The following is a 56,441-nucleotide window of genomic DNA, read 5'->3' on the forward strand; positions in this document are numbered from 1 at the left end:
GCGCCAACGCAAATCCGGGATTCAGGTAGGCGGCGCTGCGGTAGTGCGCCAACGCAGCCGGATTGTCGCCATCCTCTTCGCGGCACAATGCCAGCACATAATGGGCGCCGGCATTGAGCTCATCGCGCGCCAACAGGGCGTGGCAGACGTCCTGCGCCTCGGCGAGCATGCCGCTCTGGCTGAGCGAGACCGCCTTCAGCAACAATACGTCAGGATCGTCCGCATGCTGTTGCGGCAGCTTCTCTATCAGGGCCAGGCTTTGCTCGAATTGCTCCCTGTGCAGACACGACAGGGCCTGCTGCAAATCCGGCTGCGAGGACTCCGACAGCCCCCGCCCGGCTTGGGGCGCGGCCACCGCAAGCGTGTCGATGCGCTGGGCCGCTCGCGCGATCACATCGGCCCATGCGGGGTCATTCGGCGGCGGCGGCGGAACCCGATCCCCGCTCCACGGCGGCTGGAAAAATGCGGGCTCCCGCGCCGGTGCCCCCACCTGCTGCTTTCGCTGGTAATAGAAGGTGGCATGGGTATGGCAGAGATGGAAATCGTGCGACAGGCCGCGCAGGGTTTCCGCATGCCCCAGGAACAGATAGCCGCCGGGCGACATGGCGCCGGCGATACGCGCCACCGCTGCCTGCGCCTGGGCCGGGCTGAAATACATCAGCACATTGCGGCAGAACACGATGTCATAGCTGTCCGGCGCCCACAACTCCTCATCCTCCCGCGCCAGATTGCGCTGTTCGAACCGAACCGAGCGCCGCACGCCCTCGTTCAGCGCGTGAAGGTCGCCATCGCGCGCGAACCAGCGCGCCCGCATCGCGGCGCCCACTTCCCGCAGCGACCAGCCCGAATAACGCGCGCCCCCCGCTTTGGCCAGCATGGCGGGGTTGGCGTCGACCGCGCGGATCTGCACGCTGCCCGCGCCCAAGCCGGCGGTTTCGCGCGCGGCGATCGCCAGCGTGTACGGCTCCTCCCCCGAGGCGCAGCCGGCCGACAACACGCGCACAGGCAGGCCGTCCCGCGCCAGCAGGCAGGCAGGCATCGCCACTTCGGCGAAGGCCTGGATCTGTTCGACATTCCGGTAAAAATAGGTTTCGGTGACGGTCAGGTCGACCGCAAGCTTATGCAGCGCCGGATATGGCCCGGACTCCGCCGCCAGCATGGCCAGATAGGCGTCCTTGTCTGTTCCGCCGTGCAGGGACAACACGCGCGCCAGGTTGCCCAGCTTGGTTTCGTCGAATTGCAGGCCGAGACGGCCGACGATCAGATCGCGGAATTGCTCCACTTGTGAGGCGGACGGCTCGGCGCTCATGCCCCCCCTCCCTCGACCGCCAGGGCCTCCCACATCTCCTCAGGCACCAAGCGGCCCGCGCGCAACACCAGCAGCAATTCGGCGTCGAGCGTCGCGATCGCCTGGACCAAGCCGTCATCGCTGCCATCCAGCAGCGGGGCGATATCGGCCAGCGCGGCGGCGGCGAGTTGCCGCACCCCGATGACGTCGTCCACCGCCAGCGCCAACAGGCGTTCGCCCACCACCAGCGTGACGAAGCGGGAGAGCCGCGTCGGCGACGCCGAGCCCATCAGGCGCGCGCAATCGAGAACCGGAACCGGCGCGCCGCGTATCAGCGCCAGCCCAAGCAGGAAGTCGGACATGGCGGGCACGGGATCAACCGGGAGGGCGCGCATGGTTTCTCGCACATGCGCCAGCGGCAGCGCGCACAGGCGCTGGCCGCTTCGGCACAACAATACGGAAAGCAGTGATTTGCTATCGAATGCCATGGATGTCCATTTCACTGACAAGCAGAACAATGACCCGCATCATGCGATGCCAGCGCCACACCTCTTAGCCGTCAAAGGAGAGATCCACCAGCGCCTTTATGAAGATTACACAATATTCTCAAGGGGAATCCGCTTTTTTGCATAACCGGAAAGCGTGACGCCCCCTGGCGCAGCGCCCGTTTAGCGCCGCTAACAAAATTCCGTTTCGCGCCTGGGCAAGTCGGCGCGACGCCGCATCCGCATCTTGTCAGCGGCTCTTGAAGTCAGCGTTGTCGCCCCGGCTTGCCCTTGGCCAGATTCAACGCGACCGCTTCCCGAATCAGCGTTTTGAACGCCTCCTCATCCGGCATTCCGCCCTCGCGGATATCGATCGCGCGCCGGGCGTTGCCGGCCAGGCTGGCATTGAACAACCCTGCCGGGTCCGCCAAGCTGGCTCCTTTCAGAAAAGTCAGCTTGACCACCTGTTTGTAGGCTTCGCCGGTGCAAAGCATGCCGCCCAGCGACCATACCGGCGTCCCCATCCATTTCCACTCCTCCACCACGTCCGGCGCGGCCTGGCGAATCCATTCCCGTACCAGCCCCAAGGCCTCGCCTCGCCAGCCTCCCAGCTCGGCTACCCTGGCATCGATCCATTGCGATGCCGACTTTCCTCCGACAGAATCCGCCAGGCTCATTCTCACCCTCGCCAAGAATCGTTAATAAAAGCCAAGCCCCAGCATGGCGCCGGCTTGCGGAACAGCCAGCTGCCGGCATCACGGCTTGAGGAATTCGCGCGCGATATCCACGCTGCCGCGATGCCCCACCTTATCGCCATGCTCCGCCATCCACGCCAGCGCCGACTGCCGCCCCTGCTCCCGCAGCCACTCCAGAAATGGGCCATAAGTCAACGCTCGGCTGCTGGCGTCCAGTTCCGACAAAGCATCATCCGCCGCGATCAAATGAAATCGCGTCGCCAACAGCCGGCGTTCCAGCCGCCCGCGCAGATACGCGGGCTCCGCCGCCATCTCCCGCAGCAGGGCAAATAGACGCATCTCGCGCAGGAAGGCGCTATTGAATCCCAACAGCATCGCTCTGCGCTGGATTTCCTCAGCCGTGCGCGGGGTGCCGCCATGATCGGTCGGGGACAGCAGCACCAGCAAAATGTCGTCGCCGCGGCAAAATTTGAATAGCGGGAAGATGGCGGGATTGGCGGCGAAACCGCCATCCCAGTATGGTTCTCCGTCCAGCATCACCGCCTGCTGCAGCGCGGGAAGGCATGCCGACGCCAGCAAAGCGTCCGCGGACAAGTCCTCATTGCGGAACAGCCTCAGCCGCCCGCTGTTGGCGTGCGTAGCCGCCACAAACAGCTGTACCGGCGCCGCGCGGCGGATGCGGTCGAAATCGAACTGCGAGACGATGATGTCCCGCAGCGGGTTATAGTCCAAGGGATTGAGCTGGTACGGCGAGAACCACTGCGACAACTGCAAGACCATCTTCAAACTTGGCGAGGCCGCGGAATCCACGCTTAGCGGCAAGGGGCGGGTCATTTCTTTAGGCAGGCTTTCGCCAACCCGAAGCCAGAATTCAGACAACGCCCGCCTCGCCTCGTCAGGCCCGCCGACTGATAAGCCATGCGCGACAGCCGTCGCGTTCATCGCGCCGGCGCTGGTGCCGCTCAGCCCCTCAAAACGATAGCGCCCGTTTTCCAGCAATGCGTCCAATACGCCCCAGGTGAACGCGCCATGCGCCCCGCCGCCCTGCAACGCCAGGCTGATCGAAGGCTTATCGTCTTTGCGGCTGAACATGGTCACCCCTGCAATTATTGCAATGCACAATATGGCACGACGACGCTATCGCAACAAGCACAGGCGTTGACATCCCTACGGCAATGAGACCATGCAGGCGTGATTTTGAGCCCATCCAAAACCAGGCGCAAAAGCGCAATATATTACAAAATTAAATTTAATTAATGTAAAATATTGTTTATTGAAAATTTGAAGCAATATTATTAGACAAATATGTCTTTTAGGACAGCTTTTACCAACACAAATCACCACCCTCTGTTTCCGCCGCTTACTTATCCCTAAGATATTGCCGATCCTCATTGCCGCGCACCGACATACCCTCCTCGCGAGGGTATTTTCATTTTGGGAAATAGATGGACCTTAGCTCACTCCTCGCCAGTTTCGCCTCCGCCTTCAACCAGAACCAACGCCTGCTCACGCTGGAACTGGGCGGCGGGCACGTCGCCGCCCAGCAGCTGCTGCCGCTCAGCCTGGACGGCGAGGAAGGAGTGTCACAGGCCTATCGACATGTCGTCCGCGGCGCCGGATATCATGGGCTCGCCTCCCCTCCGATGCTGACTCGCGGCTTTTTCCGACAAATAGTTAGTTTGCTAATTAATGAAATTATCGATACAATCCATTCACATCGAAAATCGATCACCACTACTCACACCAGGCAGAACCCATATGGAAGACATAGACCTGCTGCGCTTGCGGCTGACCAGCAGCCTGCGGCCGATGAGCGTGCTGTGGCGGCATATCGCGCAGGAAGCGCTGACCGCCCACGCCATTTCGGTTTCCGGCGGCTCCGCGCTGCTGTTCATCGGCCGTTTGGGAGAAGGCGTCAGCCACAGCGCGCTGGCCGAGGAATTGGGCATGGAGCCAGCCTCGCTGGTCCGCATCGTGGACCAGCTGTGCAACGCCGGCCTGTTGCGGCGGGAGCAAGGCCTGCGCGACAGGCGGGTAAAGACGCTGTGGTTCACCGACGCCGGCCGCGAAGTGACCCGCGAGATAGAGACCGAACTGGTGGCGCTGCGCGCGCGCTCGCTCGCGTCCGTCAGCCAGACGGACCTGGAAGCGGCGCTGCGGGTGTTCCATGCGCTGGAGCAGGCCGCCGCGCAAACCCGGCTGCCCCATGACCCGATGTTGGGCAAGAGCGATGATCGCGCTGCCCGCTAAGCGAGACTGGCTGTTCTCAGCCCGCACCTTCGCCGCCGCGATGCTGGCGCTGTACATCGCGCTGGCGCTGGGCCTGCCCAAACCCAGCTGGGCGATGGGCACCGTCTACATCGTGTCCCACCCGCTGATCGGCGCCACCCGCTCCAAGGCGGCGTACCGCGTGTTCGGCACCCTGCTGGGCGCGGCGGCGGCAGTGTTTGTGGTGCCGCCGCTGGCCAACCAGCCGGCGCTGCTGAGCCTGGTGGTGGCGCTGTGGTCCGGCGCCCTGCTTTATCTATCCATGCTGGACCATACGCCGCGCCACTATCTGCTGCGGCTGCCGGCCTACACCATGCCGCTGATCGCGCTGTCGGCGGTGTACGCGCCGGAGAGCGTGTTCGACATCGCCATCGCGCGCAGCGAGGAAATCGCCCTCGGCATCGTCTGCGCCAGCCTGGCCGCCGCGCTGGTGCTGCCCACCCGCGTGTCAGCGGTGCTGAGCCCGCGCGTGGACGGCTGGCTCAAGGACGCCGCCGCCTGGGCAACGGATACGCTGGGCAGCAATCCCCAGCCGCCGTCGGCGGGCCGCAACCGGCTGGCGGCCGACCTGCTGGCCTTCGACCAACTGCTTACCCACCTCTCCTACGACGCCACCAGCCGCGACACCGAACGCACCGCAGGCGAGCTGCGCGCGCGGATGAGCATGCTGCCGCCGCTGCTGTCGTCGCTTTCCGAGCTGCTGGCAGTGCTGCGCAAGACGCCCGGCGGCGTGTCCGCGGACTTGCTCCAGTTGATGGAAGACACCTCCAATTGGCTGGGCTATCCGGCCGACAATCCTTGGTTCCTCAGCCAGGCGCGCGCGCTGCGCCGCCAGCTGGACGCGCCGCCGCCGGACGGCGGCTGGCCATCGCTGCTGGAAGGCACGGCGCGGATGCGGCTGAAATCTCTGGTCAATCTGTGGCAGGACTGCCTGACGCTGCGCGCGCTGATCTCCCGCGGGCTGCCGCTGTGGGACTGGAAACCCGCCTACCGCCGCTGGGAAGTGGGCGTGAAAGCCCGCCACTACGATTACGGCCTGCTCGGCTTCGCCGCCGGGGCCGCCGCGCTGGGCATCTTCCTGGGCTGTCTCATCTGGATCGCGCTGGGCTGGCAGGACGGCGCCAACGCGGTGATCCTGGGCACGGTGGCCTGCTGCCTGTTCGGCTCTATGGACGAGCCCGCGCCGATGCTGCGCACGCTGTTCATCGTCAACACCATCTGCACCATGCTGGCCGGCCTGCTGCTGTTCGCCGTGCTGCCGGCGGTGCACGAATTCGAAATGCTGGCGCTGTGCCTGGCCCCGCCCTTCCTCGTGGGCGGCGCGTTGATGAGCCAGCCCCGCTTCGGCCCGGTGGCGATGCTGCTGGTGGTGTTCACCGCCAATCTGATCGGCCTGCAGCAAAGCTACAACGCCGACTTCCAGTCCTTCCTCAACAGTAATCTGGCCGGCGCTGCCGGCATCCTGTTCGCGCTGGTCTGGACGCTGACCACCCGTCCCTTCGGCGCCGAGCTGACGCTGCGCCGCCTGATCCGCTCCAACTGGCGCGACCTGGCGCATAACGCCGCCGGCCGCCACGGCGGCGACTACGCGCGGCTGACGGCGCTGATGCTGGACCGGCTGTCGCTGCTGGCGCCGCGCCTGGCCGCCGACGGCGCGGATCCGTCCGCCGGCTTCCGCGAGTTGCGGGTGGGTTTCAGCGCGCTGGACCTTCAGCGCGACGAGCACCGCCTGGCCGGCGCCGCCCACCAGGCGGTGGACACGGCGCTGCAAGGCGTCAGCGAGCACTTTCGCGCCTGCGCCGACGCCGACCGCGGCCTTGACGCGCCGGACGCGCTGCTGGGCCGGCTGGACGCGGCCATCGCCCTCACCCTGGCCGACCTCGCGCCGGCCGCGCGCGAGGCCCGACACGCGCTGGTGGAGATGCGCGTGGCGCTGTTCCCCGACGCCGAAGGCTTCCAGCCGGCGTCAACCGCTCCAGGAGCCCAGCCATGATAGGCGAAGTCAATTTCTACGGGGTCTACTTCCCCAGCCTGCTGGTGATGATGGTGATCGCCTTCGCCGCCAGCAGCCTGCTGCGCCGCGCGCTGGCCCGACTGGGCCTCTACCGCGTGGTGTGGCACCGCTCTCTCTTCAATTTCGCGCTTTACGTGATCGTGCTGGGCGGCACCATCGCGCTGTTTCACAGGTGACATCATGAACAACCGCATTCGCCAAGCCGGGGCCGTGCTGCTGACCCTGGCCACCGTCGCCGTCGCCATCGCGGTGGTGCGGCATATCTGGATCTACTACACCGACGCGCCATGGACCCGCGACGGCCATATCGCCGCCGACGTGGTGCAGGTGGCCCCGGACGTGTCCGGGTTGATCACCGAGGTGAAGGTCTCGGACAACCAGCAGGTCAAGAAAGGCCAGCCGCTGTTCGTGGTGGACCGCGCCCATTACCAGCTGGCGCTGCGCCAGGCGGAAGCCGCCGCAGCCGCTCAGCGCGCCACGCTGGCCCAGGCCCGCCGCGAGGCCGCGCGCAACCGTTCATTGAGCGAACTGGTGGCCGCCGAGGCCCGCGAGGAAGGCGACGCCAAGGTGCAGCTGGGCGAAGCCACGCTGGCCGCCGCCGAGGCCGCGGTCGGCCTGGCCCGGCTGAATCTGGAGCGCACGGTGGTGAAAAGCCCGGTGGACGGCTATCTGAACGACCGCACCCCGCGCGTGGGCGACTACGCCGCCAGCGGCCGCGCGGCGCTGTCCGTCGTCGACGCCCGCTCCTTCCATGTCGACGGCTATTTCGAAGAAACCAAGCTGGGCGGCGTGGAGCTGAACCAGCCGGTGGACATCCAGATCATGGGCGAGTCGCGCAAGCTGCGCGGCCACGTGCAAAGCATCGCCGCCGGCATCGAAAACCGCGACCGCAGCAACGGCGCCTCGCTGCTGCCCAACGTCAACCCCACCTTCAACTGGGTGCGGCTGGCGCAGCGCATCCCGGTGCGCATCGCGCTGGACGAAGTGCCGGCCAATTTCCGGCTGATCGCCGGCCGCACCGCCACCGTGGCCATCCAGCAAAGGAACCGCTCATGAGCCCCGCCCGCCTCGCCGGCGCGCTGGGCTTGCTGGGCGCGCTGGCCGGCTGCGCCGCCGTCGGCCCGGACTACCGCCTGCCGTCGCAAGCCGCGCAGGGCAAGCCCGCCGCCAATGCCGCCTTCCAATCGGCCAACCATGCGGCCTTCAACCCGCAGCCGCTCCCCGCCGGCTGGTGGCGGCTATATGACGACGCCAGGCTGGACAAGCTGGTGGCGCAAGCGCTGAGCGCCAACGCCGACCTTCGCGCCGCCGCCGCCAATCTGCGCAAGGCGATGGCGGCGGAGGCCTCGGTCAACGCCGGGCGCGATCCCCACGCCAGCGCGTCGGCCACCGCCCAACGCGCGCAGGATTCCGGCGAAGCGTATTTGATCGAAAAAAAACTGCCGGTGGCCAATATCGGCGATGGCGGCGTGAAGATAGGCTATGAGATGGATCTGTTCGGCAAGCTGGCCCGCGCAGAGGAAGCCGCCCATGCCGGCACGGAAGCCACCGCGGCCGCCATGGACCTGGTCCGGAGCACGGTGGCGGCGCAGACCGCGGGCGCCTACGTCCAGGGCTGCGCGGCCGGACACCAGCTGGCGGTGGCCAGGCACGAGCTGGACCTGCAGAACCGCGGCGTGGCGGTGGCCAAGCGGATGCAGTCCGCCGGACGCGGCCGCGCCGCCGATGTGGCGCGCGCCCAGGCCCAGGCCGACATACAGCGCGCCGCGCTGCCCCGCCTGCAGGCGGAACAGGAGGCCGCCCGCTTCCGCCTGGCCGCGCTGCAGGGCAAGGCGCCGGCCGAACTGCCAGCCGCCGCGGCGGCCTGCTCCGTCCTGCCTCGGCTGAGCCAGCCGCTGCCGGTCGGCGACGGCGCGGCCCTGCTCAAGCGCCGTCCTGACGTGCGCGAGGCGGAACGCAAGCTCGCCGCCGCCACCGCCCGCATCGGCGTGGCCACCGCCCAGCTCTACCCCAGCGTCAGCCTCGGCGGGTCGGCCGGCTTCACCGGCCTGCTGGAGCACGCGGGAGAAGACCGCACCCGGCGCTGGAGCCTGGGACCGCTGATCAGCTGGACCCTCCCCGACAGCGGGGCCCGCGCCCGGGTAAAGGCGGCCGAAGCGGACGCCGACGCGGCGCTCGCCCATTTCGACGCCGTCGTGCTGAACGCGCTGCGCGAGACGGAAACCGCGCTGACCTTCTACGCCAAGGACCTGGAACGCAACGCCGACCTGCGCTCGGCGCGCGACAACGCCCGCGCCGCCGCGCAGGACAACCGCCGCCTGTACGCGGCGGGCCGCGCGCCCTATCTGGCCAGCCTGGACGCCGACCGCGCGCTGGCCGGCAACGAGGCGGCGCTGGCGGCGTCGGACGCGCAGCTGGCGCAAGATCAGGTCACGGTTTTCCAGGCGCTGGGAGGCGGCTGGGAACAACCGCGCTGAACCGGGAGAGGCCAGCAACAGCGCTGCCCGCAAGGCGGGCAACCCATGAAGGGCGAGCGCCCTCGGGCGCTGCGCCAAGCCGGCCGCCCCAGGGCAAGAGCCGGGCCGCGACAGCGCGGACCTCCAATCAAACGGTCTGTTCCAGCCAGTCTGCGATGCCCTGACCGGCCGCGCGGCCGCTGGCGAAGCAGGCGGTCAGCAGGTAGCCTCCGGTAGGCGCTTCCCAGTCCAGCATCTCGCCGGCGCAGAATACGCCGGGCAGAACCGTCAACATCTGCCGCTCGTCCAGCGCGGAGAAACAGACGCCGCCGGCGGTGCTGATCGCCTCGTCTATCGGCCGCGCCGCCGTCAGCGTCAACGGCAGGCGCTTGATCGCGGCCGCGAGCCGCGCCGGATTCTGAAAGCTCTCCTTGTCCAGGCATTCGCGCAGGATGCCGGCGCGCGCGCCCTTCAGGTTCAGCCGGCTTTGCAGATGACTGGACAGCGAGCGCGAGCCGCGCGGATGCGACACCTCGGCCAACACCCTGGCCTCGTCCCAGGCCGGGATCAGATCCAGATGGCAAGCAGCGGAGCCTGCGCGGGCGATCTCGTCGCGCAGCAACGACGAGCAGGCGTAAATCAGGCTGCCCTCGATGCCGCTTTGGGTGATCACGCACTCGCCCACACGCTTGAATGACCGTCCATCGCCCCCCAGGAAAGACAGACCGACCGACTTCAGCGGCTCGCCGGCGAACTTGCCGGCGAAAAACTCGCTCCAGTCGGCGTCGAAGCCGCAGTTGGACGGCGACAACGGCGCGGTGGCCACGCCCTTCTCCGCCAGCCACGGCATCCAGCGGCCATCCGAGCCCAGCTTTTTCCAGCTGCCGCCGCCCAAGGCCAGCAGCGTCGCGTCGGCGCGCACCGCCAGCTCGCCGTCCGGGGTGTCGAACTTCAAACTGCCGTCGGCGTTCCAGCCTTGCCAGCGGTGGCGCGGATGGATGCGCGCGCCAGCCTCGCGCAGTCGGCTGAGCCAGGCGCGCAATAGCGGCGCGGCCTTCATCTCCTTGGGAAATACCCGGCCGGAGCTGCCGACGAAAGTCTCCACGCCCAAGCCGTGCGCCCAGGCGCGCAGCGCGTCGGCGTCAAAGTCTTTCAGCAGCGGCTCGATCTGCGCCGCGCGCTCGCCATAGCGGCCGACAAAGGCCGGGTACGGCTCGGAATGAGTCAAATTGAGGCCGCCGATGCCGGCCAGCAGGAATTTTCGGCCCACCGACGGCATCGCGTCGTACACATCCACCGCATAGCCTCGCGCCGCCAGCGCCTCGGCCGCCATCAACCCGGCCGGTCCGCCGCCCACGATGGCGACGACGCGCCCTGCCTTCTCATTCATGCCCATGCCTCAAACACCCTTGTCCCGATATCGCCATAGCCTTGCCGGCAAGGCCGCGATTGTTGCAGAAAACCGCCCGCAACCCAAGCGCGGCGCGCAAATCCGCCAATGCAAGCGGTTTCCGCCCGATGTTTGATCCAGGCCAGACGGCAATTATTCAATGGAGATAAAATGCGAAATGCATGAGGAGAATAATAACAACCGCCCAAGACAATGAAGCGCACACAAGGAGACGGGGCCCACACCCCCGGAACAGCGATGAGAAAATTTGCAGACTGGCCGATCTGGCTGCGGCTGACCGGCGCGATCTGGATTTGCCTGGTTCTAGCCTGGGGCGGACTGATCGCCTGGGAAACGCGCGCCAGCCGCGAAATCGCCGTGGAACAGGCCAAGGATCTGGCCCACAGCATGAATGAAATGACCATGGCCGGCCTCACCGGCATGATGATCACCGGCACCGTGGGCCAGCGCGACGTGTTTCTCGATCAGATTCGCGAACTATCCGCCGTGCGCGACCTGCGCGTGATACGCGGCGACGGGGTGAGCAAACAGTTCGGCCCCGGCAACGCCGGCGACAAGGCGAGGCCCGGCGACGAAGTGGAGCGCGCCGCGCTCGCCGACGGCAAGCCGCACATCCGGATAGAGTCCACGCCGCAACTGGGCGAGCATCTGCGCGTGGTCTACCCGGCGCTGGCCTCCGCCAACTACCTGGGCAAGAACTGCCTGGCCTGCCACCAAGTGGCCGATAAAACGCCGCTGGGCGCGGTCAGCATGCGCATTTCGCTGGAGAAGCCCTACGCCGCGGTGGACCGCTTCCGCGTGCAAAGCATCTTGTTCGCGCTGTTCGCTTCGCTACCGATGCTGGCGGTGGTATACCTGTTCATCCGCCGCTTCGTCACCCGCCCGCTGCGGGAAATGTCCGAAGGCCTGGCCGAACTGGCCAAGGGCGAGGGCGACCTCACCCGCCGCCTGCCGGAGCGCAGCCGGGACGAGATCGGCGTCACCGCCCGCCTGTTCAACCAGATGCTGGCCACCGTGGCCGGCCTGGTGCGACAGGTCAGCGACAGCGCCGACGCGGTGGCGCAATCCTCCCGCCGCCTGTCCGACGGCGCCGGCCAACTGGCCGCCAGCTCCCATCGCCAAAACAGCCAGTCCCAGGCCGCCGCCGAGGCGGTGGACCAACTGGCCGCCCACATCGGCGAAATCGCCGGCAAGGCCGAGCATGTGAGCAGCGGCGCCGAGGAAAGTCTGCAACGCTCCGAGCAAGGGCGGCAGAGCCTGCACCAATTGCAGCGGGAAGTGGGCCAGGTGGAAAGCGCGGTGCAACTGATGGCGCAGGCGGAAAGCGACTTGGTCAGTTCCACCGCCGTGATCACCCACATGACCAAGGAGGTGCGCGAAATCGCCGAGCAGACCAATCTCCTGGCGCTGAACGCGGCGATAGAGGCCGCGCGCGCCGGCGAACAGGGCCGCGGCTTCGCCGTGGTGGCCGACGAGGTGCGCAAACTGGCTGAGAAGTCGGCCAAATCCGCCAGCGAGATCGACGCCGTCACCGGATCGCTGAACGACAAGACGGAGGCGGTGCGCCAGGCGGTAAGCGCCGGCCTGCAATCGCTGGAAGCCAGCCGCCAATCCACCGCCAGCGTGACCGGCGTGCTGGACGCGGCCAACCAATCGGCGGCCGAGGTGCGCAGCGGCCTCAGGCAGATCGTGGAAGTGACCGAGCAGCAGCGCCGCTCCAGCCAGGCCGTGAACGAGAACATCGACGCCATCGCCGGCATGGCCCGCGCCAACGACGCCGATATCCGGGAAACCGTGGGCGCGGCCGAGGAACTGGAGGCGCTGGCCAAGCGGCTGACCGACTCGGTGTCGCGGTTCAGGGTGTGAGCGCATGGGCACTCGCCCTCCCGACAATGGCGAACCGGCGCGTAAGCCGGCAAAACCGGCCGCATCTGATAAAACTAGATAGGAACAACACAGCGCCCGGCTCGACCGGGCGTTTTCCCAACCGAAAATGCGCCGGGCATTTGGCCGCGAGCCTCACTGCTGTTACACTGCCCAGCCTTTAGCCAACCGCGCCAAGTCATTGTGAAACCAGCCGCTTTTTCCACCCTGCCCCTGCCCGCCCCGCTGCTGTCCAACCTGGACAGCCTGGGTTACCACCAGATGACCGCCATCCAGGCCGCCAGCCTGCCCGCCATTCTGGAAGGCCGCGACCTGATCGCCCAGGCCAAGACCGGCAGCGGCAAGACGGCTGCGTTCGGACTGGGCCTGTTGTCCAACCTCAACCCGCGCTGGTTCGGCGTGCAGGCGCTGGTGATGTGCCCGACGCGCGAACTGGCCGACCAGGTGGCGCAGGAAATCCGCCGCCTGGCGCGCGCCATCGACAACATCAAGGTGGTGACGCTGACCGGCGGCACGCCGATGGGCCCGCAGATCGGCTCGCTGGAGCACGGCGCGCACATCGTGGTGGGCACGCCGGGCCGGCTGCAGGACCACCTGTTCCGCGAAACGCTGAACCTGGCCGGCGTGAAGACGCTGGTGCTGGACGAGGCGGACCGCATGATAGACATGGGCTTCATCGAGGAGATCGTCGGCATCGTCCGCGCCTGCCCGAAGACCCGCCAGACCCTGCTGTTCTCCGCCACCTATCCGGAAGACATCCGCAAGGCCAGCGGACAGTTCCTGAAGAATCCGGTGGAAGTGAAGGTGGAGTCCCTGCACACCGCCGACCACATCGAACAGTGGTTCTACAAGGTGAAGCCGGAAACCCGGCTGGAGACGGTGAGCCGCATCCTGCGCCACCTGCGCCCCACCTCGGCGCTGGCTTTCTGCAACACCCGCGAACGCTGCAAGGAGCTGGTGCGCGAGCTGCAGGACCAGGGCTTCCACGCGCTGACCCTGCACGGCGATCTGGAACAGCGCGAGCGCGACCAGATCCTGCTGCGCTTCGCCAACAAGAGCGCCACCGTGCTGGTGGCCACCGACGTGGCGGCCCGCGGCCTGGACATCAAGGAGCTGGACGTGGTGATCAACGTCGACGTCACCCACGACCCGGAAGTGCACATCCACCGCATCGGCCGCACCGGCCGCGGCGAGCAGCACGGCCTGGCGCTGACCCTGGCCACCGACAGCGAGGCCAAGCGCCTGGTGCAGATCGAGAACTACCAGCAGGCCGACCTGACCTGGGCCGACGTGGAAGAACTGACTCCGGCCCCCGGCGGCCCGCTGCTGCCGCCGATGGTGACGCTGGAAATCGCCGGCGGCAAACGCGAAAAGCTGCGCCCGGGCGACCTCTTGGGCGCGCTGACCGGCGACGCCGGCTTCCAGGGCAGCCAGATCGGCAAGATCAACATCTTCGAATTCGCCAGCTTCGTCGCGCTGGACCGCGCCATCGCCGAAGACGCGCTGGCCAAGCTGTCGCAATGCAAGATCAAGGGCAAGCAGTTCAAGATGCGGCTGGTCGGCTGATCCGCGCCGCCGCAGATCAAAAAGGCCATCCCGCGGGATGGCCTTGTCGTTTCGCCTCGCCGGCCGCCCTCAGTCGCGTCCCAGCTTGGAGTAGGCAATCGGCTTGTTGGCGCCGCTCTGCAGGATGCCGCTGATGTCCTGCTGGTCGCTCGGGCGATAGAAGTAGAAGCAGTCCTCGCCGGCTTCCGTCTGCTTGTGCATCATCTGGATGCCGATGCCGTTCAACAGGATGCTGGATTCCAGCAGCACCTTGCGGGCGTCGTCGACATTGTCGCACTTGAAGAAGGTGTCGACGCGCTTGCTCAACTCCAGCAACACATGGGAGAAGTCCCGATTGTCGGCATATTGGCGGAAGTCCGAGGTCGACGCATGGATCGCCTTATTCCCTGCCACCGCCAGATCCACGATGGGCTGGCGCAGGTCCCACAAGATGCCGTCATAGCCCTGGAAGCCGTTGCCCTCCACCAGCGCGCGCAGATCGTGCATCGCTTGCGGGTGATAGCCAGCGGCGGGATCCTTCAGCGAAAAATCCGGATTCATATTGTCCTTACCGAACAGATCAGCGGTCTTGATGCCGGGCGCGATATTGATGCCCATCATCCCTCTTTGCTCCGCCCGCTCCTTCAGCTCCTTCAGCGCCTCGTGCTTGAACGAACAGAACACGATGTTTTCCAGCGGCGTGGCGGACTGTCCATTCGAGCCGTCGGCCAGCAGGTCCAGCATCTCGGTGACGGCGCCGGCGTCTTTCAGCTCGATATTGAGAATGATCGGATTCTTGCCGCACTGCGTCAGCGTCTGGTTGGCGTCGTTGACCAGTTCCATCACCTCGGCGAGCGTCGGCATCGTTTCGCCATTGCGGCCAAGCGGGATGTTTTGCAACTCCGCCACCGTCTTCTGCCCGACCAGGTAAGACTCCTTGGTCTCCCCTGCCGGGAGCTGGGCGCCGCTGCGGTCCGCCCCGAAAGCGTTGCGCCAGATTTCGTCGTCGTGGGTGACCACCACCTTGCCGTCTCCGGACTTGAAGATGTCGATCTCGATAGCGTCCGCCCCATCCAGGATGGCGGCCTTGATCGCCTGCAGGCTGTTTTCCGGCAGGTATTTGTCCGGGAAGGTGGAGCCGAACACGCTGGTGGGGCCGGTGCCGCGATGTGCCGTCAGCAACAGGTGGTGGCCGGTGCGTTCCTTCAGCATCTCGCTATAGCCGCGGGACTGCAGCATGGTTTGCTTTTCGCCCTCGTTCAGCCGGGTCAGGCTGCGATCCGGCTGCCCGCCGACATCGGAATGCGCCTGGACATGAGGCATGGACTGTGTGGAAATCGATGAAGTAAACATATTTGTGTTCCCATGCGATGAGTGATGAAACCTATAGCCACACCTAACAGAGCTCAACTCCATTGGCATCCGATATTGCTTTGCCGCATGGTAGCCGGGTTGTCGGACAGGAACTTTCAAAAAACGGGCATGCGGATCGGCAAGCCCAACTGCTTTGAGTTCAACAGCTTCAGCGCGCAGCATCGCGCCATCGCCCACAGAACGCCGCTCAAACCGTCGCCCGGCAGGGCCGGGCTCCGCTCTCATCAAACGGCGAAGCCATCCCCCAGGGATGGCTTCGCCGCCGGACGCGCGCCTCAAACCATCAGGCAAACGCCTGGGAGCGGAACCCGCGTTTTGCGCGCCGCGCCTAGTATGGACGGTCGCCCAGTATCGTCGCCCGGTGCATCACCCGCTGCGCCGGTCGGCAGTCGTCCACCGCGTAATGGATGGTGCAGCGGTTGTCCCAAAACGCTACGTCGCCCGGCTGCCAGCGCCAGCGTATCGAAAACTCCGGCCGCGACTGATGAGCGAACAGGAACTGCAGCAAGGCCTGTCCTTCGGCTTCCGGCAAATCGTTGACGGCGACGGTGAAGCCCTCGCTGACGAACAGCGCGCGGCGGCCGCTTTCCGGGTGGATGCGCACCAGCGGATGGCTGATGGGCGGATGCTTGCGCCGCGTCTCGTCCCAGCGGCGGCGGTCGTCGTCGGTCAGGCCGTAACGCGCGAGCGGGAAGGATTTGGCGAAATCATGCACCGCGCTCAAGCCTTCCAGCCTGGCTTTCAGGCTGGCCGACAACGCCTCGTAAGCGGCGATGCCGCTGGCCCACAGCGTGTCGCCGCCCAGCTCCGGCAGCAGCCGCGCCGCCAGCACCGCGCCCAGCGGCGGGGTCTCGATGAAGGTGACGTCGGTATGCCAGATCGCGTTGTCCTGCAAATCCGCCACATCGGTGTCCAGCACCACGATCTCCCGCGCGTCCGGGTGTTGCGGGTAAATCGGGTGGGTATGCAGGTCGCCGAAGCGCACCGCGAAATTGCGCTGCTGCAGCGGCGTGATGTCCTGGCCGCGGAAAAACAGCACCTGATGGCGCAGCAGCGCCTCGCTCAATGCCCGGCGCTGCTCGTCGTCCAACGGCCGCGCCAGGTCCATCCCCTCCACCTCCGCGCCCAGCGCCGGGCTCAGGCGGGTCAATTGCAAACTCATTCCAATCCCCTCTTGCTGGTATTTAGTCTTGTTGTCCATGCCAAGGCGCCAGCCGATCCTGCAACGCGCGCAGGCCCAGCTCCAGCGAAAAGGCCACCGCGGCGATCGCCAGAATGCCCAGCAGCACCACGTCGGTGACCAGGAACTGCGCCGCAGACTGCACCATGAAGCCCAACCCGCGCGTGGCCGCCACCAGCTCCGCCGCCACCAGCGTGGACCAGCCGGCGCCCAAACCGATGCGGATGCCGGTCAGTATCTGCGGCAGCGCCTCGGGCAACACCACCAGCCACAACAGCTGCGAGCGGCTGGCGCCCAGACTCTGCGCCGCGCGCAGCCGGTTGCGGCTGACCTGGGCCACGCCGTGGCGGGTGGCGATGGCCACCGGCGCCAGGATCGCCAGGAAAATCAGCAGCACCTTGGATAGCTCGCCTATGCCGAGCCAGATCACGATCAATGGCAGGTAAGCGAGCGGCGGCACCGGACGATATGCCTCCAACATAGGATCAAGCAAGCCCTGTGCCAGCGAGCTGCGCCCCATCAACGCGCCCAGCGGCACGCCCACCGCCACCGCGGCGGTCAAGGCCAGTGCGATGCGCTGCAGGCTGGCCTCAAGGTGCTGCCACAGCGTGGCGTCCATGAAGCCCTGGCCGGCGACGACAAACAGCTTGTTCAATACCGCCTCCGGCGCGGGCAGAAACAACGCCGGCACCCAGCCGCTATGCGCCAGCAGCCACCAGCCTCCCAGCAGCAGCGCCAGGCTGGCCGCGCCCAGCCACAGCCGGGACGGCTCGCGCCCCGGCCTCCGGCCGTCCTCAATGCGAGAGGAAACGGACAGCAACTCCTGTTCCGCAGTGGTTTCGACGCCGCTCATGCCCATGCCTCCTGTCGGCGCTGGGCGAATACGTCGGCCAGCAGTTGTTCTCTCAAGGCGATGAATTCCGGATCGGACTTGATCGCCCGCGCGCTGTCGCCGGCGCGCCAGCGGCGGCTGAAAGGCGGGCGCAGCGTCTTGACGATGCGGCCCGGCCCCGGCGACATCAACACCAGCTCGGTGGCGAGGAACAGCGCCTCCTCGATATCGTGGGTGATCAGGAACACGCTGCTGCCGGACTCCGCCCACACCTTGAGCAGCAGCTCCTGCATCTGCTCGCGGGTGAAGGCGTCCAAAGCGCCGAAGGGCTCGTCCATCAGCAGGGCTCCGGCGCGGCCGGCCAAGGCGCGGGCGATGCCGACCCTCTGCTTCTGCCCGCCGGACAGCTGCCAGGGATAGCGGGCGCCGGCATCGGCCAGATCCACCTGCTCCAGCGCTTTCTGGGCCAGTCCCCGGCGTTCGGCGCGCGGCACGCCGCGCAGGCGCAGGCCGAAGGCGACGTTGTCCAGCGCGCTCAGCCACGGCAGCAGCGCGTGCTGCTGGAACACCACCGCGCGGTCCGCGCCCGGCCCGGCCACCGGCGCGCCGCCGAAGCGCACGCTGCCGGAATCGGGACACTGGAAGCCGGCGAACAGATTGAGCAAGGTGGTCTTGCCGCAGCCTGACGGCCCCAGCGCCACCGCCAGCTCACCCGGGCCCACGCTCAGCGACACACCGTCCAGCGCCGGCTGCGCCTGGCCGGGATAGCGAACCGACACCCTGTCTGCGATCAGCGCCGCCATGCTCACCTCGCCGTCTTGACGAAACGGTTGGTCACATAGGGGCCGTAGTCCGGCTGCAGCGATTCCACCTTGCCCTGCGCCTTCAGGAAAACGGCGGTCTTGCCGACCGCGGCCACGAATGGCGACTGCAGCAGCGCGGCCTGGTCGTCGCGGCCGAGGAAGCGGTTGCCTTTCAGCCCCGCCACCACGTCCGGCGCGGCGGCGCCGGTCAGCCGGCTGATCTTGGCGATGTTGGACGCGTTGGCGATGAAGGCCTGCGGATTGGCCTGGTAGCCGGCGATGGCGTCCAGCGAGACCTGGGCGAAGCGGGAGACGAACTCGGGATGGGCGGCGGCGAAGTCCTTGCGCACCACCCAGATGTCGTAGGTGGGCGCGCCCCATTTGGCCACCTCCGCCGAGCTGGCCAGCACCGCGCCGCCGGGCTTGATCTTGCCCAGCGCCGGGTCCCAGACATAGGCGGCGTCAATGTCGCCGCGCTGCCAGGCGGCGGCGATCTCGCCGGGACGCAGGTTGAGAATCTTCACCTTGGCCGGGTCCACGCCCCAGTGGCGCAGCGCAGCCAGCAGGCTGTAATGGGTGGTGGAGACGAAAGGCACCGCCACCTTCTTGCCGATCAGGTCCTGCGGCTTGGCGATGCCGCTGCCCTTGCGCGCCACCAGCGCCTCGGCGGCGCCGATCTCGTCGGCCACCAGGAAGGCTTCGATCGGCAGGCCTCGGCTGGCGGCGGCCGCCAGCGGGCTGGAGCCGATATTGCCGATGGCCACGTCGCCGGAGGCCACCGCGGCGATCAGGTCGGCGCCGCTATCGAACTTGCGCCAGTTGATGCGGCTGCCGGTGGCCTTCTCGTACGCGCCGTCGGCCTGGGCCACCTTGGCGGGGTCGATGCCGGTCTGGTAACCGATGGTCACCCCATCCGCGGCTCCCGCCGCGGCGGAGAGCGCGGATAGGGAGAAAAGAATGGTTTGGAGGAATGTTCGGGGAATTGCCATGGCCTGCCTACTTGCTGCGAGTGGGAAGATCGCTCCAATCTAACAAGCGCGCCGCGCCCGGCTAAGCAATGAATCCTGGCTTGCTTATCATTTATTTCGCATTGCATGGCCTGAAGAAAATGAAAACAGGGCCTCGCGGCCCTGTCGGATCTTCCCCGATCCCTGTCGTTGTCTGCTTTACACCTGGTACTGCGCCACCGTGCGCTGAATATTGCTCGCTTGGCTGCGCAGCTCCTGAGCGGAGTCGGCCGAGTCGGCCGAAGCGCGCGAATTGGCCTCGGCCATCTGCGCGATCTGCTCCACCTTTTGCGCGATGGTGTTGCTGGCGCTGCCCTGCTCAATAATGCTGGAGGAGATTTCGCCTATCAGCAGCATGCTGTGCTCGGAATTGGTCTTGATCTGCTGGATGGCGTCGCTGGCGCCGCGCGCCTTCTCCGCCTCGTCGTTCACCCGCGTCACCACCTCCTGCATGCCTGCCACTGCCGCCTGCGTGCCTTGCTGCATTTTATCTATGACGCCGGAAATTTCGGTGGTGGAGCTGGCGGTACGCTCCGCCAGCTTGCGCACTTCGTCGGCCACCACCGCGAAGCCTCGGCCCATCTCGCCGGCGCGGGCGGCCTCGATCGCCGCGTTCAACGCCAGCAGATTGGTCTGATCGGCGATATCCTTGATCACGCCCAATACGGTGGCGATGGTGGCGCTGTCGTCGCGCAGCTTGCCGATGCGCTCGGATGCCTCTCCCACGGACTCCGCCACCGCGCTGATGCCGTCCACGGTGCCCAGCACCACCCGGCTGCCGCGATCGGCGATCTCGCCGGCCTCGCGCGCCTGCTGGTTGGCTTCGCGGGCGCGGTCCGCCACGTGGTTGATGCTGACGGTCACCTGTTCCACCGCCGCCGCCATCGCCGAGGCGGATTCGCTCTGCAGCACCGAACTGGAGGCGATGTTGCCGGAAGAGTCCGCCATATGAACGATGGAGCCCTCCATCTCCTCCACGCTATGCCGGATTTCGCGGAAGCTCTGCTGCAGTCTGGCCATCAGCTCATTGAACGCGGTGGCGGTCTTGCCTATTTCATCCATCCGCATCACCGGCGCGCGCAGGCGAAAATCCAGCGAAGCGCGCACCGACTGCATGGTGTCCAGCGTCGCCTCCAGGCTGCTGCGGATGTTGAGGAACAGGTGGCCGCTGAGCCAGCCGCATACCAACACGGCCAGCACCACCAGGATCATCGATTGCCACCACGCCGCCTTGTAGGCGGCGTCGTTGTCCTGGCTCAGCTTCTCCGCCAACCTGTAGTTGAATTCGATATGATCGATCAGCGCCTGGTTCAGCGCCTTGGCCTCGTTTGACATGTCGCCGGTCATCAGCTTGTCCGCTTCCGCCACGCTGTTGGCTTGCAACAACTGCAGGTATTTGTCGCGCTGCTGGCGATACAGCTTCATGTCGTCGCGGTCGGTCTGCAGCAGCTTGCGATCCTCGTCGTTGGAAAGCAGCTCCTTCTCGTACTTGTCCAGCGCGGCGTCGAAGCGCTTGTCCACATCGCCGAGGGACGCGAACTCGGCCTTCTTGGCGGCTGGATCAGACAAGGCCACGCTGCGCGCCAGCGTCAGCCTCAAATCCGCCAGCGCCTCCTTCGCATCATCCAAGGCATGAATGCTGGGAAAGGTATTGACCTTCATGTAATCGAAGCGCTCGTTCGCCTGCTGCTGCTTCCACAAACCCTGCACGCCCAAGGCGAACATGGCCAGCAAGGCTAACAATGTGGTCAACAGCAATCGTTTGGTGATGGTCATGTCCGGCTCCTTGCAAGCCCTGCGTTTCGCGCTCGTTTTACGAGAATTTACTTAGAATATTTATAGCTCGACCTGTCCAACAAACAACGACTCATTTCGCATGCATGCCTAGAATATAAGCTGAAAATCGCCTTGATTTTGCAAACAATATTTGCAGCGCCCCATAAAAGCGGTATCATTTCGCCCCGCTTGGGCCGGCGTCGTTTTCCGGCCGACGCTTACTGGGTTCCCTCACCCCACTCCGCAAAAAGGACGCATCATGTTCGCATTCTCCGACCGGCAGCGCCTGTCCGCGCTGGTTCGGCTGGCCTTGTTCCACATCGCCATCATCGCCTCCAGCAACTACCTGGTGCAGCTGCCTATCACCATATTCGGCTTTCACACCACCTGGGGCGCGTTCACATTTCCGTTCATCTTCCTGGCCACCGACCTGACCGTGCGCATTTTCGGCGCGCCGCTGGCCAGACGCATCATCCTGGCAGCGATGGTGCCGGCCCTATTGATCTCCTATCTGGTGTCCGTGCTGTTCTACCAGGGCGCCTGGCAGGGCATGGCTGCGCTGCAGCAGTTCAACCTGTTCGTCGCCCGCATCGCCGTGGCCAGCTTCGCCGCCTACGCGCTGGGCCAGATACTGGATGTGCAGGTGTTCAACCGTTTGCGCCGGCTCAAGGCGTGGTGGGCGGCGCCGGCCGCCGCGATGTTCTTCGGCAACATCAGCGACACGCTGGCCTTTTTCTTCATCGCTTTCTACAAGAGCAGCGACCCGTTCATGGCCGCCAACTGGGTGGAGATCGCGCTGGTGGACTACAGCTTCAAGGTGCTGATCTGCATGCTGTTCTTCCTGCCCATGTACGGCGTGGTGCTCAAGATGATCATCAAGCGCCTGCTGCGCGCCGGCATCGGCGAGCGGCTCCAGCCGGCATAAGCCCTCGGCGCAAAACAAAACGGCCAGCCCCCCGGGGCTGGCCGTTTTTCATCGCGCGAAGCGATCAGGGACGCATCGCCTCCCACACCTTGGCGCTGTCGACAATCTGCTCGAACCTGACGATCTTGCCGCCCTTCAGCGTGTAGACATGGGCGAAAGACGCGGTGAAGCTTTTACCGGTGGCGCGATACGTTCCGTGGTAGAAGCCCTGGGCGACCACGTTGTCTCCGTCCACGAAATAGCGGTCTACCGCCGCGCGGTAGCCATCCCACTCGCCGCCCAGCCGCTGGAACACGTTCTCCACGATGGCTTGCGGGCCGACATAGGTGCCGGCGTATGGGAAACCGGCCGCCTCGGTCCATTCGGCGTCCGGCGCCAGCGCCGCCAGCAGGTTGCGGCCATTGTCTTCGGACTTGCCTTCGTAAGTGGCGCGGACAATGTCCAGATTGCTGCGATTCGTCATGGTGCTTGCTCTTTCAAACAGGAATGATTCTCAAATATAGCCTTGCCAGGATAATTCAAGACAGCTCTTTCACTACCATACGCACCGAAAGGCAACTATCCCACCTGAAAATGCCAGCTTCTGACGAACGGCGCCGCTGCGTATACTGGCTCTCATCCCGCGCCGGCGCCGGCCGCGCGCGCCAACACAGGCTGAATTGAATGACATCCTCCGCATCCCCCCGCCTCTCCATGCTGGAACTGGCGCCCATCGTCGCCGGCGACGACGCCGCGCAGGCGCTGCGCAACAGCGCGGCCTTGGCCCGCCATGTCGAACAACTGGGCTACACCCGCTTCTGGGTGGCAGAGCATCACAATATGGCCGGCGTGGCCAGTTCCGCCACCGCGGTGCTGATCGGCCACATCGCCGCCCACACGCACAGCATCCGCGTCGGTTCCGGCGGCATCATGCTGCCCAACCACGCGCCGCTGGTGGTGGCCGAGCAGTTCGGCACCCTGGCCACGCTGTTCCCCGGCCGCATCGACCTGGGCCTGGGCCGCGCGCCCGGCACCGACCCGCTCACCGCCCGCGCGCTGCGCCGCGACCGTTTCGCCGGCGACGACTTCCCGCAGCAAGTGGCCGAATTGCGCGGCTACCTGGGACCGGAGCGGCCAGGCCAGCAAGTTCGCGCCATTCCGGGCACAGGCACCGATGTGCCGGTGTGGCTGCTGGGCTCCAGCCTGTACGGCGCGCAGCTTGCGGCGCAACTTGGCCTGCCTTTCGCCTTCGCCGCCCATTTCGCACCGGCGCAGCTCCATCAAGCGCTGAAGCAGTATCGTCAGCTGTTCCAGCCCTCCGCCTTTCTGAGCCAGCCGTACGCGATGGCCTGCATTCCGGCGCTTGCAGCGAACAGCGACGCCAAGGCCCAGCGGCTGGCCACCACGCCGTACCAGAAATTCCTCAATCTGATCCGCGGCGACCGCCGCCCGCTGCCGCCGCCGGTAGACAGCATGGATGGCTTATGGAGCCCGCGCGAAGCGTTTGCCGTGCGGGGCGAGTGGCTTGGCGCGGCGGTGTTCGGCGGACCGGAAACCGTGCGGACAGGGCTGCAGAAACTGCTGGACGAGACCGGCGTGGATGAAATCATGCTGTCGGTCGACTGTTACGACTTCGCGGACCGGCTGCGCTGCTGCGAGATCATCGCCGGCCTCCTGCCGCGGCTGCGCGCGGCGAAGACTGAGCCTGCCTGAGCATCCAGCCGAATCCCAGGAGCGGGCGGACATGCCGCCCGCGCTTCCTGATGCCGGGTCGAGCGTCTTAATGCAGAGTCTTGAGATAAGCCTGAATCGCGTCCACCTCTTCCTTCGTGGGCGGCTTGCCGTGATCCTCCTTCAGACTGCTCTTGCTCCAGTGAGGCATAGGCGCCTTCAGCGCCTTGCCCTCGTCATCCACCCCCTGCAGCACCGCCCTCTCGAACAACTGCTTGCGCCATTTGCTGGCATCCCCGGCCAGACGCGGACCGGTTTTGCCTTGAGCCCGATCGCCATGGCAAACAGCGCAGTTCTGCTGGTAAAGCTCCTTGCCGTCCGGCGCAGCCAACGCCAGGGAATAAAAACAGGAACACGCCACGATCATCGAAACGTGAAATCGCATCACACTCTCCGGAGTAAGGAAATGGCCGCCGCGCGGTCTGAGCTTTATTGATAGACCAACGCTCCAGGCGCCAGCGGGCTTCCGATGGAACCCCAGCCGTTTTCGAGGGTCGATACCCTCTTTGCCACATCGCGGAATGCCATGCGCCTGCCCTTGATCGCCGCCTGCCTCTGCGGCCCGCTCTCCCATCCCGCCCTGGCCGCTTACACCGTATCGCTGGAGGACTCTCCTCATCCCGCTCCGCGCTTCAGCCTGGACTTGCCGGACCGGCATGGCGAGTTTCTCGAAGCGCCTGCCGGCGCGCAAATCGCCAATGTCCGCTGCGGCCATTCGCTCCTGCCCAAACAATCTGATGGCCGCTGGCGGCTAAGCCAGGCATGCAGGCAAGTGCGATGGGAAGCCACGCTCAATACGCCGCCGCCAGAAGGGCCAGACGCCTCCGCTCAGCAGAGCCTGGCGCTGCCGGGTTGGGCAGTGCTGACTTCATCCACGGTCCTGCTGCGCGAATCAGGCAAGCCCGAAGGCTCGATCCTGGCCATCCGCGTGGCCGGCAAGCCGGATACCCAGGCTTATGTTCCCGCCACAGGCGAGGCGCCGGAGTTCTACGCTATCGGCAAGGGGCAGGAAACCATCCGCCAGGTAGCCGGCTGGCAAGTCCGCTATGTCGCTGACGATCTGACGCGGGTGGCGGCGCGCGGTCTTCTTGACCATCACGCCGAGGCGCTAACCGCGCTGCGCCGCGTCTTCCCCCCTCCTCGCCCCAACGCTCCCTTTTCCGGCCAGTTGCTGGTGACGCTATTGGGCAGAGACGGCGCCTCCAGCGCCAACGGAGCCGGCGGCATGCGCAGCTTGCTGGTCAACTATCCCCGCGACACCGCCGAGCGCGACACCTTCCTGCTCGCCATTCTCGCCCACGAACAGTCGCATCAACTGTTGGCTCTGGCGGGCGTCTCCATGGGAAGCGCCTGGATGTCCGAAGGGCTGGCCCATTATTACGGGCTGAAAACCATGCGGCAAAGCCGACAGCCGCAAGCGGAAAAAGACAAAGTGTGGCAGCTGTTCGTCAAACCCGAGCGCACTCCCGCCCAGGGGCTCGCTCGGCTGGAGCGCCGGCATCGGGAAGGGGACAAGTCGGCCTATCCGCTGTTCTACTCCTAGGGCGCGACATTCTTCGCCCTGCTGGATCAGGCGCTGCAGGACGCCAGCCAAGGCCGGCGTTCGCTGGATGACTTCATTGCCCAGCTGCGCGCCGAGCCAGATGGCAGCCTGCCCGATTCGCTGCGCGCCGAACTGCGCGCAGCAGGCGGCGCGCGCGTGGACGCGCTGCTGGCCCGCTACGTGGATGCCTGATCGCCCAAAGAAAAACCGCGGCCTGAGCCGCGGTTTTCTTCATGAGAACAAAGCGCGGTTCACTCGCTTTCGCCAGCGATCAGCCGATACACTCTCGCGCCCAGTATCCCGCCGACAATCGGCGCCAGCCAGAACAGCCATAGCTGCTGCACCGCCCAGCCGCCGACGAACAAGGCCACGCCCGTGCTGCGCGCCGGGTTGACCGAGGTATTGGTGACCGGGATGCTGATCAGGTGGATCAACGTCAGCGCCAGGCCGATCGCCAAAGGCGCGAAGCCGGCAGGCGCGCGTTTGTCCGTCGCTCCCATGACCACCAGCAGGAAGAACATGGTCATCACCACCTCGCAGACCAGCGCCGCCAGCAGCGAATAGCCGCCCGGGGAGTGCTCGCCATAGCCGTTGGAGGCGAATCCCTTGGCCACGTCGAAACCGGCCGCGCCGCTGGCGATCACGTACAGCACGGCCGCCGCCGCGATGCCGCCCAATACCTGCGCCGCGACATAAGGCGCCAATTGGCTGGCTGGGAAGCGGCCGCCGGCCCACAAGCCAATCGAGATGGCCGGATTCAAATGGCAGCCGGAGATATGGCCGATGGCGTAAGCCATCGTCACCACCGTCAAACCGAAGGCCAGCGCCACGCCGGCAAAACCGATGCCCAAATTGGGAAAGGCCGCCGCCAGCACCGCGCTGCCGCAACCGCCCAGCACCAGCCAGAAAGTGCCCAGAAACTCCGCGCCATAGGATTTCATCGCCGCTCCTCTTCACGTTTCGAAATGGCCCGCTCCCGCCGTCTCCCGCCGCGCGGCAGATGCGCATTGAATGACGAGCCGGCCGTCGTTTAACCATAGCAAATGCAAAAAGCCAGCATGCTCGCCTCTCGCGGCGGCGGCAAGCTGGCCGAAATCCTTGCCCGCGGATGGAAAGCGTCCCCGTGCGATCAGACTGCCGCATTCCTTGGACAAGAGCAGACATGGGCAAGCCGGGCGACGACTCGCCCCCCCATCGAGCCATCCCGCCCAACCAGGGCAGCCCAAACGTCCCCTCCAAGTCCAGAGCAGGATTCGAAAGGCGGCGATGCTATCATTGACGCCCATCGACACACTCCGCGCAAAATCATATGGAAGGACTGCTGGACTGGCTTCTTGGCGCGCTGGCGCTGCCGAAAGTGGGTTTATCCGCCATTTTCATGATCAGCCTGATATCCGCCACCCTGCTGCCGCTGGGATCGGAACCCGCCGTATTCGCCTACATCAAGCTCCAGCCTGACATGTTCTGGCAAGTGCTGGCGGTCGCCACGCTGGGCAATACCCTGGGCGGAGCGATCGACTGGTGGATGGGGTACGGCGCCAAAGTCGCGCTGCTGCGCTACCGCCGCCGGCGAACGCACGGCCACCCTCACGCCAAGCCCCCGAGCGCCGAAAAACCCGTGTTGAACACTCGTTATTTCCGTTGGATGCGTCGGCGCGGCGCGCCCATCCTGCTGCTGTCCTGGCTGCCCGGCATAGGCGATCCGCTGTGCACCCTGGCCGGCTGGCTGCGCATCCCGTTCTGGCCCAGCGTCTGCTACATGGCCATTGGAAAATTCCTGCGCTACCTGTTGACCACGTCAGCGCTGCTGTGGATTCCGGACAGCTTTTGGCGGAGCGTGATCCAGTGGTTCTGAAATGGCTTTCCGGCTATCGGAGCCTAGCAGCCGCGCAGCCCAGGCCCGGCATCGCGCCCCTTGCGCATGGCAGCCCTGGCGAGACGGCATCCCTTGGGAAACAACGACATATGCCAAATAAAACCATGCTGCAGACAGGGTGGCATGCGATGGCGCTCTGAGTTAACCTGCCGCCAGAATGTTCTGCCGCGCGATAGCCGGATTCGCGCAGGACATTCGCGCGCCTTCGCCCGGCAACCGTTACAATACAAACTAAGAGACGCCTCGCGGCGCCCGACAACAACTCGGCCCCGAGCCGGGAATTTCCCTTAGAGAAGCATTACCATGGCAATCAGTGTTTTCGACCTGTTCAAGATCGGCATCGGCCCCTCCAGTTCCCACACCGTGGGCCCGATGCGCGCCGCCCGCCAATTCATCAGCCGCCTGGAAAAGGACGGCCAGCTGGACGCCACCGTCCGCGTCAGTGCCGAGATGTTCGGCTCGCTTGGCGCCACCGGCAAGGGCCACGGCACCGACGTCGCGGTGCTGCTGGGCTTGCAGGGCGAACAGCCTGACCTGGTCGACACCGACGCCGTGGACGGCATGCTGGCGGCCATCCGCGAGCAGCGCAAACTGAAGCTGCTGGGCACGCATGAAATCGACTTCGTCGAAGGCGAGCACCTCGTCCTGCACAAGAAGAAGACCCTGCCCTACCACCCCAACGGCATGATCTTCGAGGCCTTCGACGCCGCCGGCAACAGCCTGTCCAAACGCGCCTATTACTCGGTAGGCGGCGGCTTCGTGGTGGACGAGGCGGCCGTCGACGCCGGTTTCGTCCCGCCGGGCGTCACCGAGCTGAAGCACCCGTTCAAGAGCGCGGCCGAGCTGCTGGCGCTGTGCCAGCGCCACGGCAAGAGCATCAGCCAGATCATGCTGGAAAACGAGCTGTCCTGGCGCAGCGAGGAAGAAGTGCGCGCCGGCCTGCTCAACATCTGGAGCGTGATGCAGGCTTGCGTCAAGCGCGGCTGCGAGCGCGAAGGTATCCTGCCGGGCGGCATGAAGGTGAAGCGCCGCGCCGCCGACATGCACCGCAAGCTGCTGGCCTCGCCGGAAGCCGCCATGCGCGATCCGCTGACGGTGATGGACTGGGTCAACCTGTACGCGCTGGCCGTCAATGAGGAAAACGCCGCCGGCGGCCGCGTGGTGACCGCGCCGACCAACGGCGCCGCCGGCATCATTCCGGCGGTGATGCACTACTACGACCGCTTCGTGCCGGGCGCCAACGACGACGGCATCGTCCGCTTCCTGCTGACCGCCGGCGCCATCGGCATCCTGTTCAAGCTCAACGCGTCCATCTCCGGCGCCGAGGTAGGCTGTCAGGGCGAGGTGGGTTCGGCCTGCTCGATGGCCGCCGGCGCGCTGTGCGAAGTGATGGGCGGCACCCCGGAACAGGTGGAGAACGCGGCCGAGATCGGCATGGAGCACAATCTGGGCCTGACCTGCGATCCGGTGGGCGGCCTGGTGCAGGTGCCCTGTATCGAACGCAACGCGATGGCCTCGGTCAAGGCCATCAACGCGGTGCGGATGGCGCTGCGCGGCGATGGCCAGCACTTCGTGTCGCTAGACCGCGTGATCAAGACCATGCGCGACACCGGCATGGACATGAGCACCAAGTACAAGGAAACCGCGCGCGGCGGCCTGGCCATCAACGTGATCGAAGTGCCGGTCAACATCGTCGAGTGCTGACGCCCTGCGCCCACCCGAAAAGCCGCGGCAAAAACCGCGGCTTTTTTATTGGCTAAGCCCCTGCCCGCTGGCACACTGTAGCCTGTCCCACCCACACCAGAGCTTCACTCCGTGCACTCCCTAGACATAGAAACGCCGCGCCTGATGCTGCGCCCGCTGCGGGAAGACGACGCCCCCTTCATTCTGGAGCTGGTCAACGAACCGGCCTTCCTCGCCAATATCGGCGACAAGGATGTGCATGATCTCGCTGGCGCGCGCAACTACATCGAAAAGGGCCCGCAAGCCAGCTACCGCCAACACGGCCACGGCCTGCTGATGGTGGCGCTGCGCGACGGCGGCGAACCGGTCGGGATCTGCGGCCTGGTCAAACGCGATAGCCTGCCCCACCCCGACATCGGTTATGCTTTTCTGGAGCGCCACTGGGGCCGCGGCTACGCCACCGAGGCCGGCGCGGCCTGCCTGGCGCACGGCCGGGATGCGCTGGCCATCGCCTGCGTGGTCGGCATCACCGCGCCGCACAACCACAATTCGATCCGGGTATTGGAAAAGCTGGGCCTGGTCTACGACCGCATGCTGGACTTGCCCGGCATCGACGGACCCAGCCTGTATTTCGTGCCGCCAGGCTCCGACCCCGGCTGATGGATGCGCCAGACGCGAAAAACCGGGCGCAAAGCCCGGTTTTCTCTGGCAAAAGCGAAAATCAGACCGCCAGATACGACGACTGCTTCAGGCCGCGGCAGAACTCGGCGAAGTACAGGCTGCGCTCTTCCGGGTTCAGGTCGCACTCGCGGGTCTTGGCCTCGTAGCGGTTGAGCAAATCCTCCGGCGACAGGTGCACGTAGCGCAGCATGTCCTCGATGGTGTCGTGCTCTTCCACGCCGGAAATCTCCAGCTCGCCGCCGTCGCGTACGTAGACGTTGACCGAGTCGGTGTCGCCGAACAGATTGTGCATGTCGCCCAGAATTTCCTGATAAGCGCCCACCAGAAACACCGCGATCAGATATTCGTCGCCCTGCTTCACCTCGTGCACCGACATGCTGGACTCGATGCTCTGCTGATCGACGTACTGCTTGAGCTTGCCGTCCGAATCGCAGGTCAAATCCTGCAGCACCGCGCGGCGGGTCGGCTTCTCGTTCAGGCGGTGCGCCGGCATGATGGGCAGCACTTGGTCGATGGCCCAGGTATCCGGCAGACTCTGGAACACCGAGAAGTTGCAGAAGTACTTGTCGGCCAGACGGTCGGTCAGCTCGTCGTACACCTGGCGCTGCGAACGCTGGCTGGCCTGCAGCTGGTTGTGCAGACGGCGGCACAGCGTGGCGTGCAGGTCTTCGGCCAGCGCCTTTTCCTTCAGCGACAAGCGGCCTTCGGCGTACATCTCGCTGACTTCAGTCACGCAGTGGCTGGCGCGGTAGTAAATCTCGGTGACCAGCTCCTCGTCGTTGAGGTTGGCCAGCTCCACCAGCTTGCGCAGCGGCAGCGACAGCTCTTCCGCGTTTTCGATCGGCGCCACCGTATCGGGCAGACGCTCGACGTCGGTCACGTTCATCAGCAGCACCGCGTGGTGCGCGGTCATCGCGCGGCCCGATTCCGACAGGATGCGCGGGTGCGGGATGCCGTTCTCGGCGCAGAACTCGGACAGCATGGACACGATCACATGGGCGTACTCGTCCATGTCGTAGTTGATCGAGCTGTCGTTGCGGGAGTGGGTGCCGTCGTAATCGACGCCCAGGCCGCCGCCCACGTCCACGTGGTCCACCGGCAGGCCGAGCGCTCTCAGTTCGGCGAAGTAGCGGATCGCCTCGCGGAAGCCCAGACGGTAGTCGGCGATGTTGGCGATCTGCGAACCCATGTGGAAGTGCATCAGGCGCACGCAATCGCCCAGGCCGGCCGCGATCAGCTTGTCGGTGGCCGAAATCAGCTGGCCGGCGGACAAGCCGAACTTGCCCTTCTCGCCGCCGGTGTCGGACCACTTGCTGGAGGCCAGCGACGACAAGCGCACGCGCAGGCCGATATTGGGGCGCACTTCCAGTTTGCGGGATTCTTCGATCACCAGATCGACTTCGGACTCCTTTTCGATCACGATGAACACTTGGTGGCCCAAGCGCTCGCCGATCAGCGCGAAGCGGATGAATTCTCGGTCCTTGTAGCCGTTGCAGACGATGGTGCAGCCCTTGGGCGCCAGCGCCAGCACCGCCATCAGTTCCGGCTTGGAGCCGGCTTCCAGACCGATGGACACGTCCTGAGTGGCGATGATGCTCTTGACCACCGCTTCCTGCTGGTTGACCTTGATCGGATAGATGGCGGTGTAGCGATTGTCGTACCCCTGCTCGGCGATAGCCTTGTCGAAGGCGCCGCACAGGCGGGTGACGCGATCCTGCAGAATGTCCGGAAAACGCACCAGCAGCGGCAGATCCAGGCCTTTGCCGCCCAGATCGCGCGCCAGGCGATACAGATCGATTTCCTTGCGCTGGCGCGCGTTGGGACGCACGACGACATTGCCGTTGTCACCGACATCGAAATAACCAGCCCCCCAATGCCGGATGCCGTACAGGCTCCGGCTATCAGCCACAGACCAAGCCATGAGTTTTCCTCTCAGAACTTATGATGGATAACCCCGCTCCTTAGTGCACGGCTTTCGGGCTCTACAGCTTTTATGTGGGCCTGGGATGTCGGAGCGAAACAGGATGAATTGTTAGTTGTTGCATAGCGCAAACGAGCGCGGATTGTAACAACATCTCGCTGATTGACAAGTAAAAAAATGCACCCGTGGCGCTGCCGCTGCCCTGCGTTCCGGGCCAGCCGTCCGCCCCTGCGCCGCCACTGAAAAAATCAAGGCTGACAAAACAAAGGATTGCGCGCCGCGCGCCGCGACAGCCATGACATGCGGCACCGAAAAAGCCGCCTGGCGAGGCCAGACATTTTTGGCAAACGACAAGCTTTTTAACCAGATTCGCAACACCCCGCCTGGCATCGCCGCGCGTCCCGACATGACCGCAGGATGGCGGGCGATTACAATCAGGCATCGCCTATCGAACGCACATCGCCATGACCCCATCCTTTCTGCAATACGCGCTCTCAGCCTCCGCCCCCCTCGCCGATTGGCCCCTGGCGAATGGACTCTTCGCCCGCTGGCTCGCGCCTGGCTGCGTGGAGTTGAACCGCGACGCGCTGGACGGCGACTCGATCCTGCTCTCCTGCGGCGTGCACGGCAACGAGACCGCGCCGATCGAGGTGGTGGACGAAATGCTGCGCGACATCGCCGAAAGCCGTCTGCCGCTGCGTTGCCGATTGCTGGTGATGTTCGCCAACCTGGACGCCATCCGGCAGGGCGTCCGCTACGGCAACTACGATATGAACCGCCTGTTCAACGGCGCCCACGCCAAACAGCCCGGCGCGCCGGAAGCCGCCCGCGCCGCCGAGCTGGAAAAACTTGCCGAATCATTCTTCGAGCCAGCGCGCGGCCGCCGCCTGCACTATGATCTCCACACGGCCATCCGCGGCTCGGCATTCGAGAAATTCGCGATCTCCCCCTTCCTCCACCAACGCCCGCCCAATCGCGAGCAACTGGCCTGGCTAAGCCGCTGCGGCATAGAAGCCGTGCTGCTGCACAGCGCGCCGGCCAACACCTTCAGTTACCACACCAGCCGCTGCTGCCGGGCTGACGCCTTCACTCTGGAGCTGGGCAAGGCGCGCCCCTTCGGCCAGAACGACCTATCCCGCTTCTCCGGCATAGACCAGGCCCTACGGCAACTGCTGTCCGGCGCCGACTCGCCTGCCGACGGCGAAGACCTGAGCGCGCTGCCGCTGTTCCGCGCCAAGTACGACCTGATCAAGCGCAGCGACGCCTTCCGCCTGCACCTGGCCGACGACGTAGAGAATTTCACCGTCCTGCCGGACGGCATGCTGATCGCCGAAGATGGCGACACCCGCTACATCGCCCGCGGCGGCGAGGAGCGCATTCTGTTCCCCAATCCCGGCGTCAAGCCGGGATTGCGCGCCGGCATCGTGGTGGAGCCTGCCGCTCTGGATTGACCACCCCTCAGCGCAAAAAAAAACGGGCCGCGACGCGGCCCGTTTTCCATCCACGCTCTTGTCAGCCGGAAATGTAATTGAACAGCGACAGCTGCGCCACTTGGGCGTAAGTCTTCTGCGTGTACTGCAACGAGGTCTGGGTCATGGTGAATTCGGATATCGCCTGCGCCATGTCCAGGTTCTGCAGGTCGCCGACACTGGTGTTGTACTGCAGGTTGAGATTATCGCTCATGCTCTGGAGATTGGCGTTTTCCTGCTCGCGCGCGCCTATCGAGGCCAAGCCAACGCCCATTTGCTGGGCAGCGTTGCCGATTTGATCGATGATGGGCCCCAGTTGCGCGGCAAAGTTGGCCGGCTTCGGCGTCGTGCCCAATAGATTGTTCAGATTGATCAAGGCATCGAAAGCGGCTGTCGGACTCCCCCCCGTCGCCAGCGAGCCGAAAACGGTATTGCCCGGATCGGAAATCGTCATGAGGCGGGATGAGCTGACCTGCACGCTGCGCTGGCCATTATCGCCGTTGTAGGTGATGGTCGGCGGGTTGCTCATGTTCAACGTGAAGGGCGGCGTGTTGATCTGGTTGCCGCCGAAAAGATAATTGCCGATGCCGTCGGTGGCGTTGGCGTAGCCGACCAATTCGGTCATGCCTTCCTGCACGGTCTTCTGGATCGCCTGCAATTGCGCGGTCGACAGGGCGCCGTCGCCGGCATAGATCGCCTGGCTTTTCATCGAATTCAGCAAATCGATGGCCCCCTTGAGCGCGGTGTCCGAGTACGTGAGCCAGCTGTCCACCGCCTGGGTGTTGGCCTTGTACTGCGTATTCTGCCCGCTGGAGGTGTTCAGCAACTCGATTCGCGCCGCAGCGACAGGATCGTCCGATGGCGTCACCACCCGCTTCTGGTAGTCGATCTGCGTATTCACCTGCACCAGATGGGCTTGCAGATTCGACATATTGTTCACGCCGGACGTGTACAGGGTTGACGAGCTGATGCGCATGGCCGGTCTCCTTACATGATGTTCAGGATGCTGGAGAAGGTGCTTTGCGCAATCTGTATCACCTTGCTGCAGGCCTGGTAGGACTGCTGGTACTTGATCAGATTGGCGGCTTCCTGGTCCAGGTTCACGCCTGAATAATTCGAATTGTTTCTGGTAGCCTGATCCAAAGTCGTCTGCGCCGACGAATTCATCTGCCCCACCGCATAGCCCTGGTTGCCCGCGGACGCCACCATCGAGCTGTAATACACCTGATACGATTGGTTATTCACCAAGCCGATATTCTGCTGCGCAGTCAGTTGCAGCAAATTGCTGTTGTCGCCCGAAGCCTTCAAGTTCGCCGAACCGGCGACAGCGGGACCGACAGTGAAGGTCTGATTCAAATCCGGGCTGCCGGACAGTTGAAAACCGATGCCTACGTCAACAGGCGGCACAGCCGTGGTCTGCAGTTTATAGCCATTGGGCTGCGCAGGGTTGGGCACCACATTGTATGGCCCCCCGCCATTGGTGCCGACAATGGTCGCCGTCATCGTCACCGGCGCGGTCGCGGATGCTGTGACCGTCATGCTGGTCAAGCCGCTGGATGGGTGGGCCGTCTTGGCGGGGAAAACAGGCGGGTTCGCATTGATGTTGCCCGCATAGGTGCCCGGCAAAGTCGACCACACTCCGGTCATCTTCACTCCGCTAGTACCCCCTGCGGTGCCGGTCGGCACCATGTTGGACGTGGTCGCCAACAGTTTGGGATCGCCCATCAACACCTGGAACTGCCCTGCCGCGTATTGCGGATTAGTCGCAAAAGACGACAAATCGTTGAAAATGGCGGTGCCCGGCTGTGCGTTATAGTCCAAGCCCAGCGAGTTCTGGTAATTCATCGCCGCGGAGAAATTGATGGCCAACGTGCCCAACTGATTTTGCGTCTGCAGCAAAGTGCCGTCCCGAAAATTGAGCAATCCCCCCAATTGACCGCTCCCCAGCACGTTATTGGGGAGGATGATCGGGGAACCGCCATTCGGATTCACGAACCCGACCTGGCGATTGCTGGGATTGTTGGGATCCGATTGCGTCGTCAATTGATTCACGAGATTGCCGGCGACGATGGTCTGGCCCGACCCGATGCTGACGATGTATGAGCCATCGGTAGCGGTGGCGACCGTGGCGCCGACCAGCTTGTTCAACTCCAGCACCGCCTGATCTCGCGCATCGAGCAGCGTATTGGGCTGCGCCTGCGGCGCATTGGGATTGCCCCCTGTTGCGGATCCAATTTTCTGATTCAGATCGGCGATCTGCTTGGCCAGCGTATTGATGCTCTGCACCGTGGTGTCGATCTGGCCGTTGACGCCTTGCTGCATCTGCACCAACTGGCTGTTCATCGAAGTCATCGAGGTCGCCAGCGCCTGCGCCATGCTGAGCACGTTCTGCCGGATAGGCAGCGAAGCCGGCTGCTGCGACAGCGTCTGCATCGCGCCGAAAAAGGACTGTATCGCCGGATTCGGGCTCTGGGTGGAGTTGGCGATGGCGTTGTTGATCTGATTCAGCTGCTGCAATTGGCTGGAGTAGTAGCTGCTGTTGGCTTGCGCGCCTTGCACCTGAGTGCTCAGATACTGGCTGTAAGTACGCAGCACATTGGTCGCGTCCACCCCCTGCCCCAGATAGCCGAACCCGGCGTTCTGCGGCGTTCTGCCCGCCTGGGTCAGATACTGGACGTTGTAGCCTGGCGTGGCCGAATTGGAGATGTTGTTGCTGGTCACCGACAACGCGTTCTGCGCGACGTTGAGGCCGCTCAGGCCAATGCTGAATATGTCCGCTCCGACGATTGCCATGATAATCCCCTATCCTGCGTTCCTTATCGGCCGTTTCCGCCCGAACTTGATCAAGTCTTGGCGACTTGTTGCGCCAGACTCGCCGCCACATCCACCAGCTTACGCGCGTAGCGCGGGTCGGTGGCATAACCGCCAGCCTGCAGTCCCTGGGCGAAACCGTACATGTTCTGCCCTTGGTTCAACACGTTCTTATAACGCGAGGAGCCCTTGAGCACCTTGGCGTAATCGGAGAACGCCTCCGCGTAAGAGCCGTAAGAGCGGAAAGTCTCCATCCTCTTCTGCGGCGCGCCGCCCACATACTCGGTGGTCATGATGGTGGTCGTCTTGCCCTGCCAATCGGAACCGGCCTTGATGCCGAACAGATTATGGCTGTCCGTGCCATCGGCGTTGCGTATCGCCCGCTTGCCCCACCCGCTCTCCAGCGCCGCGTGGGCCACCACGCATTCCGGCGCCACGCCCAGTTGCTCCGCCGCGCCACGCGCGTGCGGCAACAAGGACGATGCGAAGCCCTTTCCGGTTCCGGACGGCTGCGGCGCTTGCGCCAAGCTGGCCACCGCGCCGTCCGCTTCCGACTGGGCGCTGCGATAAGCCTGCAGCATGCGCTGCCCCGCCGGCTGCGCCATCAGCGGGGGGCCAGCCAACCGATGCACGGCCGCGGTCTTGTCCTCGTCGGGGCTGAAGCCGGACTGCTTGGCGATCTGACGGTAGATCATGTCGCCCAATCCCAGGCCGCCATTGGCGCTCATCGCCTGGATCATCTGCTGGTCCGCCATGCCGCGAAACGTATCCAAGCTGTTGGAGTCATCCGATTCGTCGAACTTGGTCGCGCGCATGGACTTCAGCATCGTGCTCATCAGCAGCGATTCGAACTGAGCGGCTGTTTCCCGCGCCGCGGCTTTCGGATCTGACGCGGCCTTCGCGCGCAAGCTGCGCAAGTGGCCGGGATCGATCGCCAGTTGATGGCTGAGCGCGTCCTGCGGCAAAACGGACTGGAATTTGGCGGTCATGAATCACTCCTCGCCGCGTATAAAGCAACAATCATGCCATGACCGTGCCCAACATTAGATGATCTGCAGATCGGCCTTCAGCGAGCCGGCGGACTTCATCGCCTGCAGAATGGAAATCAGATCTTGCGGCGTCGCGCCCAGCGCGTTCAGCGCGTTCACCACCTGGGACAAATTTGCCCCCCCCTTCAGCCCCACCACCTTGCCGCTGGTGCTGTTGATGGTGATGTCGGCCTGATTGGTGACCACCGTTTTGCCGCCTGACAGCGGGTTGGGTTGGCTCACCTGCGGCGTGTTGTTGATGGTCACAGATAGATTGCCGTGCGACACCGCGCAGGAACCCAGCGTCACCGACTGGTTCATCACGATGGAGCCGGTGCGGGCGTTGATGATGACCAGCGGGGAAAGATCTGCCGGATCGACGGCAATATTTTCCATCCGAGACAGAAACTGCACCCGTTGATTGCTATCGAACGGCGCCCTCACTTCGATCAACCGGCCATCCACCGCGCGGGCGGTATCGAGACCAAAGGCCTTGTTGATCGCCTGCACCGCGCGATTGGCAGTGGTGAAATCGGCCTCTTGCAGTTCCAGATGAATGAACTCTCCATCGCCCAGCGCGGTGGGGACTTCGCGCTCCACCGTAGCGCCGGAAGGTATGCGGCCCACGCTCAACTGGTTGATCTGGGTGGAGCTGCCGCCGGCAGACGCGCCGGCGCCTCCAACCACCACATTGCCCTGGGCCATCGCGTAGATCTGGCCATCGGCGCCTTTCAGCGGCGACAGCAGCAAGGTACCGCCGCGCAAGCTCTTGGCGTCGCCGATGGACGACGCCGTCACGTCGATAGCCTGCCCTCGCCTGGCGAATGGGGGAAGCGTCGCGGTCAACGTCACCGCCGCGACGTTCTTGGGATCAATCTTGGTGCCGGGCGGCACCTGCACGCCCAATTGGTTCAGCATATTGGTCATCGCCTGCCCGGTAAACGGCGACGACGTCACCTTGTCGCCGCTGCCGTCCAGACCCACCACCAAGCCGTAGCCTATCAGCTGGTTGGGGCGCACGCCGCCGATGTTGGCGATATCCTTCAAACGCTGGGCCGACCAAGCCGGCAGCGCGGCCAGCAGCAGGCTGGCCAGCACGATCCATTTTTTCATCCACGCCATCCTTCGCCGCGCTCAGATAGGCAGCAGCGACATGAAAATCTTGGACAGCCAGCCCGGCTCGTTGTAGAGACGGTTGTTGCCCTTGGTTTGCTGTTCTATGCGGGCGTCCGCGATCTTCAGCGAAGATACGCCGCGATCCGGCGACACATCGCGCGGATTCACCACGCCTGACAGGCGGATGGACTCGGTATCGCTGTTGATGCGCACCTGCTTCTCGCCGCTGATCACCAAGTTGCCGTTGGCCAGCACATCGATCACGGTCACGGTGATGGAGCTGATGAAACTGGTCGCCACCTGATTATTGCCCTTGCCGGTATTGTTCGCCGAGCCCGAGCTATTGAAACTGGTGCCGCCCAGGCTGCTGGCCAGCCCGCTGGGCAAGAAGGGAAGCTTCACGCCGGCGGTGATGCTGGAGTTCTGCGACGAGGTTCGGGTATCCGTGGTCTGCTCCGACGCGGAAGTCGACGAATTCTCCTGGATGTTGACCTGCAACGTGTCGCCCACTTGCACCGGCATCGCGTCCTGGAACATAGGCCGATAGCTGGCCGCCTGGAAGATGGCGCCATTGGCCGGCAAGCCCACCGGCCTCGGCTGCGGCCGAGCGGTGGTCGGCGACTGCACCAGCGGCGGCTCTTGCACCACGCATCCGCTCAGCCACGCCGCCGCGCACAGCAACATCGCAAGTTTGGCTCTCATCGCCTTACTCCCCAAAATCGATTACAGGTTGCTCAGCTTCTGCAGCATCTGGTCAGCCGTAGTCACCGCGCGCGAGTTCATTTCGAACGAACGCTGGGCGGTGATCATGTTGACCAGCTCCTCAGTCACGTTGACATTGGACAATTCGAGAAAGCCGGACTTGATCGCGCCTCGGCTATCGGTTTGCGGATCGCCATCCTGAGGATCGCCGGAGGCTGCCGTCTGCAGGTACAGGTTGCCGCCGGTGCTTTCCAGGCCTTGCGGGTTGATGAAAGTAGTCAGCTGCACCGTGCCGGCGGTCTGCGGCGCGGTAGCGCCCGGCAGCGTGTATTGCACCACGCCGGCGGTGGAGACGGTGATCTGCAGCGCGTTGTTCGGGATATTGATATTGGGATTCAGCGGATAACCCATCGCCGTCACCACGTCGCCGTTGGAGTTGCGCTGAAACTCGCCATCGCGGGTATACGCGGTGGTGCCATTGGGCAGCAGGACGCGGAAAAAGCCGTTGCCGTCTATCTGCATGTCCAGCGGCTGGCCGGTCTGGCTGGGAATGCCCTGGGCATGAATGCGGGTGGATGCCACCGCCGCCGCGCCGGTGCCGATCTGCAAACCCGACGGCAAAGTGCTGCCATTGGCCAACTGCCCGCCCGGCTGGCGCAGCGTTTGATAATACAACTCCTCGAACACGCCGCGGCTGCGCTTGAAGCCTATGGTGTTGACGTTGGCCAAGTTGTTGGAAACCACGTCCAGTTGAAACTGGCTGGCGTCCATGCCGGTCTTGGCGATATACAGTGCGCGCATCATGGCGGTTTACCTTGTTCTTTCTCGTCCAGGCCTCAGCCCATGGACAACAGCTGAGCAGCCTGCTGGTCGTTCTGCTGCGAGGTTTGCATCATCTTGATATTCAGTTCGTACTGGCGGCCATGAGAGATCATCTGCACCAGAGCCTCCACGGAGTTGACATTGGATGACTCCAAGGTCTCCGGCACCAGTTTGACGTCGGCGTTGGCGGGCAGCGTGCCGCCGCCGTTCACGTGGAACAACCCGTCCTCGCCCTTGTACAGGTCCTTGGGGCCGGGATTGACCATCTTGATCTGCCCCACCAGCTGCGGCGCGCGATTGGCCCCGATCAAGGGTATCGCCATCACCGAGCCATCTTGCCCCAACTGCACCTGCGTGCCGGTCGGCACCGTGATCGGCCCGCCGTCGCCCATGATGGTGAGACCGGTGCGCGTGCGCATCAGGCCGTTGGCGTCCAGCGTGTAGCCGCCGTCGCGAGTATACGCCTCCTGGCCATCCGCGCCCTGCACCGCGAAGTAACCCGGCGAACCCAACGCGAAATCAGACGGATTGCCGGTATGCTGCAGCGGCCCCTGGCTGGCGTCGAAGCCTATGGTGTTGTCCACCACGTAGGTGCGGGTCGGCGCGCCGTCGCCTATCACCGGCAAGGCGCGAAAGGCTGCCAGGTCGGCCTTGAAGGCGTTGGTGTTGACGTTGGCCAGATTGTTGGCGGTGGTGGCCTGCTGCCAAGCTTCATGCTTGGCGCCCGTCATCGCCAGGTACAACATTCTATCCATGCTTCAACTCGCCGCTTAGATGTTCAACAGCGTCTGGACCAAGGTGTCTTGCGTCTTGATCGTCTGGGCGTTGGCCTGATAGTAGCGCTGGGCCGTGATCATGCTCACCAATTCATTGGTCAGGTTGACGTTGGAATCCTCCACCTGGCCGGATGACAGCGTGCCGGTATTGCCCGCGCCTGGACGATTGATGGTGTATGCGCCGGAATTGCCTGTCTGCACCCACAGATTGCCGCCCACATCCTGCAAACCCTGCGGATTGACGAAATTAGCCAGCGCCACCCGCCCTATGCTTTTGGTTTGGCTATTGGAAAAGCTGGCCTGAATCAAGCCGTCCGCCGAGATATTGATGCCCTGCAGCGTGCCGGGCGCCGAGCCATCCTGTATCACGGGATTGAGCGCCGCCGAAGTCTGGGCGATCTGCGTGGAGTTGGTGTAGTCAAGCGTGACCGTCTGCGGTATCGCCGCGCCGTTCAGCGGCGCCGTGGTGAATGTGATGGGCACCGGCGTGAAGCCGGTCAAGTTGCCGCTGGTATCGAAATTCAATGTGAAGTTGGCGGGAGAGGTCGCCGCATTGCCGTCCACATAGGCGTTGACCGTCCAGGTATTGCCGGTTGCCGCGGAGTTGGTCAACGAATAGTAAAAAGTCATCTGGTGCGAATTGCCCAAGCTGTCATAGACAATTTGACTATTCGGCCAATTATAGGAATTAGGATTGGCGGGATTGTTGATGGGAGCCACCGTCGGCGTCTTGCTGCTCGAGTTCAACTGAACAGGCATGCTCAGCTTGGTAGTAGCCTTAGGCGAAATCGAAGTCGCAGCCAATTGCAGCTTGCCGACGGGCCCTTCCGCGATATTGCCGTTCGCATCGGCCGTCCAGCCTTGCAGATAATTCCCCGCGGAGCTGACCAGATAGCCGGAGCTATTGACCTGGAACTGGCCGTTGCGGGTATAGGCCTGAGTGCCGTTAGGCAAGCCCATGATGAAAAAGCCGGCATTGTTAATCGCCAAGTCCAGGCTGCGGCCGGTGGAGTCCAGGTTGCCGTTGCCCATGTTCTGCGTTACCGCCTGCACCTGCACGCCGATGCCCGGCGTGGTGGCGGTGATGCCGTACAGGCTGTTGCCGTACAAGTCGCCGAACTCGGTTCGCGAGCTCTTGAAGCCGACAGTATTGGCGTTGGCCACGTTGTTGCCTATGGTGTCCAGCTGCACGGATGCCGCGTTCAGACCGCTCAAACCTTGTTGAAAGCCCATCTTACTGCTCCTCGTTAAGCTCTAGATCTCGGCGCGCGGCGCTCAGGACATCTGCGCGACATTGGCCAGCGGCACCTGGGAATTATCCGCCAGCACCAACATCGGCGTGCCATTCGCCCAGGAAACCGCTTTCACCTGCTGGGTGGTATAAGCTGTCGCGGTGGTGGACCCGGACTTGTCGATCTGCGTCACCTGAACCTGGAAGGTATACGCGCCATCCGCCGGCAGCGGGTTGCCGCTTGCGTCCTTGCCATCCCAGGAAAAAGTATTCATCCCCTTGCCCGGATTCTTCAACGGCACGGAATCCACGACATTGCCATTTTTGTCCAAGACATTGACTTGCACCGAGGAGGCGGGGCCGTTCAACAGCACGCCGCCCTGAACCGTTTGTCCGGCCGCGGGCATCGGCAACGCATTGCCCGCTATCAACACGTTCTTGTTGATCATGCTGGAGGCCATCAGCGACTGGGTGGCGTTCTGCGCCGACACTAGTTGCTGCATGGTCTGGTTCAGCGTCTGCAAGCCGGCTACCTGGCTGATCTGCGCCATTTGGCTGGTGATCTGGCTGTTGTCCATCGGATTCAGCGGGTCCTGCGCGTTCAACTGCGCAGTCAGCAGCCTTAGGAAATTGTCCTGCATCGCCTGGGCGCTGGTCGCCGACGAATTGCTGGAATTCGTCCCGGACTTGTTGACCGACGGGAGGGAACCGGCCGGCACCTGCCCGTTGTTCACATTGGTGTAGTCGAATCCGTTTCCGATGCCGTTGGTCGCTGCGGTAGCCATGGCCGTCACCCTTTAGCTGGTTTACTGACCGAGCTGCAGTGTCTTCTGCAGCAGGGTCTTGGCGGTGTTCATCATTTCAACGTTGTTCTGGTAAGCCCGAGACGCTGCGATCATGTCGGCCATCTCTTCCACCACGTTGACATTGGGCATGGTCACGTAGCCGCGCTCGTCGGCCAGCGGATTGCCCGGTTCGTACTTCAAGCGCGGCGGAGACTGATCCTCCACCACGGAGGTCACGCGCACGCCGGCGACCTGCGGCTGGGCGGTGTCCACCGGAATCGCGGTGAACACCACGTGCCGCCCCTTGTAAGGCTGCCCGGTGGAGCTGGTGGCGCTTTCCGCGTTGGCCAGGTTGCTGGCCACCACATTGAGCCGCATCGACTGCGCCGACAGCGCCGATCCCGAGATATTGAACAGATTGGACAAAGACATTCATCAACCTCCGGAGCCGTTGCCCTGAATCGCCGAGCTCAGGCCGCTGATCTTCTTGTTGAGGAAGGTCAGCGTGGTCTGATACTGCAGCGCGTTGTCGGCGAAAGCCCCGCGCTCCACATCCATGTCCACCGTGTTGCCGTCCAGGCTGGGCTGCACCGCGCTGCGGTATTGCAGCGGCACGCCTGAGCCGCCCCCGACCTGATTCGCGATGTGCCGCGCATTCGTCGTCGCCAACGCCAATTGCCCCTGTCTGTCCACTTGCGCCTGAAGCGCCGACTTGAAATCGAAATCCACCGCCTTGTAATACGGCGTTTCGGCGTTCGCGATATTGCTGCCTATCACTTCTGCGCGATAGGCCTGCAGATTCAACGCGCGCTGCTGAAAATCGAAATAGTGGGCAATCTTGTCTAGCATTGGGCGATCTCCTTGCTGGCCACACACCAAAGCATGAAGTGTGCCAGCTGCCGAAAGCCCCGAAAACCCAAGTTTTCACGCCCTTGCCGGCCAAAGCGGCAAGTTCGCCGCCCTTGCCGCGCCCGAAGGCGGCAAAACTTGCCGCCCTCGCCGATCCATGGCGCGCATCAAGAGATTTGAGGATTTTGCTTGCCCCTCCGGCCAAACCGTGCCAAAACCGACAATAATGCAAGTAAGTGGAAAGTCGGAGCTCGCGATGCTGGCTTTGGAACAATTACTTATCTCTTTGGCCGAGCCCTCGCCGGTGCAGGCTCAAATCATCACCAACGCGCTGCAAGGCATGGGCGCCTCGCAGATCGAGACGCACGGATCCGGCAGAGAATTGATCGAACAAGCCAGGCTGCGGCGCCCCAGCCTGGTGATCAGCGCCTATCATCTGCCGGACATCACCGGCGCGGAGCTGGTTCAGGAGCTGCGCGACAGCGAGGATCTGTACGACATCCCCTTCATCCTGATCTCCAGCGAAACCAATCCGGAAAGGCTGGAAACGATACGCCAGGCCGGCAGCCTCGCCATCCTGCCCAAACCGTTCACCCACGAAGAGTTCGAACAGGCGATGCAGTCGGTGATGAGCTTCCTCAACTGCGACAGCCTCGGCGCGGAGGTGGACGCGGACATGGCGCTGATGAACGTGCTCATCGTCGACGACAGCAGCACGTCCCGCCACCACATCCGCCAGGTGCTGGAGAAACTGGGGTTCGAGCACTTCTGCGAAGCCGCCAGCAGCGAGGCCGCCATCCCCTACCTGGAACAGGAACCGTTCAAGCTGATCGTCACCGACTACCACATGCCCGGCATGGATGGACTGGACTTCGCCCGCCACGTCCGCAGCAGCGGATTGCAACCCGACACGCCGGTGCTGATGGTCACCAGCGACAGCGACAATCTGAGCAAAGACGAGCTGGAGGACGCAGGCATCGCCGCCTGCTGCCAAAAACCTTTCGACATGGACAAGATGCGGGAGCTGATTCGCACCCTGCTCAACGAATACTGAGCGCTTGCCGCCGCCAGAAAAAACTCTCGGGCGAGCCCGGGAGTTTGTCATTTGAGATATGGGCTTGCTGCCGGCCCCTAGCGCGGCGCCACCCACACCAGGCGGGAATTCGCCTTCTCTTCACCAAAGGCCTGCCGGCGCCAGTAGCCCTGGCTGGCGTATTCGCCGCCGGCCAAGTCCGCCACGCGGCAAAAGGTGACCTCTCCGAAACCGGACTTCAGCAATTGGCTGCGCGCCTTCTGCCGCGTCTTGGCGCAAGAGGGATGAGCGGCGTCCGCCACCCAGTCCGCCGGCGCGGCGGATTCCCAGGCCTTGGCCAGTTCCAGCCTGGGCTGGGTCATCATCGCCAACCCATTCAGAACCGACGACAACAGGCTCAACCACTCCTCCGCGACACCCCCCAGCTGCGCCGCCAACTCTCCCGGATACTCGACCCGCACCAGTTCCACCTGGTCGGCGGCCTGCAGCCAGTTGACGCCGTCCGGCGCGAATCCCATCCGCACCAGCGTCAGCAACAAAGCCTTGCGCTCCGGCTGGTGCGCGACGAAGGCGCCGCCTTCTCCCGGCACATGCAGAAAAAACGCCGCGGCAGGCAAATTCAAAGTATCCGGCAGGTTGGAAGGCTGGCGAGTATGAGCCAGCGCGGAGGCCAGCGCGGCTTCCAGATGGGAAATCACCCTGCCATGGCGGACGAAATGTCCCCACGCCTCGGCCAACGCCAATTCGCATACGATAGCGGCTTGCGGAATCTCGAACACTTGCGCGGCTCGCTCCAGCTCACGCTTGATCACATCCTTCATTTGCGCCCGAGCCTCCGCCGCCTGAACCGTCTGGACATACAGCTGCCCCACTCGCTTGGCCCAGGGCCGGGTGGCGGCGTAGCGTTGCACGGCGTATTCCATTGCTCAGCTTCCTTCAAAATGAAAAAAGGCGGCATTGTAACAAACGCCGCCCCTCGCCCCAACCCGCAGCTTGCTTAAGCGCCAGCCTTCCCCCTGCGCGATACGGCCTTGTCCTGCACGATGCCGGAATACAGCCACTGGCGAAAATGGTTCAGCGTCATCGGCTTGCCGAAATAAAAACCTTGCAACAACTCGAATCCGTTCACCTTCAGATAATTCTGCTGGCCGGATGTCTCTACGCCCTTGACGATGACCCTCACCCCCAGCTGGCGGGTGGAAAGCAACAAGCCGTCCAGCACATTGCCACGCATGGTGTCCTGCCCCAACGCCGTCACAAAGCCCTTCTCCACCTTCAGAAAGTCGAAACCCCAGCGCCGCAGATAAGCTTTGTCCGCATAGCCTGAGCCGAAATCATCCAGCGCCAGCTTCACCCCTTCCCGCTTCAAGCGGCGAATCACGCCTTCCGCTGCGGGCGACTCGCCCAGCGGCGTGCGCTCGGACACCTCCAGCACCAGCACGGCCTGTTTCTCGCGCAGCATCGCCAGCATTTCGCGGCAATCCTCGATCAACTCCGGCATCGCCAGATGCTCGCCAGCGATATTGACGCCCACCATGAAGCCTGGAGGCAAGGCGACTTGGCGCAACTCTCCGCATACCCGCCGAAACAGATAACGGGTCAGCGGCACGATCAGCCCCGTCGCCGTCGCCGCGTCTATGAACAGATCCGCCCGCACATTGCCCTGCACCGGGTGACGCCAGCGAGCCAGCACCTCGACGCCCACGCACTCTCCCCCCGCTGCCGCCACGACAGGTTGGTAATGCGCGAAGAACTCCTGATTGCGTATGCCTTCCAGTATTTCCCAATCCGCCGCGCTTCGCGCGCCGGCGCCTCTCCGCAACCAGGCGGCGAACAGCGCCGCCGCCAAGGCGGCCAGCAAAACGACTTCCAGCACCAGCGCCAGACCCCGCCCATGCAAGGCATCCGGTTGGATCGCGCCCAGCCGCCACGGCAAGATCAGAGACAGCGGCACAAACAGCAACAGCGCCAATCCATACACCACTCCGGCGCGGGCGCCCATCGCCCGCCTCGACAGCCACAAACCCAAGCCACCCCCGATTCGCATCCGCTCGCCCCCAGTCTGCGCCTATAGTGCAGTTTAGCGAGAGAGAAGCCCTTCGCCAGCGCAGGAAGCGCCGCCCAAAGGACGGGTAAAACTTAAATTTCCAAACACAGCCAATCAAGACGCAAACAATCAAATACTTACCCAGCCATTTTTCAGAAAACAGTTGCCCCAAGCCCACAATTAATGTACAGTCCTGCCTCTTGCAATTTCACCGGGCACATCCACCCCCTCGCCTCGCCCGAGTGTGTTCTTCATCGTCCCTGACCATTTTCAGGCTTCGTCCATGCTTGAGTCGTTTAGACTGGACTGCTGTTCGCCGCTTGCCAGGTTGGTGCCGATGAGTTGCGGCCTAGAAGGCGCCGCCTAACCGCCACGAAACCTGGCTTAAAGTGATGCCGGCACACAGCCGGCCTGAAAGGACATCATGACGTTCTCCGATCTGGGCATCGCCCCGACCATCCTGCGCGCGCTGGAAGCCGCCGGCTACCAAAACCCGACCGCCGTCCAGGCAGAAGCCGTTCCCGCCGCCATCGCCGGCCGCGACCTGCTGGTTTCCGCCCAGACCGGCAGCGGCAAGACCGCCGCCTTCCTGCTGCCCGCGCTGACCAAGCTGTCCGAGCGCTCCACCGCCAAGGGCCAAGGCCCGCGCGTGCTGGTGCTGACCCCGACCCGCGAGCTGGCGCAGCAGGTTGAGAAGAATGCGCTGGAATACGGCAAGGACCTGCGCTGGATGAAGACGGCCTGCCTGGTGGGCGGCTCCTCCTTCGGCTACCAGATCCGCGCGCTGAGCCGCCCGATCGATCTGATCGTGGCCACTCCGGGCCGCCTGATGGACCACATGCGCTCCGGCCGCATCGACTTCTCGCGCTTGGAAATGCTGGTGCTGGACGAAGCCGACCGCATGCTGGACATGGGCTTCATCGAAGATATCGAAGCCATCGTGAAGGCCACCCCGGAATCGCGCCAGACCGTGCTGTTCTCCGCCACGCTGGACGGCATCGTCGGCCGCATGGCTGAAAAGATGACCCGCGATCCGCAGCGTATCGAGATCGCCCGCACCGAAACCTCCGGCGGCACCATCGAAGAACACCTGCTGTACGCGGACGACCTGAACCACAAGCACCGCCTGCTGGACTACATTCTGAAAGAATCCGGCTTCGACCAGTGCGTGATCTTCTCCGCCACCAAGGCTTACTCGGAAGAGCTCGCCGACAAGCTGTCCGACCAGGGCTATTCCGCCGCCTGCCTGCACGGCGACATGCCGCAAAGCTGGCGCAACCGCACCCTGAACGACCTGCGCCGCGGCCGCATCAAGGTGCTGGTGGCTACCGACGTGGCCGCCCGCGGCATCGACGTGCCGACCATCACCCACGTGGTGAACTTCGACCTGCCGAAACAGGCTGAGGACTACGTGCACCGCATCGGCCGCACCGGCCGCGCCGGCCGAGACGGCACCGCCATCACCCTGGCGGAATCCAAAGAATTCCACAAGGTGCGCCGTATCGAGCAGTACCTGAAGCGCCAGATCACCGAAGGCGTGATCGACGGTCTGGAACCGACCCGTCGCCCGCCCAAGGGCCCGCGCCGCAACGGCAAGCCGGGCGGCTACGGCGATCGTCGCGGCAGCGGCGGCAACCGCGGCGGCTACCAAGGCAACCGTCGCGAAGGCGGCTACCAAGGCCAGCGCCGCGAGGGCGGCTACCAGGGCAACCGCGGTCCGCGCAGCAACGCGCAGTAAGGTTGGCCTTCAAATGAAAAACGGCGGGAGCTTCCCGCCGTTTTTTGCATCTTCCCCCTTCTATTTCGCGCTTGCTGCCGGCTTGCACAGCATCGAAGTCGGAGAATAGAAACTGCCGTTCGGCAGTTTGCGGCTGTCAAAGGTGGTGCCGCCAAGAAATAGCCCCTTCCCCGGATTCACAACATTGGATGGCCAGGGAATGATGTAATTGATCTTGGAGTTCGCGGAATCGCCTACGCTAGTGTAAGAAAACGACACATCGCCGGCGAACTGAATCTGCCCAGTCTTATAAACCACCCCCCCGAATGGCCCTCCCTGCCTGACCCAACCAGATATCGTCATTGTCTTGTCCCGGATCTCGATTGACGATATCGAGCCGCCGCTCCCCGCGGCGCCAGCCTCATCGCCCCAGGAGCCGCTGGCGGTAAAGCCGACCAGGTCCATATAGCCCGTTACCTTGTAACCATTGACATTGCCCGCAAGCAACAAGCGACTGGGTGATACCGCTCCGATATAGTTGATGGCGGCATTGGTGTTTTGCTGGCTGAAACCACTGCCGGTGATAGCGAAACGCGCATCGCAGTCCTTGTTGGAGTCGGCGCGGGCAACCGCGCTGCCGATCGCCAGGATGGCGCCCGCAGTCACAGCGAGCAGAAATGGAAACTTCATCACGGATCCTTTCTCGTAGTTATCGGGCACGCCTTCCAATCGAGGGCTGCGCCGGGTTGGCTTTGACCGGCTAGGCCAATGAAATTCCATTGGAATATAAATAACCATCAGCGTATTTGATTTTCATCAAAAATGAATGAACTCGCACTACGCCAGGCCAAAGCCAACATCAACCACGTCCCATGGGGCAGCCACTGCTCGCTCCAGCGCCAGGATTGACTGATGTCCGTCTCCTCTGGCGACAAGAAAGCGATGCCGTCATCGCGCCCCGGTTCAGCGGTCACGCCGTTGCAAACGCCGCCCGGCGCATTGAAATAGCCCGTCTCGTAATGCGGATTGTTGCGGCCATGGCCCTGCCACATGCTGATATCGAAGGGATTGCGGCCCAGTATCCAGTCCACCGCCCCCTGCGCGTAGGCATGCAGGCTGCCGGACTGCTCCGGCCAACGCGCCGCGCCCTGCCAGGCTGCGGCGGCCAGCGAGGCCACGCGGGCGTTCTCCCCCTGCCACCAATAACCGCTGGCGTTGCGCTGCGGCATGAAGAAACGGGCGCCCTCGATTTCTCCCGGGGCCACCACCCACTGTCTTGGGTAACAGAAGGGATTGCCCGCCTCGCTGCGGGCCATCTCGCCCTCCAAACCCAAGCGCCAGCCCCGCTCCGCCTCCCGCACATAGAGGCCATCCGGCAACGCCTCCAGATAGCGGGCCAGCGCCAGATAAGGCAGGCCGGCATCCGATGCGTGGCAAAAGCTGCGGCTGCGCGCGTTGTCCAGCCAAAACCATCCATCCTCGTGCTGCCGCTCCAGCAGGCAAGCCGCCCGCTCCGCCGCCGCATCGGCGTAAGCGCCATCGCCGCTGGCGGCGTAAAGCTCGCATGCCGCCAGCAAGGCGCAGTAATCGTCAATCAGGTTTTCCTCGCCATCCGGCAGATAGTCCCTCCCGCGCTCCTGCAAGTGCGCAAAGCCGCGCCGCGCCGCCGCAAGATAGGCGGCGCGCGCTCGCTCGCCGTCGCGCGGCAACCGGGACGCCGCAGCCAGCGCCGCCACCGCCATGCCGCCGCCCTGGCGCCAGCCGGCCTGAAAGGCGTCTGAACGCAAGCCTTGCTGAGTGGAATAGGCGCACAAGCTGCGCCGCGCCTCGTCCTTGCTCCAGCCGTCGAACAAGGTCTGGTAGAAAAAACCCGACTCATGCTGCATGCGCAGCAAGAAATCCGCGCCATGCGAGGCTTCGTCCACCATGCGTTCGTCGAACCACTTTCCCTGCGGCGGCAACGCCTGCCTCGCCCGGATCAGGCTCCAGACCAGCAATGGCGTCTGCTGCGGGTTCAGATGATTGGCATAGGACAGGTGGCTCAGGTATTTGGAGCAGTCGCCGGAGGCGTCGAACCAGCCCCCGCGCGCGTCGCGCCGGACCGCGCCGCCTTCCTCAGGCGCCGCGCGGTCAGCCATGTCATATAAGCCGCTGCAGCGTTGGGACTTGAAATAGAACAGCAGATCGGACAGCTTCGCCGGACCATACAGTGAATCGGCGACTTCGAACGGCGCCGACACAATCGGCGGCCCCTCGCCTTCCAGCCACAACTGATACCCACCCGGCTCACGCAGCGCGTCGAGATCCGCCCGCCAGTAATGCCCGTCGCCCCAGCCATCCACAGCGCCCAGCGCGCGCAACGGCGCGCGCAACACCACCCTTCCGGCAGAATCCAGCACTGCCGCGCAATCGACGACCGCATCGGCGGGCCCCTGCAGCAACGCCGGCTTGGCTGCCGCGCTCTCGAACCCCAGATGATTGAACAGGAACCGCATCGTCATCGCCCCCTCCAGCCTGCCGGCCGCCTGCGGCTCAGCGCCGCCCGGTCTTCAGCAAAGCCTCGTACTGCGGATTGAACTCGTCGAACACCAGAAGCGCCGCGGCGCCCAGCGCCACCACATCGCGGCCGGCGCTGCCCAGCCGCAGCCGCTCGCCGCTGCAATTGCGCACCGACAGCGGCAACGGATGCAACCTCGCCACCAACGCCTCTTGCCAGTGAGCCGGCAATAAGCCGCCGATCACCACCGCATCCACGTCCAGCAGCGACTCCAGAATATTGATCGCCTGCCGCAAGGGGCCGACGGCCGCGTCCAGCCAGCGCTCCCCGGCCGCGTCCACGCAACGTTCGGCCAAATGCTCCGGCGTCGCCTGCGGTCCGCCCGCCACGCCCAGCGCCTCGTACAGCGCCTGCAGCGACACGTAGCGCTCCAGGCAGCCATGGTTGCCGCACTCGCAGGGACGTCCATCGGGCACCACCATCATGTGCCCCACCTCCCCGGCGTTGCGACGGCCGCCGGTATACAACCTGCCATCCAGGAATAGCCCCGCCCCCAGGCCGCCGCCGACGAAGAGGTAAACGAAATTGCGCAGCTGGCTCGCCATGCCGTACAGGCGCTCGCCGATGGCCGCCGCGGTGGCGTCCTTCTCCAACAGTACCGGCAAGCCCAGTTTGCTAGACAGCGCGGCGGCATCCACCCCTTCCCAGCCCGGCAAGGTCGTCGGACCGACCGAGGTCATGCCCTCCACGCCGAACGGCCCCGGCATCACCAGTCCCAGGCCCAGCATCCGCGACCAGTCCAGACCCGACTCCTGCTTCAGCCGCTCCAGCAGGCTGGCGATCAACGGCATGGCGTCGACAGGCGCGGGCCGATCCACCGGCGTCTCCAGGCGCGCCCTCGTCTTGCCCGACAAATCCAGCACCAGCGCCACCAGCATCTGATGATCCAGCTGCATCCCAACCGCGTAGGCGCCGTCCGGATTGAGGCGGAGCGGGACCGCCGGCTGCCCGCGCGCGCCATCGCGCATGGGCTCGCCGGCCAGCAGCATGCCGCCATCCATCAACTCGGCGACGATATTGGACACCGTCTGCGGCGTCAGCGCGGTCAACCGCGCCAGATCGGCCCGCGTCAGTTGGCCATTGAGGCGTATGGTTTCCAGAATCGCGCGGCGATTGTGCGAGCGGGCGTATTCCAGATTGGTGCCTGACACCGTATGCGGCGCGGAGGGGGCGAGAGGGATTTTCATGAACGGGGAGTATGACGAGGCCGCCCGCTCCGCACAAGCCGTTGTCATTTTTCAACACTTAATTAAATCAACTTGACGAAATAATATTCCGCTGATTTACTTCAAACAATACAAATGTCATAAACAAAGGCGGGCGAGCCCCGACGCAGGATGGACCCAGATATTCGCTATCAGATAGGCGTGGACGGCGGCGGCACCGGCACACGCGTCCGCCTGCTCGCCGCCGACGGCTCCTCCCTTGCCCTGGCGGAGGGTCCCGCCTCTGCGCTGTCGCAAGGCGCCGCCAAAGCTTGGCAAGCCGTCAGCGCGGCGATAGAAGCCGCGTTCCTCCAGGCTGGCTTGCCCTCCCCTCCCACGGCCGAATGCGCGCTTGGACTGGGCCTGTCCGGCGTGCACAACCGCCAATGGGCAAGCGAATTCGAACGCTTGGCTCCGCCCTACTCGCGTCTCCTGCTCGCCACTGATGGCTATACCACGCTGCTGGGCGCCCATGGCGGCCAGCCCGGCATCATCGTCGCCCTGGGCACCGGCAGCATAGGCGAGGCGCTGTATCCGGACGGCAGCCACCGCGAAGTGGGCGGCTGGGGCTACCCCAGCGGCGACGAGGCCAGCGGCGCCTGGCTGGGCCAGCGCGCCGCCCAACTCACCCAAATGGCCTTGGACGGCCGCCGCAGCCACAGTCCGCTGACGCGCGCGGTGCTGGAATTCGTCGGCGGCGACTGGCAAGCGATGATGCATTGGAACGGCCGCGCCACGCCGGCCCAGTTCGCCCGGCTGGCGCCGCTGGCGCTGAGCGCCGCCCGCGTCGATCCCGAAGCAGACGCGCTGCTGCGCCAGGCCGGCGAGGACGCCTGGAGCATCGCGCGCGCGCTTGACCCCTCCGGCGAGCTGCCGGTGGCGCTGTGCGGCGGTCTGGGACGGGCGCTGCGCGACTGGCTGCCGCCCGGCTTCCGCCAGCGGCTGGTTTCCCCTCGCGGCGATTCCGCCATGGGCGCCTTGCAATTGCTCAGGCGCCCGGTCCGACAATAAAGGAGAAGACAATGCAACCATTCCGCCCCGCGCTGGCTGCGTTCGCGCTGCTGGCATGCAGCCTGTCCGCCCATGCCGACAAAGTCCGGCTGGAATTCTGGACCGACTCGCTGAAACCGACCTTCGACGGCTATTTCGCCAGCGCGAAAAAAACCTACGAAGCCCAGCATCCTGACGTGGAAGTGCAATGGGTGGACGTGTTCAACGACACCTTCGAAACCAAGCTCAACGCCGCCATCGCCGCCGGCAAACCGCCCGCCCTCGTCAACCACGACGTGCCGCGCCTGTTCAAATACGCGCAAAAAGGCACGCTGATCCCGCTCGATGCCGCGCTCGGCGCGGACAAGGCCGCCTATCTGCCCAACGCGCTGGCCGATCTCAGCTTCGGCGGCAAGCTGTATGGCCTGCCGTGGTACAACAACATCAATGTGCTGGTGATCAACGGCGAGCTGTTCAAGAAAGCCGGCCTGGACCCGAAACGGCCGATCGCCAGCCTGGACGACGAACTGCGCCTGGCCAAGGTCATCAAGGCCAAGACCGGCGTGCCCGGCCTGCTGCCCCAGTTGGGCCAGATAGACGGCATCCTGCTGGGCCAGGGCCTGCCGCTGATCCAGAACGGCAAGGCCGTGTTCAACAGCCCCAGGCATGTCGCGCTGATTCGCCAGTTCGCCGACGCCTATAAAGCCGGCGCGCTGGCCAAAGACAACCTGTTCGCCGACGACAACTACCAAGCCAGCATCAAGCTGTACAACAGCGGCCGGCTGGCGATGATGGAAACCGCGCCGACCTCCGCCCAGCGCACCCAGAGCGACGCGCGCAACATCTACGCCGCCACCGTGGTGCAGCCGGCGCCGCTGGGGCCGACCAAGATCGCCCAGGGCGGTTATCTGTTCAGTTGGGCGGTATCCAAAGGACTGCCGGCGCGCACGCAGCAGGAGGCAGTCAAATTCGCCAAATTCCTGACCAGCGACGCCCAGCAGCTGACCTTCGCCAAGGTGACCGGCGCGACATTTCCATCCACCCGGCAGGCGTTGGCGGACAGCTATTTCGTCAAGACTTCGGCCGGCGGCGGCGCGATAGAAAGCTCTCGCGTCGAAGGTGCCAAGGTGGCGCTCAATATCCGCACCCTGGTGCTGACCGGCGTGCCCAATGTCGCCGACCTGAAAAAGAACCTGGTCGACAACGTGGAGGCCGCCGTCACCGGCAAGAAAGACGCGCAGAAAGCGCTGGACGACGCCGCCGCCTTCTGGAACAGCCGGCTCAAATAGACCGTCCGCGCATGACTTTCCCTCTCGCCCCCTCTCCGAGTCTCCCGGGAGGGGCGCTTTTTTTCCGCTAGCCGAGCCAAACCGAGAGCATGACGTCGACCTCCACCCGCAATGCCTGGCTGTTCCTGTCGCCCGCCCTGCTGCTGATGGGCGCGTTCACCTTCTGGCCGCTGCTGTTCGGCAGCTACGTCGCCTTCACCCGCTACGATCTGGTCTCGCCGCCGCAATGGGCCGGCCTGGACAACTTCCGCTACCTGCTGGACGATCCGGTGTTCATCCAGGCGCTGGGCAATTCGCTGCGCTACCTGCTGGTGGTGCCGGCCATCCAGCTGGCCGGCATCGCGCTGGCGGTGCTGGTCAACCGCGCGCTGCCCGGCATCAAGTGGTTCCGCGCCGCCTTCTACCTGCCGGTGATCACCACGGTGTCGGTGGTGGGCATCATGTGGAACTGGATGTACGCCGATTACGGCGTGCTCAACGGCGCGATGCACTGGCTGGGCGCGCTGGCTCCGGAACGGGAAATCGGCTTCCTCAGCGATGAGGACTGGGCATTGTACTCGGTGATGTTCGTCACCTTCTGGCGCGGCATCGGCTATTACATGGTGCTGTATCTCGCCGGCCTGCAGGCGATTCCAGCCGAGATGCAGGAGGCCGCGCGGCTGGACGGCGCCGATGCCTGGCAGCGCTTCTGGCGCATCACCTTGCCCATGCTCAAGCCCACCATCCTGTTTTGCAGCCTGATCTCCACGCTGGACGCGATCAAGGCTTTCGAGGAGGTGCTGGTGATGACGCGCGGCGCGCCGATGAATTCCACCTACACCGCGCTCTACTACGCCTTCCATCAAGGCTTCAACCAGCTGGATTTCGGCCGCGGCAGCGCCGCCGGCCTGGTGTTGACCCTGGTCTGCCTGCTGCTGGCCTGGCTGAATTTCAAGCTGATCCGCGCCGATCACCGCTGAGGACGACATGACCGCCATCGCCCTGAACCGCGCCGCGCCGCGCACGCTGCTGCGCCGGCTGCCCGACTACCTGCTGCTGCTCGCGCTGTCCTTCGCCTGCGTTTATCCCTTTCTGTGGACGCTGGGCATCGCCGTCGGCAATGGCGAGCAGGTATTCGACTTCCCGCCGCCGTTGTGGCCGAAGGACGCCGGCTGGCGACACTTCGCCGCGGTGTGGGACGCCATCCCGCTGGGACGCTTTTTCTGGAATTCGCTGTGGATTTCCGGCCTGACCACGCTGGGCACGCTGGCCGTGTCGGCGCTGGCGGCGTTTCCGCTGGCCAAGCTGCGCTTCCGCGGCCGCCAACTGGTTTTCTACGCCATCATCGCCACCCTGCTCCTGCCCAGCGAGATCAATTTCATCAGCAACTACGTCACCATCAGCCGGCTGGGCCTGGACGACAGCAGGCTGGGGGTGGTGCTGCCGTCCATCGCCGGCGCTTTCGGCATCTACCTGATGAAGCACGCGTTCGAGGAGATTCCGGACGAGATCGTCGATGCCGCGCGGATGGACGGCGCCAGCGACTGGCAGGTGTTCTGGCGCATCTGCCTGCCGCTGTCGCGGCCCTACCTCGCCACGCTGGGCATCTTCACGCTGGTGTGGTCGTGGAACGTCTACGTCTGGCCCAGCGTGGTGCTGAAAACGCCGGATCTGTATCCGCTGTCGGTCGGCGTGCTCTACCTGAAGGGCGCGTTCGCCACCTCCACCCGCATGGTCGCCGCCGGCGCGGTGCTGACCATCCTGCCCGTGCTGACGGTGTTCGCGCTGTGCCAGCGCTATTTCATGCGCGGGATGGACGGGGCGGTGAAATAAGAGGCGCCGCGCGGAACGGCGTCTCGCATGCCCAGGCTCCGCCGTTGGCGCGGGCGGCCGAAGCCGCCCCAGTCCTCGCCCAATCCGCCCCCGGCTCGATAGCCTGAGGCTCGATAACGAGACCTGCGGGGCTAGAGGTCCATGCGTTTGCGGAACTGCCTCAGCGCGCCGATCAGAACCGCGACGCCGGGTATCGCCACGCAGAAAAACAGAGGGATGCCCGCGGCGCGCATCAAGAACCCGGCCAACACCGCCGCCGCGGCATAGATGGGAAGAATCAGCCACTCCCACAACGCCAGATTGGCCGCGTCTTCCGCCACATGCCGCGACGGACGGCCCCGCCCCCGCCGAACCGTTCGGATCAGCCAGAGATCGAGAATGAACTCCAGCGCGCCCAGCAGCGCTCTGCCGATGAATTCCAACATGCAGGACCTCATTGCGCTAGGCAAGATAATCCTAGTCTAACACTTCCGTTTCCGCCATGACCGCCGCGGCGCAAACGAGTCTTATTGTCAGACGCGGGCGGCGTCATTTAATCTGCTCGGCACGACCTGACATTCCGCAACCATACGGTCGATACATAACGAGCAAAGACAAAGGAAATCGCCGCATGGACACCCATTCCCCGGAGCAGCACCGGCCACTGAACCGCCAGGACTGCAAGACGTTGTTCCTCGCCGCGCTGGGAGGCGCGCTGGAGTTCTACGACTTCATCATCTTCGTGTTTTTCGCCGTGGTGCTGGGCAAGCTGTTCTTCCCGCCATCCATGCCGGACTGGCTGAGCCAGCTGCAAACCTTCGGCATCTTCGCCGCCGGCTACCTGGCGCGGCCGCTGGGCGGCATCG

General features: G+C 64.5%; 53 protein-coding genes (2 of these 53 cut by a window edge). 21 read left to right on the plus strand and 32 right to left on the minus strand.

Going from position 1 to position 56,441, the window contains the following annotated elements; translation table 11 throughout:
- The 4 genes from DK842_RS21015 to DK842_RS21030 form a co-directional block, all read right to left on the minus strand.
- A protein-coding gene (locus tag DK842_RS21015) for a CheR family methyltransferase (RefSeq protein WP_114063224.1) crosses the window boundary here: on the minus strand, positions 1–1,309 show its 5' portion. It extends 185 nt beyond the left edge of the window; the window shows 1,309 of its 1,494 coding nt (coding positions 1–1,309); the start codon lies at positions 1,307–1,309; its stop codon lies beyond the left edge, outside the window.
- A complete protein-coding gene (locus DK842_RS21020) occupies positions 1,306–1,776 on the minus strand; it encodes a chemotaxis protein CheW (RefSeq protein ID WP_114063225.1) in 471 nt (156 codons plus the stop codon). The genes DK842_RS21015 and DK842_RS21020 overlap by 4 nt, the downstream gene beginning before the upstream one ends.
- Before the next feature lie 263 nt (positions 1,777–2,039).
- Positions 2,040–2,450, minus strand: coding sequence for a DUF1801 domain-containing protein (locus tag DK842_RS21025; protein ID WP_114063226.1), 411 nt, complete (start codon positions 2,448–2,450; stop codon positions 2,040–2,042).
- A 78-nt stretch (positions 2,451–2,528) separates the two neighbouring features.
- On the minus strand, positions 2,529–3,560 hold the full coding sequence (locus DK842_RS21030; protein WP_114063227.1) for a patatin-like phospholipase family protein: 1,032 nt from the start codon (positions 3,558–3,560) through the stop codon (positions 2,529–2,531).
- Positions 3,561–4,226: 666 nt separating this feature from the next.
- On the opposite strand from DK842_RS21030, the gene DK842_RS21035 reads away from it, so the two are divergent.
- From DK842_RS21035 to DK842_RS21055, 5 genes are read left to right on the plus strand one after another with little or no spacing between them, the layout of a single operon-like run.
- Positions 4,227–4,718, plus strand: coding sequence for a MarR family winged helix-turn-helix transcriptional regulator (locus DK842_RS21035; RefSeq protein ID WP_114063228.1), 492 nt, complete (start codon positions 4,227–4,229; stop codon positions 4,716–4,718).
- A complete protein-coding gene (locus DK842_RS21040; RefSeq protein ID WP_198414590.1) occupies positions 4,699–6,729 on the plus strand; it encodes an FUSC family protein in 2,031 nt (676 codons plus the stop codon). Before DK842_RS21035 ends, DK842_RS21040 begins: the two co-directional genes overlap by 20 nt.
- The gene (locus tag DK842_RS21045; RefSeq protein ID WP_104947428.1) at positions 6,726–6,926 is read left to right on the plus strand and encodes a DUF1656 domain-containing protein; all 201 of its coding nucleotides are present in this window, start codon (positions 6,726–6,728) and stop codon (positions 6,924–6,926) included. Before DK842_RS21040 ends, DK842_RS21045 begins: the two co-directional genes overlap by 4 nt.
- A 4-nt stretch (positions 6,927–6,930) precedes the next feature.
- Positions 6,931–7,806, plus strand: a complete 876-nt coding sequence (locus DK842_RS21050) for an efflux RND transporter periplasmic adaptor subunit (protein WP_114063229.1) — start codon at positions 6,931–6,933, stop codon at positions 7,804–7,806.
- Positions 7,803–9,227, plus strand: coding sequence for an efflux transporter outer membrane subunit (locus DK842_RS21055; protein WP_114063230.1), 1,425 nt, complete (start codon positions 7,803–7,805; stop codon positions 9,225–9,227). Before DK842_RS21050 ends, DK842_RS21055 begins: the two co-directional genes overlap by 4 nt.
- 127 nt (positions 9,228–9,354) lie before the next feature.
- Here the strand turns inward: DK842_RS21055 and DK842_RS21060 are convergent, their stop codons facing one another.
- The gene (locus DK842_RS21060) at positions 9,355–10,596 is read right to left on the minus strand and encodes a TIGR03862 family flavoprotein (RefSeq protein WP_232538548.1); all 1,242 of its coding nucleotides are present in this window, start codon (positions 10,594–10,596) and stop codon (positions 9,355–9,357) included.
- A gap of 258 nt (positions 10,597–10,854) precedes the next feature.
- Between DK842_RS21060 and DK842_RS21065 the strand changes: the two genes are divergently transcribed.
- Positions 10,855–12,483, plus strand: coding sequence for a methyl-accepting chemotaxis protein (locus DK842_RS21065; RefSeq protein WP_114063232.1), 1,629 nt, complete (start codon positions 10,855–10,857; stop codon positions 12,481–12,483).
- A 201-nt stretch (positions 12,484–12,684) separates the two neighbouring features.
- Positions 12,685–14,067, plus strand: a complete 1,383-nt coding sequence (gene dbpA, locus DK842_RS21070) for an ATP-dependent RNA helicase DbpA (protein ID WP_114063233.1) — start codon at positions 12,685–12,687, stop codon at positions 14,065–14,067.
- Between the two features lie 69 nt (positions 14,068–14,136).
- On the opposite strand, the gene DK842_RS21075 is transcribed toward dbpA, so the two are convergent.
- From DK842_RS21075 to DK842_RS21100, 6 genes are all read right to left on the minus strand, one after another.
- Entirely contained in the window at positions 14,137–15,399 is a 1,263-nt protein-coding gene (locus DK842_RS21075; RefSeq protein WP_168194949.1) for a glycerophosphodiester phosphodiesterase, read from the minus strand.
- A 349-nt stretch (positions 15,400–15,748) separates the two neighbouring features.
- Complete coding sequence (tauD, locus tag DK842_RS21080) at positions 15,749–16,582, minus strand: taurine dioxygenase (RefSeq protein ID WP_114063235.1); 834 nt, start codon at positions 16,580–16,582, stop codon at positions 15,749–15,751.
- 22 nt (positions 16,583–16,604) lie between these two features.
- Positions 16,605–17,453: a taurine ABC transporter permease TauC gene (tauC, locus tag DK842_RS21085; protein WP_198414591.1), complete on the minus strand. Its 849-nt coding sequence runs from the start codon at positions 17,451–17,453 to the stop codon at positions 16,605–16,607.
- A complete protein-coding gene (gene tauB, locus DK842_RS21090; protein WP_114063236.1) occupies positions 17,450–18,235 on the minus strand; it encodes a taurine ABC transporter ATP-binding subunit in 786 nt (261 codons plus the stop codon). Before tauB ends, tauC begins: the two co-directional genes overlap by 4 nt.
- A 2-nt stretch (positions 18,236–18,237) precedes the next feature.
- Entirely contained in the window at positions 18,238–19,143 is a 906-nt protein-coding gene (tauA, locus tag DK842_RS21095; RefSeq protein ID WP_232538549.1) for a taurine ABC transporter substrate-binding protein, read from the minus strand.
- Positions 19,144–19,401: 258 nt separating this feature from the next.
- Positions 19,402–21,018: a methyl-accepting chemotaxis protein gene (locus DK842_RS21100; RefSeq protein ID WP_114063238.1), complete on the minus strand. Its 1,617-nt coding sequence runs from the start codon at positions 21,016–21,018 to the stop codon at positions 19,402–19,404.
- Positions 21,019–21,277: 259 nt separating this feature from the next.
- Here DK842_RS21100 and DK842_RS21105 point away from each other — a divergent pair, with 259 nt between their 5' ends.
- Entirely contained in the window at positions 21,278–21,943 is a 666-nt protein-coding gene (locus DK842_RS21105; RefSeq protein ID WP_114063239.1) for a 7-cyano-7-deazaguanine/7-aminomethyl-7-deazaguanine transporter, read from the plus strand.
- Between the two features lie 64 nt (positions 21,944–22,007).
- On the opposite strand, the gene DK842_RS21110 is transcribed toward DK842_RS21105, so the two are convergent.
- On the minus strand, positions 22,008–22,406 hold the full coding sequence (locus DK842_RS21110; RefSeq protein ID WP_114063240.1) for a nuclear transport factor 2 family protein: 399 nt from the start codon (positions 22,404–22,406) through the stop codon (positions 22,008–22,010).
- 200 nt (positions 22,407–22,606) lie between these two features.
- Here DK842_RS21110 and DK842_RS21115 point away from each other — a divergent pair, with 200 nt between their 5' ends.
- Positions 22,607–23,635, plus strand: coding sequence for an LLM class flavin-dependent oxidoreductase (locus DK842_RS21115; protein ID WP_114063241.1), 1,029 nt, complete (start codon positions 22,607–22,609; stop codon positions 23,633–23,635).
- A gap of 67 nt (positions 23,636–23,702) precedes the next feature.
- Here the strand turns inward: DK842_RS21115 and DK842_RS21120 are convergent, their stop codons facing one another.
- Positions 23,703–24,038 (minus strand): c-type cytochrome, encoded by a 336-nt coding sequence (locus DK842_RS21120; RefSeq protein WP_114063242.1) that lies wholly within the window; start codon positions 24,036–24,038, stop codon positions 23,703–23,705.
- Positions 24,039–24,179: 141 nt separating this feature from the next.
- Between DK842_RS21120 and DK842_RS21125 the strand changes: the two genes are divergently transcribed.
- On the plus strand, positions 24,180–25,196 hold the full coding sequence (locus tag DK842_RS21125; RefSeq protein ID WP_114063243.1) for a hypothetical protein: 1,017 nt from the start codon (positions 24,180–24,182) through the stop codon (positions 25,194–25,196).
- Positions 25,197–25,447: 251 nt separating this feature from the next.
- Here the strand turns inward: DK842_RS21125 and aqpZ are convergent, their stop codons facing one another.
- Entirely contained in the window at positions 25,448–26,137 is a 690-nt protein-coding gene (gene aqpZ / locus DK842_RS21130) for an aquaporin Z (RefSeq protein WP_114063244.1), read from the minus strand.
- 368 nt (positions 26,138–26,505) lie between these two features.
- On the opposite strand from aqpZ, the gene DK842_RS21135 reads away from it, so the two are divergent.
- From DK842_RS21135 to DK842_RS21145, 3 genes are all read left to right on the plus strand, one after another.
- Positions 26,506–27,051, plus strand: a complete 546-nt coding sequence (locus DK842_RS21135) for a YqaA family protein (RefSeq protein WP_114063245.1) — start codon at positions 26,506–26,508, stop codon at positions 27,049–27,051.
- Between the two features lie 324 nt (positions 27,052–27,375).
- The gene (locus DK842_RS21140) at positions 27,376–28,776 is read left to right on the plus strand and encodes an L-serine ammonia-lyase (protein ID WP_114063246.1); all 1,401 of its coding nucleotides are present in this window, start codon (positions 27,376–27,378) and stop codon (positions 28,774–28,776) included.
- 111 nt (positions 28,777–28,887) lie between these two features.
- Positions 28,888–29,415: a GNAT family N-acetyltransferase gene (locus DK842_RS21145; RefSeq protein ID WP_198414592.1), complete on the plus strand. Its 528-nt coding sequence runs from the start codon at positions 28,888–28,890 to the stop codon at positions 29,413–29,415.
- Positions 29,416–29,476: 61 nt separating this feature from the next.
- Here DK842_RS21145 and speA read toward each other — a convergent pair whose 3' ends face one another.
- Entirely contained in the window at positions 29,477–31,357 is a 1,881-nt protein-coding gene (speA, locus tag DK842_RS21150) for an arginine decarboxylase (RefSeq protein WP_114063248.1), read from the minus strand.
- 464 nt (positions 31,358–31,821) lie between these two features.
- On the opposite strand from speA, the gene astE reads away from it, so the two are divergent.
- Positions 31,822–32,808: a succinylglutamate desuccinylase gene (gene astE, locus DK842_RS21155; protein WP_114063249.1), complete on the plus strand. Its 987-nt coding sequence runs from the start codon at positions 31,822–31,824 to the stop codon at positions 32,806–32,808.
- A 61-nt stretch (positions 32,809–32,869) separates the two neighbouring features.
- Here astE and flgL read toward each other — a convergent pair whose 3' ends face one another.
- The 11 genes from flgL to flgB are packed head-to-tail and all read right to left on the minus strand — an operon-like array spanning position 32,870 to position 42,946.
- Positions 32,870–33,802, minus strand: coding sequence for a flagellar hook-associated protein FlgL (flgL, locus tag DK842_RS21160; protein ID WP_114063250.1), 933 nt, complete (start codon positions 33,800–33,802; stop codon positions 32,870–32,872).
- 11 nt (positions 33,803–33,813) lie between these two features.
- Positions 33,814–35,619, minus strand: a complete 1,806-nt coding sequence (flgK, locus tag DK842_RS21165) for a flagellar hook-associated protein FlgK (RefSeq protein WP_114063251.1) — start codon at positions 35,617–35,619, stop codon at positions 33,814–33,816.
- A gap of 50 nt (positions 35,620–35,669) precedes the next feature.
- A complete protein-coding gene (gene flgJ, locus DK842_RS21170; protein ID WP_114063252.1) occupies positions 35,670–36,626 on the minus strand; it encodes a flagellar assembly peptidoglycan hydrolase FlgJ in 957 nt (318 codons plus the stop codon).
- A gap of 54 nt (positions 36,627–36,680) precedes the next feature.
- A complete protein-coding gene (locus DK842_RS21175; protein ID WP_114063253.1) occupies positions 36,681–37,778 on the minus strand; it encodes a flagellar basal body P-ring protein FlgI in 1,098 nt (365 codons plus the stop codon).
- A gap of 21 nt (positions 37,779–37,799) precedes the next feature.
- Positions 37,800–38,483 (minus strand): flagellar basal body L-ring protein FlgH, encoded by a 684-nt coding sequence (locus tag DK842_RS21180; protein ID WP_114063254.1) that lies wholly within the window; start codon positions 38,481–38,483, stop codon positions 37,800–37,802.
- A 21-nt stretch (positions 38,484–38,504) separates the two neighbouring features.
- Positions 38,505–39,287, minus strand: a complete 783-nt coding sequence (gene flgG, locus DK842_RS21185; RefSeq protein WP_114063255.1) for a flagellar basal-body rod protein FlgG — start codon at positions 39,285–39,287, stop codon at positions 38,505–38,507.
- 32 nt (positions 39,288–39,319) lie between these two features.
- Positions 39,320–40,060 (minus strand): flagellar basal body rod protein FlgF, encoded by a 741-nt coding sequence (locus DK842_RS21190; protein WP_114063256.1) that lies wholly within the window; start codon positions 40,058–40,060, stop codon positions 39,320–39,322.
- Positions 40,061–40,075: 15 nt separating this feature from the next.
- Positions 40,076–41,314 (minus strand): flagellar hook protein FlgE, encoded by a 1,239-nt coding sequence (flgE, locus tag DK842_RS21195; protein WP_114063257.1) that lies wholly within the window; start codon positions 41,312–41,314, stop codon positions 40,076–40,078.
- 42 nt (positions 41,315–41,356) lie between these two features.
- The gene (locus tag DK842_RS21200) at positions 41,357–42,097 is read right to left on the minus strand and encodes a flagellar hook assembly protein FlgD (protein ID WP_114063258.1); all 741 of its coding nucleotides are present in this window, start codon (positions 42,095–42,097) and stop codon (positions 41,357–41,359) included.
- A 21-nt stretch (positions 42,098–42,118) separates the two neighbouring features.
- A complete protein-coding gene (gene flgC / locus DK842_RS21205; protein WP_114063259.1) occupies positions 42,119–42,529 on the minus strand; it encodes a flagellar basal body rod protein FlgC in 411 nt (136 codons plus the stop codon).
- Between the two features lie 3 nt (positions 42,530–42,532).
- Complete coding sequence (gene flgB, locus DK842_RS21210) at positions 42,533–42,946, minus strand: flagellar basal body rod protein FlgB (protein WP_114063260.1); 414 nt, start codon at positions 42,944–42,946, stop codon at positions 42,533–42,535.
- Positions 42,947–43,202: 256 nt separating this feature from the next.
- Here flgB and DK842_RS21215 point away from each other — a divergent pair, with 256 nt between their 5' ends.
- Positions 43,203–44,000 (plus strand): response regulator, encoded by a 798-nt coding sequence (locus DK842_RS21215; protein ID WP_168194950.1) that lies wholly within the window; start codon positions 43,203–43,205, stop codon positions 43,998–44,000.
- 77 nt (positions 44,001–44,077) lie between these two features.
- On the opposite strand, the gene DK842_RS21220 is transcribed toward DK842_RS21215, so the two are convergent.
- The gene (locus DK842_RS21220; protein ID WP_114063262.1) at positions 44,078–44,902 is read right to left on the minus strand and encodes a hypothetical protein; all 825 of its coding nucleotides are present in this window, start codon (positions 44,900–44,902) and stop codon (positions 44,078–44,080) included.
- 74 nt (positions 44,903–44,976) lie between these two features.
- Positions 44,977–46,026, minus strand: coding sequence for an EAL domain-containing protein (locus DK842_RS21225; RefSeq protein WP_232538551.1), 1,050 nt, complete (start codon positions 46,024–46,026; stop codon positions 44,977–44,979).
- A 424-nt stretch (positions 46,027–46,450) separates the two neighbouring features.
- Between DK842_RS21225 and DK842_RS21230 the strand changes: the two genes are divergently transcribed.
- A complete protein-coding gene (locus DK842_RS21230; protein WP_114063264.1) occupies positions 46,451–47,764 on the plus strand; it encodes a DEAD/DEAH box helicase in 1,314 nt (437 codons plus the stop codon).
- 60 nt (positions 47,765–47,824) lie between these two features.
- Here DK842_RS21230 and DK842_RS21235 read toward each other — a convergent pair whose 3' ends face one another.
- The 3 genes from DK842_RS21235 to DK842_RS21245 form a co-directional block, all read right to left on the minus strand.
- Positions 47,825–48,433, minus strand: coding sequence for a hypothetical protein (locus DK842_RS21235; RefSeq protein WP_114063265.1), 609 nt, complete (start codon positions 48,431–48,433; stop codon positions 47,825–47,827).
- 107 nt (positions 48,434–48,540) lie between these two features.
- Positions 48,541–50,244, minus strand: coding sequence for a glycoside hydrolase family 9 protein (locus DK842_RS21240; RefSeq protein WP_232538552.1), 1,704 nt, complete (start codon positions 50,242–50,244; stop codon positions 48,541–48,543).
- Positions 50,245–50,275: 31 nt separating this feature from the next.
- Complete coding sequence (locus tag DK842_RS21245) at positions 50,276–51,487, minus strand: ROK family transcriptional regulator (RefSeq protein ID WP_114063266.1); 1,212 nt, start codon at positions 51,485–51,487, stop codon at positions 50,276–50,278.
- A 150-nt stretch (positions 51,488–51,637) separates the two neighbouring features.
- Between DK842_RS21245 and DK842_RS21250 the strand changes: the two genes are divergently transcribed.
- The 4 genes from DK842_RS21250 to DK842_RS21265 all read left to right on the plus strand — a co-directional run bounded on the left by DK842_RS21250 (position 51,638) and on the right by DK842_RS21265 (position 55,596).
- Positions 51,638–52,516 (plus strand): BadF/BadG/BcrA/BcrD ATPase family protein, encoded by an 879-nt coding sequence (locus DK842_RS21250; protein ID WP_114063267.1) that lies wholly within the window; start codon positions 51,638–51,640, stop codon positions 52,514–52,516.
- 11 nt (positions 52,517–52,527) lie between these two features.
- Positions 52,528–53,784, plus strand: coding sequence for an ABC transporter substrate-binding protein (locus DK842_RS21255; protein WP_114063268.1), 1,257 nt, complete (start codon positions 52,528–52,530; stop codon positions 53,782–53,784).
- A gap of 89 nt (positions 53,785–53,873) precedes the next feature.
- Positions 53,874–54,743, plus strand: a complete 870-nt coding sequence (locus DK842_RS21260) for a carbohydrate ABC transporter permease (protein WP_114063269.1) — start codon at positions 53,874–53,876, stop codon at positions 54,741–54,743.
- A 7-nt stretch (positions 54,744–54,750) separates the two neighbouring features.
- Complete coding sequence (locus tag DK842_RS21265; RefSeq protein ID WP_114063270.1) at positions 54,751–55,596, plus strand: carbohydrate ABC transporter permease; 846 nt, start codon at positions 54,751–54,753, stop codon at positions 55,594–55,596.
- A gap of 131 nt (positions 55,597–55,727) precedes the next feature.
- Here DK842_RS21265 and DK842_RS21270 read toward each other — a convergent pair whose 3' ends face one another.
- Positions 55,728–56,021, minus strand: coding sequence for a hypothetical protein (locus tag DK842_RS21270; RefSeq protein ID WP_114063271.1), 294 nt, complete (start codon positions 56,019–56,021; stop codon positions 55,728–55,730).
- A gap of 185 nt (positions 56,022–56,206) precedes the next feature.
- On the opposite strand from DK842_RS21270, the gene DK842_RS21275 reads away from it, so the two are divergent.
- Positions 56,207–56,441, plus strand: the 5' end (the start) of a protein-coding gene (locus DK842_RS21275; protein WP_114063272.1) for an MFS transporter. 1,079 nt of this gene lie beyond the right edge of the window; the window shows 235 of its 1,314 coding nt (coding positions 1–235); its start codon is at positions 56,207–56,209; its stop codon lies off the right edge, out of view.

This window comes from Chromobacterium phragmitis, from assembly GCF_003325475.1.
GTDB lineage: Bacteria > Pseudomonadota > Gammaproteobacteria > Burkholderiales > Chromobacteriaceae > Chromobacterium > Chromobacterium phragmitis.

Bases quoted from the DNA above. Each gene is read 5' to 3' on its own strand.
- DK842_RS21140 (WP_114063246.1), top strand. From the start codon at position 27,376: ATGGCAATCAGTGTTTTCGACCTGTTCAAGATCGGCATCGGCCCCTCC.
- DK842_RS21230 (WP_114063264.1), top strand. From the start codon at position 46,451: ATGACGTTCTCCGATCTGGGCATCGCCCCGACCATCCTGCGCGCGCTG.
- tauD (WP_114063235.1), bottom strand. From the start codon at position 16,582: ATGAGTTTGCAATTGACCCGCCTGAGCCCGGCGCTGGGCGCGGAGGTG.
- DK842_RS21235 (WP_114063265.1), bottom strand. From the start codon at position 48,433: ATGAAGTTTCCATTTCTGCTCGCTGTGACTGCGGGCGCCATCCTGGCG.
- tauB (WP_114063236.1), bottom strand. From the start codon at position 18,235: ATGGCGGCGCTGATCGCAGACAGGGTGTCGGTTCGCTATCCCGGCCAG.
- DK842_RS21220 (WP_114063262.1), bottom strand. From the start codon at position 44,902: ATGGAATACGCCGTGCAACGCTACGCCGCCACCCGGCCCTGGGCCAAG.
- DK842_RS21225 (WP_232538551.1), bottom strand. From the start codon at position 46,026: ATGCGAATCGGGGGTGGCTTGGGTTTGTGGCTGTCGAGGCGGGCGATG.
- flgL (WP_114063250.1), bottom strand. From the start codon at position 33,802: ATGCGCATCAGCTCGTCAACCCTGTACACGTCCGGCGTGAACAATATG.
- DK842_RS21120 (WP_114063242.1), bottom strand. From the start codon at position 24,038: ATGCGATTTCACGTTTCGATGATCGTGGCGTGTTCCTGTTTTTATTCC.
- DK842_RS21045 (WP_104947428.1), top strand. From the start codon at position 6,726: ATGATAGGCGAAGTCAATTTCTACGGGGTCTACTTCCCCAGCCTGCTG.
- DK842_RS21025 (WP_114063226.1), bottom strand. From the start codon at position 2,450: ATGAGCCTGGCGGATTCTGTCGGAGGAAAGTCGGCATCGCAATGGATC.
- DK842_RS21245 (WP_114063266.1), bottom strand. From the start codon at position 51,487: ATGAAAATCCCTCTCGCCCCCTCCGCGCCGCATACGGTGTCAGGCACC.
- flgK (WP_114063251.1), bottom strand. From the start codon at position 35,619: ATGGCAATCGTCGGAGCGGACATATTCAGCATTGGCCTGAGCGGCCTC.
- DK842_RS21055 (WP_114063230.1), top strand. From the start codon at position 7,803: ATGAGCCCCGCCCGCCTCGCCGGCGCGCTGGGCTTGCTGGGCGCGCTG.
- DK842_RS21065 (WP_114063232.1), top strand. From the start codon at position 10,855: ATGAGAAAATTTGCAGACTGGCCGATCTGGCTGCGGCTGACCGGCGCG.
- DK842_RS21020 (WP_114063225.1), bottom strand. From the start codon at position 1,776: ATGGCATTCGATAGCAAATCACTGCTTTCCGTATTGTTGTGCCGAAGC.
- DK842_RS21260 (WP_114063269.1), top strand. From the start codon at position 53,874: ATGACGTCGACCTCCACCCGCAATGCCTGGCTGTTCCTGTCGCCCGCC.
- DK842_RS21215 (WP_168194950.1), top strand. From the start codon at position 43,203: ATGCTGGCTTTGGAACAATTACTTATCTCTTTGGCCGAGCCCTCGCCG.
- DK842_RS21100 (WP_114063238.1), bottom strand. From the start codon at position 21,018: ATGACCATCACCAAACGATTGCTGTTGACCACATTGTTAGCCTTGCTG.
- speA (WP_114063248.1), bottom strand. From the start codon at position 31,357: ATGGCTTGGTCTGTGGCTGATAGCCGGAGCCTGTACGGCATCCGGCAT.
- flgE (WP_114063257.1), bottom strand. From the start codon at position 41,314: ATGGGCTTTCAACAAGGTTTGAGCGGTCTGAACGCGGCATCCGTGCAG.
- DK842_RS21135 (WP_114063245.1), top strand. From the start codon at position 26,506: ATGGAAGGACTGCTGGACTGGCTTCTTGGCGCGCTGGCGCTGCCGAAA.
- flgG (WP_114063255.1), bottom strand. From the start codon at position 39,287: ATGATGCGCGCACTGTATATCGCCAAGACCGGCATGGACGCCAGCCAG.
- DK842_RS21270 (WP_114063271.1), bottom strand. From the start codon at position 56,021: ATGTTGGAATTCATCGGCAGAGCGCTGCTGGGCGCGCTGGAGTTCATT.
- DK842_RS21175 (WP_114063253.1), bottom strand. From the start codon at position 37,778: ATGAAAAAATGGATCGTGCTGGCCAGCCTGCTGCTGGCCGCGCTGCCG.
- aqpZ (WP_114063244.1), bottom strand. From the start codon at position 26,137: ATGAAATCCTATGGCGCGGAGTTTCTGGGCACTTTCTGGCTGGTGCTG.
- astE (WP_114063249.1), top strand. From the start codon at position 31,822: ATGACCCCATCCTTTCTGCAATACGCGCTCTCAGCCTCCGCCCCCCTC.
- DK842_RS21040 (WP_198414590.1), top strand. From the start codon at position 4,699: ATGATCGCGCTGCCCGCTAAGCGAGACTGGCTGTTCTCAGCCCGCACC.
- DK842_RS21050 (WP_114063229.1), top strand. From the start codon at position 6,931: ATGAACAACCGCATTCGCCAAGCCGGGGCCGTGCTGCTGACCCTGGCC.
- DK842_RS21250 (WP_114063267.1), top strand. From the start codon at position 51,638: ATGGACCCAGATATTCGCTATCAGATAGGCGTGGACGGCGGCGGCACC.
- DK842_RS21200 (WP_114063258.1), bottom strand. From the start codon at position 42,097: ATGGCTACCGCAGCGACCAACGGCATCGGAAACGGATTCGACTACACC.
- DK842_RS21035 (WP_114063228.1), top strand. From the start codon at position 4,227: ATGGAAGACATAGACCTGCTGCGCTTGCGGCTGACCAGCAGCCTGCGG.
- DK842_RS21060 (WP_232538548.1), bottom strand. From the start codon at position 10,596: ATGAATGAGAAGGCAGGGCGCGTCGTCGCCATCGTGGGCGGCGGACCG.
- DK842_RS21110 (WP_114063240.1), bottom strand. From the start codon at position 22,406: ATGACGAATCGCAGCAATCTGGACATTGTCCGCGCCACTTACGAAGGC.
- DK842_RS21105 (WP_114063239.1), top strand. From the start codon at position 21,278: ATGTTCGCATTCTCCGACCGGCAGCGCCTGTCCGCGCTGGTTCGGCTG.
- DK842_RS21240 (WP_232538552.1), bottom strand. From the start codon at position 50,244: ATGACGATGCGGTTCCTGTTCAATCATCTGGGGTTCGAGAGCGCGGCA.
- DK842_RS21075 (WP_168194949.1), bottom strand. From the start codon at position 15,399: ATGTTTACTTCATCGATTTCCACACAGTCCATGCCTCATGTCCAGGCG.
- tauC (WP_198414591.1), bottom strand. From the start codon at position 17,453: ATGAGCGGCGTCGAAACCACTGCGGAACAGGAGTTGCTGTCCGTTTCC.
- DK842_RS21265 (WP_114063270.1), top strand. From the start codon at position 54,751: ATGACCGCCATCGCCCTGAACCGCGCCGCGCCGCGCACGCTGCTGCGC.
- DK842_RS21115 (WP_114063241.1), top strand. From the start codon at position 22,607: ATGACATCCTCCGCATCCCCCCGCCTCTCCATGCTGGAACTGGCGCCC.
- flgB (WP_114063260.1), bottom strand. From the start codon at position 42,946: ATGCTAGACAAGATTGCCCACTATTTCGATTTTCAGCAGCGCGCGTTG.
- DK842_RS21180 (WP_114063254.1), bottom strand. From the start codon at position 38,483: ATGAGAGCCAAACTTGCGATGTTGCTGTGCGCGGCGGCGTGGCTGAGC.
- DK842_RS21125 (WP_114063243.1), top strand. From the start codon at position 24,180: ATGCGCCTGCCCTTGATCGCCGCCTGCCTCTGCGGCCCGCTCTCCCAT.
- DK842_RS21255 (WP_114063268.1), top strand. From the start codon at position 52,528: ATGCAACCATTCCGCCCCGCGCTGGCTGCGTTCGCGCTGCTGGCATGC.
- DK842_RS21190 (WP_114063256.1), bottom strand. From the start codon at position 40,060: ATGGATAGAATGTTGTACCTGGCGATGACGGGCGCCAAGCATGAAGCT.
- DK842_RS21030 (WP_114063227.1), bottom strand. From the start codon at position 3,560: ATGTTCAGCCGCAAAGACGATAAGCCTTCGATCAGCCTGGCGTTGCAG.
- flgJ (WP_114063252.1), bottom strand. From the start codon at position 36,626: ATGACCGCCAAATTCCAGTCCGTTTTGCCGCAGGACGCGCTCAGCCAT.
- flgC (WP_114063259.1), bottom strand. From the start codon at position 42,529: ATGTCTTTGTCCAATCTGTTCAATATCTCGGGATCGGCGCTGTCGGCG.